The 54,916-nt window shown below is 62.1% G+C and carries 60 protein-coding genes, 1 tRNA gene and 1 pseudogene; 17 read left to right on the forward strand and 45 right to left on the reverse strand.

Annotation, left to right across the window (positions count from 1 at the left end; all coding sequences use genetic code 11):
* Positions 1-163: 163 nt before the first annotated feature.
* The 3 genes from clpA to NP503_RS17460 form a co-directional block, all read right to left on the reverse strand.
* Positions 164-2,632, reverse strand: a complete 2,469-nt coding sequence (gene clpA, locus NP503_RS17450; RefSeq protein WP_127258970.1) for an ATP-dependent Clp protease ATP-binding subunit ClpA — start codon at positions 2,630-2,632, stop codon at positions 164-166.
* A 6-nt stretch (positions 2,633-2,638) separates the two neighbouring features.
* The gene (gene clpS / locus NP503_RS17455) at positions 2,639-2,968 is read right to left on the reverse strand and encodes an ATP-dependent Clp protease adapter ClpS (protein WP_023812950.1); all 330 of its coding nucleotides are present in this window, start codon (positions 2,966-2,968) and stop codon (positions 2,639-2,641) included.
* 296 nt (positions 2,969-3,264) lie between these two features.
* Positions 3,265-3,594, reverse strand: a complete 330-nt coding sequence (locus NP503_RS17460) for a phasin family protein (RefSeq protein WP_013531776.1) — start codon at positions 3,592-3,594, stop codon at positions 3,265-3,267.
* A 285-nt stretch (positions 3,595-3,879) separates the two neighbouring features.
* Here NP503_RS17460 and NP503_RS17465 point away from each other — a divergent pair, with 285 nt between their 5' ends.
* Entirely contained in the window at positions 3,880-5,289 is a 1,410-nt protein-coding gene (locus tag NP503_RS17465; RefSeq protein WP_127269294.1) for a D-alanyl-D-alanine carboxypeptidase, read from the forward strand.
* 46 nt (positions 5,290-5,335) lie between these two features.
* Here NP503_RS17465 and NP503_RS17470 read toward each other — a convergent pair whose 3' ends face one another.
* The 4 genes from NP503_RS17470 to NP503_RS17485 all read right to left on the reverse strand — a co-directional run bounded on the left by NP503_RS17470 (position 5,336) and on the right by NP503_RS17485 (position 8,767).
* Positions 5,336-6,034, reverse strand: coding sequence for a DnaJ domain-containing protein (locus NP503_RS17470; RefSeq protein ID WP_127272505.1), 699 nt, complete (start codon positions 6,032-6,034; stop codon positions 5,336-5,338).
* Positions 6,034-6,765, reverse strand: coding sequence for a VWA domain-containing protein (locus tag NP503_RS17475; RefSeq protein ID WP_164749086.1), 732 nt, complete (start codon positions 6,763-6,765; stop codon positions 6,034-6,036). The genes NP503_RS17470 and NP503_RS17475 overlap by 1 nt, the downstream gene beginning before the upstream one ends.
* 84 nt (positions 6,766-6,849) lie before the next feature.
* The gene (locus NP503_RS17480) at positions 6,850-7,287 is read right to left on the reverse strand and encodes a DUF1489 family protein (RefSeq protein ID WP_013531780.1); all 438 of its coding nucleotides are present in this window, start codon (positions 7,285-7,287) and stop codon (positions 6,850-6,852) included.
* Positions 7,288-7,363: 76 nt separating this feature from the next.
* The gene (locus NP503_RS17485; protein ID WP_127269560.1) at positions 7,364-8,767 is read right to left on the reverse strand and encodes an L-serine ammonia-lyase; all 1,404 of its coding nucleotides are present in this window, start codon (positions 8,765-8,767) and stop codon (positions 7,364-7,366) included.
* A gap of 178 nt (positions 8,768-8,945) precedes the next feature.
* Between NP503_RS17485 and NP503_RS17490 the strand changes: the two genes are divergently transcribed.
* The gene (locus tag NP503_RS17490) at positions 8,946-9,659 is read left to right on the forward strand and encodes a DUF599 domain-containing protein (protein WP_027161543.1); all 714 of its coding nucleotides are present in this window, start codon (positions 8,946-8,948) and stop codon (positions 9,657-9,659) included.
* On the opposite strand, the gene NP503_RS17495 is transcribed toward NP503_RS17490, so the two are convergent.
* From NP503_RS17495 to NP503_RS17520, 6 genes are all read right to left on the reverse strand, one after another.
* Positions 9,638-10,429 carry a YdcF family protein gene (locus NP503_RS17495; protein WP_127276740.1) on the reverse strand — a complete coding sequence of 264 codons (792 nt, stop codon included), beginning with the start codon at positions 10,427-10,429 and terminating at the stop codon, positions 9,638-9,640. The two genes, NP503_RS17490 and NP503_RS17495, sit on opposite strands and share 22 nt — an antisense overlap.
* 125 nt (positions 10,430-10,554) lie before the next feature.
* Positions 10,555-12,120: an amidase gene (locus tag NP503_RS17500; RefSeq protein ID WP_127272495.1), complete on the reverse strand. Its 1,566-nt coding sequence runs from the start codon at positions 12,118-12,120 to the stop codon at positions 10,555-10,557.
* Entirely contained in the window at positions 12,120-12,575 is a 456-nt protein-coding gene (locus tag NP503_RS17505) for a GNAT family N-acetyltransferase (RefSeq protein WP_127271852.1), read from the reverse strand. The genes NP503_RS17500 and NP503_RS17505 overlap by 1 nt, the downstream gene beginning before the upstream one ends.
* Positions 12,576-12,583: 8 nt before the next feature.
* Positions 12,584-12,871 (reverse strand): Asp-tRNA(Asn)/Glu-tRNA(Gln) amidotransferase subunit GatC, encoded by a 288-nt coding sequence (gene gatC / locus NP503_RS17510; RefSeq protein ID WP_127272494.1) that lies wholly within the window; start codon positions 12,869-12,871, stop codon positions 12,584-12,586.
* Positions 12,872-12,989: 118 nt separating this feature from the next.
* On the reverse strand, positions 12,990-13,406 hold the full coding sequence (locus NP503_RS17515) for a hypothetical protein (RefSeq protein ID WP_127271676.1): 417 nt from the start codon (positions 13,404-13,406) through the stop codon (positions 12,990-12,992).
* A gap of 24 nt (positions 13,407-13,430) precedes the next feature.
* Positions 13,431-14,138: a metal-dependent hydrolase gene (locus NP503_RS17520; protein ID WP_127271675.1), complete on the reverse strand. Its 708-nt coding sequence runs from the start codon at positions 14,136-14,138 to the stop codon at positions 13,431-13,433.
* Positions 14,139-14,261: 123 nt separating this feature from the next.
* Here NP503_RS17520 and ruvX point away from each other — a divergent pair, with 123 nt between their 5' ends.
* Complete coding sequence (gene ruvX / locus NP503_RS17525; RefSeq protein WP_023812961.1) at positions 14,262-14,768, forward strand: Holliday junction resolvase RuvX; 507 nt, start codon at positions 14,262-14,264, stop codon at positions 14,766-14,768.
* Here ruvX and NP503_RS17530 read toward each other — a convergent pair.
* From NP503_RS17530 to NP503_RS17540, 3 genes are all read right to left on the reverse strand, one after another.
* Complete coding sequence (locus NP503_RS17530) at positions 14,686-15,027, reverse strand: DUF6105 family protein (protein ID WP_127272493.1); 342 nt, start codon at positions 15,025-15,027, stop codon at positions 14,686-14,688. The genes ruvX and NP503_RS17530 overlap by 83 nt on opposite strands.
* The gene (locus NP503_RS17535) at positions 15,027-15,596 is read right to left on the reverse strand and encodes a hypothetical protein (RefSeq protein ID WP_127269521.1); all 570 of its coding nucleotides are present in this window, start codon (positions 15,594-15,596) and stop codon (positions 15,027-15,029) included. Before NP503_RS17535 ends, NP503_RS17530 begins: the two co-directional genes overlap by 1 nt.
* Before the next feature lie 194 nt (positions 15,597-15,790).
* Positions 15,791-17,419, reverse strand: coding sequence for a DNA alkylation response protein (locus NP503_RS17540; protein WP_127269520.1), 1,629 nt, complete (start codon positions 17,417-17,419; stop codon positions 15,791-15,793).
* 193 nt (positions 17,420-17,612) lie between these two features.
* Here NP503_RS17540 and NP503_RS17545 point away from each other — a divergent pair, with 193 nt between their 5' ends.
* The 5 genes from NP503_RS17545 to NP503_RS17565 all read left to right on the forward strand — a co-directional run bounded on the left by NP503_RS17545 (position 17,613) and on the right by NP503_RS17565 (position 22,379).
* Positions 17,613-18,572 (forward strand): aspartate carbamoyltransferase catalytic subunit, encoded by a 960-nt coding sequence (locus NP503_RS17545; protein WP_127269519.1) that lies wholly within the window; start codon positions 17,613-17,615, stop codon positions 18,570-18,572.
* Positions 18,569-19,855, forward strand: coding sequence for a dihydroorotase (locus NP503_RS17550; RefSeq protein ID WP_127272492.1), 1,287 nt, complete (start codon positions 18,569-18,571; stop codon positions 19,853-19,855). Before NP503_RS17545 ends, NP503_RS17550 begins: the two co-directional genes overlap by 4 nt.
* A gap of 57 nt (positions 19,856-19,912) precedes the next feature.
* Entirely contained in the window at positions 19,913-20,500 is a 588-nt protein-coding gene (plsY, locus tag NP503_RS17555; protein WP_127271878.1) for a glycerol-3-phosphate 1-O-acyltransferase PlsY, read from the forward strand.
* A gap of 17 nt (positions 20,501-20,517) precedes the next feature.
* The gene (gene dprA, locus NP503_RS17560; protein ID WP_128279451.1) at positions 20,518-21,657 is read left to right on the forward strand and encodes a DNA-processing protein DprA; all 1,140 of its coding nucleotides are present in this window, start codon (positions 20,518-20,520) and stop codon (positions 21,655-21,657) included.
* A gap of 251 nt (positions 21,658-21,908) precedes the next feature.
* Positions 21,909-22,379, forward strand: a complete 471-nt coding sequence (locus NP503_RS17565; RefSeq protein WP_127273218.1) for a nucleoside deaminase — start codon at positions 21,909-21,911, stop codon at positions 22,377-22,379.
* 64 nt (positions 22,380-22,443) lie between these two features.
* On the opposite strand, the gene NP503_RS17570 is transcribed toward NP503_RS17565, so the two are convergent.
* Positions 22,444-22,519: transfer RNA gene (locus NP503_RS17570), tRNA-Lys, on the reverse strand.
* Between the two features lie 259 nt (positions 22,520-22,778).
* On the opposite strand from NP503_RS17570, the gene NP503_RS17575 reads away from it, so the two are divergent.
* Positions 22,779-23,264 carry a BA14K family protein gene (locus tag NP503_RS17575; protein WP_127272309.1) on the forward strand — a complete coding sequence of 162 codons (486 nt, stop codon included), beginning with the start codon at positions 22,779-22,781 and terminating at the stop codon, positions 23,262-23,264.
* An 88-nt stretch (positions 23,265-23,352) separates the two neighbouring features.
* Here NP503_RS17575 and NP503_RS17580 read toward each other — a convergent pair whose 3' ends face one another.
* The 17 genes from NP503_RS17580 to NP503_RS17660 form a co-directional block, all read right to left on the reverse strand.
* Positions 23,353-23,826, reverse strand: a complete 474-nt coding sequence (locus tag NP503_RS17580) for a DUF6882 domain-containing protein (protein WP_127269599.1) — start codon at positions 23,824-23,826, stop codon at positions 23,353-23,355.
* A 26-nt stretch (positions 23,827-23,852) separates the two neighbouring features.
* Complete coding sequence (gene glpK / locus NP503_RS17585; protein WP_127269598.1) at positions 23,853-25,346, reverse strand: glycerol kinase GlpK; 1,494 nt, start codon at positions 25,344-25,346, stop codon at positions 23,853-23,855.
* A 97-nt stretch (positions 25,347-25,443) separates the two neighbouring features.
* Positions 25,444-27,168: an ABC transporter substrate-binding protein gene (locus tag NP503_RS17590; RefSeq protein ID WP_027036699.1), complete on the reverse strand. Its 1,725-nt coding sequence runs from the start codon at positions 27,166-27,168 to the stop codon at positions 25,444-25,446.
* A gap of 79 nt (positions 27,169-27,247) precedes the next feature.
* The gene (locus tag NP503_RS17595) at positions 27,248-27,529 is read right to left on the reverse strand and encodes a DUF2160 domain-containing protein (RefSeq protein WP_127269597.1); all 282 of its coding nucleotides are present in this window, start codon (positions 27,527-27,529) and stop codon (positions 27,248-27,250) included.
* 67 nt (positions 27,530-27,596) lie between these two features.
* On the reverse strand, positions 27,597-28,520 hold the full coding sequence (locus NP503_RS17600) for a carbohydrate ABC transporter permease (RefSeq protein WP_027036701.1): 924 nt from the start codon (positions 28,518-28,520) through the stop codon (positions 27,597-27,599).
* A gap of 1 nt (position 28,521) precedes the next feature.
* On the reverse strand, positions 28,522-29,388 hold the full coding sequence (locus tag NP503_RS17605; RefSeq protein WP_127272310.1) for a carbohydrate ABC transporter permease: 867 nt from the start codon (positions 29,386-29,388) through the stop codon (positions 28,522-28,524).
* Positions 29,389-30,456, reverse strand: a complete 1,068-nt coding sequence (locus NP503_RS17610; protein WP_127269024.1) for an ABC transporter ATP-binding protein — start codon at positions 30,454-30,456, stop codon at positions 29,389-29,391. It lies immediately after the preceding gene.
* A 9-nt stretch (positions 30,457-30,465) separates the two neighbouring features.
* Entirely contained in the window at positions 30,466-31,545 is a 1,080-nt protein-coding gene (locus NP503_RS17615; protein WP_127269023.1) for an ABC transporter ATP-binding protein, read from the reverse strand.
* 42 nt (positions 31,546-31,587) lie between these two features.
* The gene (gene glpD / locus NP503_RS17620; protein WP_127269022.1) at positions 31,588-33,114 is read right to left on the reverse strand and encodes a glycerol-3-phosphate dehydrogenase; all 1,527 of its coding nucleotides are present in this window, start codon (positions 33,112-33,114) and stop codon (positions 31,588-31,590) included.
* A gap of 125 nt (positions 33,115-33,239) precedes the next feature.
* Complete coding sequence (locus NP503_RS17625) at positions 33,240-34,007, reverse strand: DeoR/GlpR family DNA-binding transcription regulator (protein WP_127258922.1); 768 nt, start codon at positions 34,005-34,007, stop codon at positions 33,240-33,242.
* A gap of 127 nt (positions 34,008-34,134) precedes the next feature.
* Complete coding sequence (locus NP503_RS17630) at positions 34,135-35,541, reverse strand: aspartate aminotransferase family protein (RefSeq protein ID WP_127272311.1); 1,407 nt, start codon at positions 35,539-35,541, stop codon at positions 34,135-34,137.
* A 101-nt stretch (positions 35,542-35,642) separates the two neighbouring features.
* The gene (locus tag NP503_RS17635) at positions 35,643-36,374 is read right to left on the reverse strand and encodes a peptidase (RefSeq protein WP_127271775.1); all 732 of its coding nucleotides are present in this window, start codon (positions 36,372-36,374) and stop codon (positions 35,643-35,645) included.
* A gap of 132 nt (positions 36,375-36,506) precedes the next feature.
* The gene (locus NP503_RS17640) at positions 36,507-37,301 is read right to left on the reverse strand and encodes a transglutaminase family protein (RefSeq protein WP_127273300.1); all 795 of its coding nucleotides are present in this window, start codon (positions 37,299-37,301) and stop codon (positions 36,507-36,509) included.
* A gap of 85 nt (positions 37,302-37,386) precedes the next feature.
* Positions 37,387-38,328, reverse strand: coding sequence for an alpha-E domain-containing protein (locus tag NP503_RS17645; RefSeq protein ID WP_027036710.1), 942 nt, complete (start codon positions 38,326-38,328; stop codon positions 37,387-37,389).
* 61 nt (positions 38,329-38,389) lie between these two features.
* Positions 38,390-38,749, reverse strand: a complete 360-nt coding sequence (locus NP503_RS17650) for a four helix bundle protein (RefSeq protein WP_127270768.1) — start codon at positions 38,747-38,749, stop codon at positions 38,390-38,392.
* Positions 38,750-38,803: 54 nt separating this feature from the next.
* Positions 38,804-40,216, reverse strand: coding sequence for a circularly permuted type 2 ATP-grasp protein (locus NP503_RS17655; RefSeq protein ID WP_164749460.1), 1,413 nt, complete (start codon positions 40,214-40,216; stop codon positions 38,804-38,806).
* A 171-nt stretch (positions 40,217-40,387) separates the two neighbouring features.
* Positions 40,388-40,624: an Lrp/AsnC family transcriptional regulator gene (locus tag NP503_RS17660; RefSeq protein ID WP_010909609.1), complete on the reverse strand. Its 237-nt coding sequence runs from the start codon at positions 40,622-40,624 to the stop codon at positions 40,388-40,390.
* Positions 40,625-40,889: 265 nt separating this feature from the next.
* Between NP503_RS17660 and NP503_RS17665 the strand changes: the two genes are divergently transcribed.
* Positions 40,890-41,309, forward strand: coding sequence for a DUF4864 domain-containing protein (locus tag NP503_RS17665; RefSeq protein WP_127269463.1), 420 nt, complete (start codon positions 40,890-40,892; stop codon positions 41,307-41,309).
* Positions 41,310-41,313: 4 nt separating this feature from the next.
* Here the strand turns inward: NP503_RS17665 and tgt are convergent, their stop codons facing one another.
* The 7 genes from tgt to coaD are packed head-to-tail and all read right to left on the reverse strand — an operon-like array spanning position 41,314 to position 45,808.
* Entirely contained in the window at positions 41,314-42,444 is a 1,131-nt protein-coding gene (tgt, locus tag NP503_RS17670) for a tRNA guanosine(34) transglycosylase Tgt (protein WP_127269464.1), read from the reverse strand.
* Entirely contained in the window at positions 42,437-42,613 is a 177-nt protein-coding gene (locus NP503_RS17675) for a hypothetical protein (protein WP_164749036.1), read from the reverse strand. Before NP503_RS17675 ends, tgt begins: the two co-directional genes overlap by 8 nt.
* The gene (queA, locus tag NP503_RS17680) at positions 42,603-43,691 is read right to left on the reverse strand and encodes a tRNA preQ1(34) S-adenosylmethionine ribosyltransferase-isomerase QueA (RefSeq protein ID WP_127269465.1); all 1,089 of its coding nucleotides are present in this window, start codon (positions 43,689-43,691) and stop codon (positions 42,603-42,605) included. Before queA ends, NP503_RS17675 begins: the two co-directional genes overlap by 11 nt.
* Entirely contained in the window at positions 43,691-44,140 is a 450-nt protein-coding gene (locus NP503_RS17685; RefSeq protein WP_127269466.1) for a DMT family transporter, read from the reverse strand. The genes queA and NP503_RS17685 overlap by 1 nt, the downstream gene beginning before the upstream one ends.
* A gap of 12 nt (positions 44,141-44,152) precedes the next feature.
* Entirely contained in the window at positions 44,153-44,665 is a 513-nt protein-coding gene (locus tag NP503_RS17690) for a peptidylprolyl isomerase (protein WP_127269467.1), read from the reverse strand.
* 38 nt (positions 44,666-44,703) lie between these two features.
* Positions 44,704-45,291, reverse strand: a complete 588-nt coding sequence (locus tag NP503_RS17695) for a peptidylprolyl isomerase (RefSeq protein WP_127269468.1) — start codon at positions 45,289-45,291, stop codon at positions 44,704-44,706.
* Between the two features lie 16 nt (positions 45,292-45,307).
* Positions 45,308-45,808: a pantetheine-phosphate adenylyltransferase gene (gene coaD / locus NP503_RS17700; RefSeq protein WP_127272529.1), complete on the reverse strand. Its 501-nt coding sequence runs from the start codon at positions 45,806-45,808 to the stop codon at positions 45,308-45,310.
* A gap of 301 nt (positions 45,809-46,109) precedes the next feature.
* On the opposite strand from coaD, the gene NP503_RS17705 reads away from it, so the two are divergent.
* On the forward strand, positions 46,110-46,262 hold the full coding sequence (locus NP503_RS17705; RefSeq protein ID WP_081714296.1) for a hypothetical protein: 153 nt from the start codon (positions 46,110-46,112) through the stop codon (positions 46,260-46,262).
* 69 nt (positions 46,263-46,331) lie between these two features.
* Here the strand turns inward: NP503_RS17705 and gyrA are convergent, their stop codons facing one another.
* Both gyrA and NP503_RS17715 read right to left on the reverse strand, forming a co-directional pair.
* Complete coding sequence (gene gyrA / locus NP503_RS17710; protein ID WP_127301968.1) at positions 46,332-49,133, reverse strand: DNA gyrase subunit A; 2,802 nt, start codon at positions 49,131-49,133, stop codon at positions 46,332-46,334.
* 229 nt (positions 49,134-49,362) lie between these two features.
* Positions 49,363-50,178, reverse strand: a pseudogene (locus tag NP503_RS17715) (helix-turn-helix transcriptional regulator); the annotation flags it as partial.
* Between the two features lie 85 nt (positions 50,179-50,263).
* Here NP503_RS17715 and NP503_RS17720 point away from each other — a divergent pair.
* A complete protein-coding gene (locus NP503_RS17720; protein WP_127269843.1) occupies positions 50,264-50,794 on the forward strand; it encodes a hypothetical protein in 531 nt (176 codons plus the stop codon).
* Positions 50,795-50,949: 155 nt separating this feature from the next.
* Entirely contained in the window at positions 50,950-51,579 is a 630-nt protein-coding gene (locus NP503_RS17725; RefSeq protein ID WP_013531832.1) for a MarC family protein, read from the forward strand.
* A gap of 101 nt (positions 51,580-51,680) precedes the next feature.
* Here NP503_RS17725 and NP503_RS17730 read toward each other — a convergent pair whose 3' ends face one another.
* Positions 51,681-52,106: an OsmC family protein gene (locus tag NP503_RS17730; protein WP_127270746.1), complete on the reverse strand. Its 426-nt coding sequence runs from the start codon at positions 52,104-52,106 to the stop codon at positions 51,681-51,683.
* Between the two features lie 117 nt (positions 52,107-52,223).
* On the reverse strand, positions 52,224-52,745 hold the full coding sequence (locus NP503_RS17735; RefSeq protein WP_127270744.1) for a single-stranded DNA-binding protein: 522 nt from the start codon (positions 52,743-52,745) through the stop codon (positions 52,224-52,226).
* Between the two features lie 226 nt (positions 52,746-52,971).
* On the opposite strand from NP503_RS17735, the gene NP503_RS17740 reads away from it, so the two are divergent.
* The 4 genes from NP503_RS17740 to NP503_RS17755 all read left to right on the forward strand — a co-directional run bounded on the left by NP503_RS17740 (position 52,972) and on the right by NP503_RS17755 (position 54,793).
* Complete coding sequence (locus tag NP503_RS17740) at positions 52,972-53,286, forward strand: helix-turn-helix transcriptional regulator (protein WP_127270743.1); 315 nt, start codon at positions 52,972-52,974, stop codon at positions 53,284-53,286.
* Complete coding sequence (locus tag NP503_RS17745; RefSeq protein WP_127270741.1) at positions 53,283-53,774, forward strand: SRPBCC domain-containing protein; 492 nt, start codon at positions 53,283-53,285, stop codon at positions 53,772-53,774. The genes NP503_RS17740 and NP503_RS17745 overlap by 4 nt, the downstream gene beginning before the upstream one ends.
* A gap of 24 nt (positions 53,775-53,798) precedes the next feature.
* A complete protein-coding gene (locus NP503_RS17750; RefSeq protein ID WP_127270740.1) occupies positions 53,799-54,404 on the forward strand; it encodes an ATP-dependent Clp protease proteolytic subunit in 606 nt (201 codons plus the stop codon).
* A gap of 92 nt (positions 54,405-54,496) precedes the next feature.
* Positions 54,497-54,793 carry a hypothetical protein gene (locus NP503_RS17755; RefSeq protein ID WP_127270738.1) on the forward strand — a complete coding sequence of 99 codons (297 nt, stop codon included), beginning with the start codon at positions 54,497-54,499 and terminating at the stop codon, positions 54,791-54,793.
* Positions 54,794-54,916: the final 123 nt, after the last annotated feature.

Genomic DNA, 54,916 nt, shown 5'->3' on the forward strand with positions numbered 1-54,916 from the left:
ATCGGCAGGAACCAACTGATCCAGCGTCACCATCTCGAGCGCGGTCTGTTCAGGGGCGGGTCGCTTCAACATGACCCAGTGAATCAAAAACCCCCAGCAAATGCCAGGGGTTTGTCAGCAGTCTGAAAGCCCCGTTTCCGGGGCTTTTCGACTTTCCTCAAGGTCAGTTCTTTCTGGGCAGTTGCGGGACGAGACTGCGCTTGCCGCCGTCCTTGCCCTTGGCTTCGGGCTTCTGCGCCACCAGCTTCTTGGCCGCCGGCTTCTTCGCCACGGCCTTTCTGGGCTTCGGCGTTTCTTCCGGCTCTTCCTTCTTCGGCTTCACCGGCGCCTCGTCGGCGAGCGATTCGAGCTTCAGGCCGGTCTCGCCGGTTTCCTTCTTCTCGACGGTGACGCGCACCGTGCCGCCCTTCTTGAGCTTGCCGAACAGCACCTCGTCGGCCAACGGCTTCTTGATGTGCTCCTGGATCACACGGCCGAGCGGCCGCGCTCCCATGCGCTCATCATAGCCCTTGTCGGCGAGCCAGGCGATCGCATCCGCCGACAGGTCGAAGGTGACGCCACGCTCGGAAAGCTGGGCCTCGAGCTGCATGACGAACTTCTGCACCACCTGATGGATGACCGGCACCGGCAGCGAGCCGAACGGGATGATCGCATCGAGCCGGTTGCGGAACTCCGGCGTGAACAACCGGTTGATCGCCTCGACATCGTCGCCTTCGCGCTTGGTCGAGCCGAAGCCGATCGCCGCGCGCTGCGCATCCGACGCGCCCGCATTGGTGGTCATGATCAGGATCACATTGCGGAAGTCGATCTGCTTGCCGTTATGGTCGGTCAGCTTGCCGTGGTCCATCACCTGCAACAGGATGTTGAACAGGTCCGGATGCGCCTTCTCGACCTCGTCGAGCAACAGCACGCAATGCGGATGCTGGTCGACGCCGTCCGTCAGAAGACCGCCCTGGTCGAAGCCGACATAGCCCGGAGGCGCGCCGATCAGCCGCGAGACGGTGTGGCGTTCCATATATTCCGACATGTCGAAGCGGATCAGCTCGACGCCGAGCGACGCGGCCAACTGCTTGGCAACTTCGGTCTTGCCGACGCCGGTCGGACCCGAGAACAGGTAGGAGCCGATCGGCTTCTCCGGTTCGCGCAGGCCGGCACGCGCCAGCTTGATCGCCGAGGTCAGCGCGGTGATCGCGGTGTCCTGGCCATAGACGACGCGCTTCAGCTCGATATCGAGGCCCTGAAGCACCTTCTCGTCGTCGGCCGAAACCGTCTTCGGCGGGATGCGGGCCATGGTGGCGATCGTCGCCTCGATCTCCTTGATGCCGATGGTCTTCTTGCGCTTGGCTTCCGGCACCAGCATCTGCGAGGCGCCGGTCTCGTCGATCACGTCGATCGCCTTGTCCGGCAGCTTGCGGTCGTTGATGTAACGTGCCGACAGTTCCACCGAGGCCTTGATCGCCTCGTTGGTGAACTTCACCTTGTGGAACTCCTCATAATAGGGCTTGAGGCCCTTCATGATCTCGATGGCGTCCTCGATGGTCGGCTCGTTGACGTCGATCTTCTGGAAGCGCCGCACCAAGGCACGGTCCTTCTCGAAGAACTGCCGGAACTCCTTGTAGGTGGTCGAGCCGATGCAGCGGATCGCACCCGATGACAGCGCCGGCTTCAACAGGTTGGACGCATCCATGGCGCCGCCTGATGTCGCCCCTGCCCCGATGACCGTGTGGATCTCATCGATGAACAGCACGGCACCGGGATAATCCTCGAGCTCCTTGACGACCTGCTTCAGCCGTTCCTCGAAATCACCGCGATAGCGCGTGCCGGCGAGCAGCGTGCCCATGTCGAGCGCGAAGATGGTGGCGTTGTGCAGCACTTCGGGAACGTCGCCCTCGACGATGCGCTTGGCCAGGCCCTCGGCGATCGCAGTCTTGCCGACGCCGGGGTCGCCGACATAGAGCGGGTTGTTCTTGGAGCGGCGGCACAGCACCTGGATGGTGCGGTTGATCTCGGATTCGCGGCCGATCAGCGGGTCGATCTTGCCGGCCTTGGCCTTGTTGTTGAGATTGACGCAATAAGCCGTCAGCGCATCCTGCTGCTGCTTCTTCTTGCCGCCTTCCTCTTGCGGCTCGGCGCCGTTCTGGCCGCCCTGCTCGTCGTCCGCACCGCGCGGCGAGCGTGTCTCTGACGCGCCCGGACGCTTGGCAATGCCGTGCGAGATGTAGTTGACCGCGTCGTAGCGGGTCATCTGCTGTTCCTGCAGGAAATAGGCGGCATGGCTCTCGCGCTCGGCGAAAATGGCGACGAGCACGTTGGCGCCCGATACTTCCTCGCGGCCGGACGACTGCACATGGATCACCGCGCGCTGGATGACGCGCTGGAAACCGGCCGTCGGCTTGGAGTCCTCGTCGTAACCGGTGACGAGGTTGTCGAGCTCGGTGTCGATATAGGTGAGAACCGTATGCTTGAGCTCATCGAGATCGACATTGCAGGCTCGCATGACGGCGGCCGCCTCGGTGTCGTCGATGAGCGCGAGCAGCAGATGTTCTAGGGTTGCATATTCATGGTGCCGCTCATTGGCGAGCGTCAGCGCCTGGTGAAGCGCCTTTTCCAGGCCTTGGGAGAAAGCCGGCATGTTACCTCACTTCTTCTCCATCACGCATTGCAGCGGATGCTGATTCTGTCGGGCGAAATCCATGACCTGGGACACTTTGGTCTCGGCCACCTCGAATGTATAGACCCCGCACTCGCCCACTCCATGATTGTGAACATGAAGCATGATGCGTGTGGCGGCTTCGCGATCCTTCTGGAAAAAACGCTCCAGCACGTGAACCACGAACTCCATCGGAGTGTAGTCGTCGTTGAGGATGAGGACCCGATAAAGGCTGGGCTTCTTGGTCTTGGTTTTGGTGCGCGTGATGACGGCCGTCCCACGGCCGGCCCCATTGCCGTTACCGTCGCCGTCTTGCATTCGCACCACGCGTCTCGTGGCAGTCAAACCTGAAGTCACGTATTCCTGCCTCTTTCGATTCCCCATGCGAGTTCGACATGTAGGTGTTCGATGTACGATTTTAAGCCCTTCTGGTTAGCTGACAATATGGCTAGGTCACCAAACTTGGACGATTTTCGCAATCGTGAAGGGGCGCGAGGCTCTGGAGCGAAAATTGACACGAAAAAGCCCGGCCGCGTTTCCGCGGCCGGGCTTTTTCTCGGGTTCAAAGGCTCAATCTGGGTCACGTCAGGCGAAATCAGTTCGCCCGGGCGAAATTACTTCGCCTTGGCAACGATCGATTCGAATGGCTTGTAAGCTTCCTTGGCGAGTTCGGCATACAGATCGCCGATCTTGGTGGCCTCGGCGACGAACGCCTCATAAGACTGCTTGGCGTAGTCCGACTGGATCTCGATCGCCTTTTCCAGCGACTTGGCTGAAAACAGCTTCTCCACAGTGGCGCTGCCGGTTTCAAAACTCTTCTTGGTGTATTCACCAGCCTCGGTGGCAATCGCCTGCGCGCCCTTGGACAGCGACGCGAAGCTCTTCAATCCGGTGTCGGCGAACTCTTTGCCGTATTTGCTGAAGTCCTCATAGGTCTGGGTCATTTCACGATTCCCTTGACGGTTGAAGCGTCCTTCTTCGGGGCGCCCTTGTGCAATGCAAGATAATATATTGTGCGCCGCACAAAAGTCAAGATTCCGCGGGCTTGCGGGCCCGCCTGCGCAGCCAATGGCTAAAAATCGAATAAAGAGAACCTCAAGCCCGAAGAAAATGGTGAACGCGGCGGTTACCATAAACGGATTGGTAACGCTGCGCCGGTAGCTTGACCGGAAGCGAGGCAGGACCCTTTGCCGCCTCCAACGCAACGAAGAAATCCAAGGGAAGTACCAGTGCGTAAGGCGTTGTTGGGCATCGTTTCCAAATCCACCTCCCCTCTCAAAACGATGATGATCGTCGCCTTGGCGATGACATTCGTTTTTGGCGACGTTGCCTCGTCGCTGGCGGCCAGGCAGGCGGCCATCGTCGTGGATGCCAAGACCGGCAAGGTGCTTTACTCCGCAGATGCCAACGGCAGGCGCTACCCAGCTTCGCTGACCAAGATGATGACGCTGTATCTGACCTTCGAAGCGATGGCGAAGGGCAAGATCAGCAGGAACACGCCAGTGGTGTTTTCCGCCAAGGCCTCCGCCGAGGCGCCGACGAAACTTGGCGTGAAGCCGGGCGGTTCCGTCACGGTCGAGACCGCGATCCTGTCGATCGTCACCAAATCGGCGAACGACTCGGCCACCGCGCTCGGCGAAATGCTCGGCGGCAATGAAACCACTTTTGCCCGCATGATGACCGCCAAGGCGCGTGCGCTGGGCATGAACGGCACCGTATTTAGAAACGCCAATGGCCTGCCCGACCCCGGCCAGTTCACCACCGCGCGCGACATGGCGACGCTCGGCATCGCGCTGCGCGAGCATTTTCCGCAGTATTACGGCTATTTCTCGCAGCGCTCCTTTCTCTACGGACGCAAGCGCATCAACGGCCACAACCGCCTGCTTGGACGTATCAAGGGTGTCGACGGCATCAAGACGGGCTACACCCGCGCCTCCGGCTTCAACCTCGTCTCGTCGGTTTCCGATGGCAATCGCCGCATCGTCGGCGTGGTCATGGGCGGCACCTCGGGCGGCAGCCGTGACAATCAGATGGCCAACCTGATCAACACCTATCTGCCGAGGGCATCGACTCGCGGCGGTGGCGATCTGGTCGCCAAGGCCGGTGGCAATAACCCGATCACCGCCCTCGCCAAGGTTCTTCTGCCCAAGCATGACGCTCCGACACCGGACGACAAGCCTGTCATAGCGCAGGACGATGCCATCGTTGCCGAGGACGCCACGGTCGCCGAAGACGACACCGCGCAGGCCGAGGAAGCAGCTCCCGTCGTCAAGACCAGAAAGGTCAAGACCGTCATCGTTTCAGCCCCCCAGGTCGCGACGGCCCAGGTGGTAGCGGCCTATGCCGAGCCGACGCCGGCGGCTGTCGACCCGGTCAACACCGCGTCGGTGCCGTCGGGCTGGGCCATTCAGGTCGCCTCGTCGCCCAAGCAGTCCGAGGCCCAGGCCTTTCTCGACAAGACCACCAAGCAGGCGCCCAAGGTGCTGGCGGACGCTTCCGGTTTCACTGTCGCCTTCGACAAGGATGGCGTCACCTATTACCGCGCCCGCTTCGGTGGTTTCGGTTCGAAGACCGCCGCCTGGAAGGCCTGTACCGCTTTGAAGAAGAAGAACATCGAGTGCTACGCCGTCCAGCAGTAGGACGGCGTGCAAGCCATCTCCCGGAAAAATTCTGCGTCGAAGGAGACTAGTTGTGATTGGAGAGCAAGACGTCCTTGGCTTCGTTAATCCGCGCCGCCAGGAAAGACGTGCCGCCGACATCGGGGTGCAGGCGCTGCATCAGGCGGCGGTGCGCCTTGCGGACATCCGCCGCGGCGGCCCCCGCTTCAAGACCAAGGACCTTGTAGGCCTCCTCCTTAGTCATGGCGCCCGGACCTGGCGCAACACCCAGCCCTTCGCCACCGTTCGTCTCAGCGTTTTTGCGCCAGACGGGAAATCTGCCGTCAAGATACGTCTCTAGCAGCTGTCGGCTCTCCGGGTCGCTGGAGAGTTCGCGGTAGAGGTGTTGCAATTCCGCCAGCCCCATCGCGCCAAGCATCTTGCCTTCGTGGCGGCCAGCCAGGACCAGTCCTTCGAGGCCGCCGGTATCGTGATCGAGCTCCATTTCCAATGCCGCCGTGCGCACCGTCGAGCGTTTGCCCGGGGCAAGGCCGGCCGGCTGGCCTTTCATTCGCATGGAACCATACCAGGCAATTGCCCCGGTGAGAATCATGCCGCCGATGCCTTCACGGCCGACCACAAGCACGGCGACGCCGACAACTGCCAGAAGAGCCGGCCCGAGCGTTCGCAGCGTGCTCGCCAGTTTCGCCGGCTCGGCACGCAGAAAGATCGTCACCGCGCCGAGAAGCAGCAGAAGCAACGCTACAAAAGCGATGATTGCGCCCATTATTTTCCGCCGCCCCGCAGATGCTCGATCATCAGCCGGTCTTCCGGCCTGCCCCTGGCTTCGAGCGCCTTCAACCCGCCGGTCGCATACACGGCGACGGCCGAAAGCAGCCCTGCCAAGGTCGCGGCAGCCCGCCGATCAAATCGGAACCAAGCCCCCTTGGAAAGCCGCGCAATCTCTTTGAACGCCTTTTCCGCGCCGGAATCATGGCCTTCCTGAAACACGAAGACAGGAACGCCATGAAGGCCGAGGCTGCCGGCCTTTTCGGCCAGATCGTCGATATTCTCTTCCATCGCGTCGCCGATGTAGACCAGCGCATTGACCTTGGCGGCCGCCGTCTGTTTCAGCGCATGCGTCAGGACCTTTCCGATCTGGGTGTGGCCGCTGCGGCATTCGATCCGCGTCATCAGCTGCTTCAAGGCATTGGTGTCGCTCACGAAAGCCGACGAACGGCACTCGCCGAGGCCGCGAAAATAAACCAGTTGCACGCTGAGGGTTCCGGCCTTGCCGACTGCGTCGAACATCTGGCCCTGCAGCGTGCAGGCCAGATCCCAGGTCGGCTGGCGGCTCATCGTCGCGTCGAGGGCAAGGATCAGCCTGCCCGAACCGGTCGCCGACGCGGCAAGTGTCCTCGCCTGACGAATGAAGGCGTCGATCTCGCCGGCGTTGGATTGAGGCTTGACCGGCGCAGGACTGGTCCTCGCTGGCACAGGCTGCTTCTTATCACTCATGAAAAACAAGATGTGGCGTTGCCACATCGCTTGCAAGCCCCACATCGGGCGGTGCAAAGGGCCAGGCGGTGATGCCACCTGGGGTCAGAGCAGACCGAGATCGGCCAGCTCGCGCCTGAGTTTCGGCGGCATCTCGATCAATCCGGCCTTGCCCTTGCCCAGATCGAGCGGCGCGTCCGCCGGTTTCAGGTAGCGCCAGCCCTGAAAAGCCCGGCGCGGCTGCCAGTCGGTGCGTACAACCTCGGGGTCGAGTATCAGATGGCAACGGCCTATGCCTTCACTGTCGGTGAACGGCCGGATTTCGGTGATCAACTGGCGGCACTGCACATTGCCTTTGATCACCCAATAGAGCGAACCGCCATCGGTAACCTCGGCGCCGCGTGTCGGCATCATGCGGGTGGTGTGATACTGCTCGACCGGCTCACCGGCGCGCCGCCGCTCGTCGAGGCGGAAGGCGATCCACTCTTCGAGATCCTCGACGCTGTCGCAGCCGACACAGAGTTTTATGAGATTGAGAGACATCGCTTAAGGTTAGTCCCGCACGCGAACGCGTCAACGACCGGATCGACTTCTCCACAGCGGCGGTTTAGGCCAGCCTTCAGCACTCCACGACGTTGACTGCAAGCCCGCCAAGGCTGGTTTCCTTGTACTTCTCGTTCATGTCGAGGCCGGTCTGGCGCATGGTCTCGATCGCCGCATCGAGCGGTACGAAATGGATGCCGTCGCCCTTGATGGCCAGCGACGCGGCCGTCACCGCCTTGACCGCGCCCAGCGCATTGCGCTCGATGCACGGCACCTGAACCAGACCACCAACCGGATCGCAGGTCATGCCGAGATGATGTTCGAGCGCGATCTCGGCGGCATTCTCGACCTGTTCGGGCGTACCGCCCATGACGGCGCACAGGCCCGCTGCGGCCATCGCCGACGCGGAGCCTACCTCACCCTGGCAGCCGACCTCGGCGCCCGAGATCGATGCGTTGGTCTTGATGATGCCGCCAACGGCGGCAGCCGTCAGCAGGAAATCACGAATGCTCGGCTGGTCCGCCTCGGGATGGAAATGCAGCCAGTAGCGCAGCACCGCCGGCAGCGTGCCGGCAGCGCCATTGGTCGGCGCGGTGACCACGCGGCCGCCGGCGGCATTTTCCTCGTTCACGGCCATGGCGTAGATCGACAGCCAGTCATTGGCGAGCAAAGGATTGGGCTTGTTCTGCTGCCACTGCTCCTGCAGCTTATCGTGCAGCATGCGGGCACGGCGGCGCACCTTCAGCCCACCCGGCATGATGCCATCCTGCGACAGGCCACGGTCGATGCAGCCCTTCATGGCGCTCCAGATTCCGTCGAGGCCGGCGTCGAGCTCCTCGCGCGTCATCTGCGTTTCCTCGTTGACGCGTTTCATGTCGGCGATGGAAAGACCGCTTTTGCCGGCCATGGCCAGCATCTCGACCGCATTCTTGAACGGATAAGGCACTTTCTTGCCTTCGGTTGTCACCGAACCCTTGGCTTTCATCCGCTGCAGTTCTTCTTCGGAAACCACGAAGCCGCCGCCGATCGAATAATAGATCCGCTTGAGCAGCAGGCGGCCGCCGGCGTCATAGGCGTAGAACGCCATGCCGTTGGCGTGACCGGTGAGCGGCGTCTTGCGGTCCAGCACCAGATCGGTGGCCGGATCAAAGCGATAGGAGGGATGGCCGGGCGGCGAAATGCGCTTTTCGGCGGCGATGCGGCTGGCAATGCCATCGGCCTGGTCGGGATCGACCGTCTGCGGCGTCAGACCGGCAAGGCCGAGCATGACGGCGCGATCACTGCCGTGGCCAATACCGGTGTAGGCGAGTGACCCGTGCAGGCTTGCGCCAAGCCGGTCGACCTTGACGCCCGCCGGACGCGGCCAGTCATTTCCCGCGACCTCGTCGAGAAACCGCGCAGCGGCGGTCATCGGCCCCATCGTGTGCGAACTCGACGGTCCTATGCCGATCTTGAACAGGTCGAAAACCGAAAGGAACACGCGGCGTTGTCTCCTGGAGTCAGGTCGAGGACTACATATAGGAATTCCCACGATGTTTCCGCTCTTTTGGAAATCGCGGCGCTGCACCCGCCGACCTTGTTTGCTCCGGCAGCGACATTGGTACGATCGCTGTATGCGGACATCGAAGCGATTGCGCTGAATGTGATAAATTCAGTCCATGGGCGATTCCCTCGATCTTTCGACAGCCGATCTCGCGGCGCTGGCCTTCTTCCTCGTCGCGTGGCTGCTGCACACGTTCGCCTCCGACGGCAAGCTGGTCAGCCGCATGTCGCTGACGACGGCGATGAATGCACAGCGGCAAGCCTGGATGCGGACCATGGCCGAGCGCGAGATCCGCATCGTCGACACCGCCATTATGAGCGGGCTGCAGCAAGGCACCGCCTTCTTCGCCTCCAGCTCGCTGATCGCGATCGGCGGCTGCTTTGCCTTGCTCGGCGCGTCCGACCGGGTTCTTGAAGTGCTCAGCGACCTGCCCTTGGGTGGCGCGCCGTCGCGCGCGGCTTTTCAGATAAAGGTGTTCGGACTGGTGCTGATCCTGGCGTTTTCGTTCTTCAAATTCGGCTGGGCGTACCGGCTGTTCAACTATTGCACGATCCTGATCGGCGCCGTGCCGATCCCGCATGGCGAAGCCTCACGCAATCCTGTCACCGAAACGGCGGTGTGGCGTGCGGCGCAAATGAACATGCTGGCCGGAAAGCACTTCAACTCCGGCCTGCGCGGGGTGTTCTTCTCGATCGGTTATCTCGGCTGGTTCGTCGACCCCATGGTGTTCGTGTTGTCGACGCTGTTGCTGCTGGCCGTTCTGGTGCGGCGCCAGTTCTTCTCGGCCGCCAGGCAGGCGGTGATCGGTCAGCCGCCTGGAAAAGGCTGATCGATCCGGCCAGACAGCCAATAGGCAAAAAGCCCGATCCATTCGCGGATGGCCATGGTGGTGGCCTGCAGTGAGTCGGCCGGATTATCGCGGAACAGCCCGATGCCTTCTTTGCCCGAGGTGCGATAGTCGACCGGCCAGGGAACGGTGGCGAAGCCGGCCTTGTCGAACAGCGCCTTGGCGCGCGGCATATGGAAGGCTGAGGTCACGAGCAGCCAGGTCTCGCCGGGCTTCGGCGTGACCAACTCCTTGGTGAAGACCGCGTTCTCATAGGTGTTGCGGGATTTGTTCTCCAGGATCAGACGATCGGCGGCCACGCCAAGCGCGGTGAGCAGGCGCGGCGCGGTTGCGGCATCGCCCTCGCCATCGAGAAACAACGCGCCGGTGCCGCCGGAGACGACCACCTTGGCGGTGGGAAAGCGCCGGGCCAGAACTGCGGTCTCGACCATCCGATCGCCGCTGCTGTTCAACTCATAGCCGCCCCGCGCCAGATTGATGGCGCCCTCAAAGCCGCCGCCGAGCACGACGATGCCGTCGACCTTTGCCGGCAGCGGCGGGCGCGCGAAGCGCTCTTCCAGCGGATTGAGCATCATGGCGCCGAGCGACGTCCAGGCTGACAGCGCAAGGATCAGAAATGCCAGCAAGCTGCCGGTGGCCGCCAGCCGCCGGCGCCCGATCATGGCCGCGAGCAGTCCCGCCAGCAGCAGGAAGATCGCCAGGTTGAGCGGCTGGATGAAGAACCAGAAGATCTTGGACAGGTAGAAGAACATCGCTCACCCCATTGCAGCGCCGCGCGGGCGTGGGCGCTCAAAGGACGCTAACACTTTGATTTTGCGCAGGATCCTTCCGAAAATCGATTCCGACTTTCAGGGCATGCGCTAGACGAGCGACGTCCCTACCACCACTTCTCCGGCTGGAACGTGCCTGCGGCCTGCTCGATGACGGCGGCGGTCTGGAACAGCGTTTCCTCGTCGAACGGCCGGCCGATCAGCTGCAGCCCGAGCGGCAGGCCCTTGGCGTCGAGCCCGGCGGGTACGGCGATGCCCGGCAGGCCGGCCATGTTCACCGTGACGGTGAAGATGTCATTGAGGTACATCTTGACCGGATCGGCAGCCATGTCCTCATCGGCGACGCCGAAGGCGGCGGAAGGCGTTGCCGGGGTCAGGATGACATCGACGCCGGCGGCGAAGACCGTCTCGAAATCCCGCTTGATCAGATTGCGCACCTTCTGCGCCTGCAGATAGTAGGCGTCGTAATAGCCGGCCGACAGCACATAGGTGCCGATCATGATGCGGCGCTTGACCTCGCGGCCGAAACCGGCGGCGCGGGTCTTCTCATACATGTCGACGATATCCTTGCCCGGCACGCGCAATCCGTAGCGGACGCCATCATAGCGGGCGAGGTTGGACGAAGCCTCGGCGGGCGCCACGATATAGTAGGCAGGCAGCGCGTACTTCGTATGCGGCAGGGAAATGTCAACGATCTCAGCGCCGGCGTCCTTCAGCCAGGCAATGCCCTTCTGCCACAGCGCTTCGATCTCTTCGGGCATGCCGTCGACGCGGTATTCCCTGGGAATGCCGACCTTCATGCCCTTGATGGGCTTGCCGATCACCGCCTCATAATCCGGCACTGGCCGGTCGACCGACGTCGTGTCCTTCGGATCGACTGATGCCATCGACTTCAACAGGATCGCGGCATCGCGCACGTCGCGCGCGATCGGGCCGGCCTGGTCGAGCGACGAGGCGAACGCGACGATACCCCAGCGCGAGCAGCGGCCATAGGTCGGCTTGATGCCGACCGTCCCGGTGAAGGCGGCCGGCTGGCGGATCGAGCCGCCAGTGTCCGTCGCGGTCGCGCCGGCGCACAGGAAGGCGGAGACTGCCGTGGCCGACCCGCCGGAAGAGCCACCCGGCACCAACTGCGCATTGTCCAGGCTGCGCACGGCCCTCGTGCCGCCGGCCGAGACGAAGCCGCCATCGCCCTGATGCGTCGTCGGCATCACCGCAGTATCGAGGCGCGAGCGCCGCCACGGATTGATGACCGGACCATAGTAGGACGTCTCGTTGGACGAACCCATGGCGAACTCGTCCATGTTGAGCTTGCCGAGCATAACGGCGCCGTCGGCCCACAGATTTGACGTAACGGTCGATTCGTAGCGCGGCTTGAACCCGTCGAGCACATGGCTGCAAGCCTGCGTGTGGACGCCTTCGGTGCCGAACAGGTCCTTGATCCCCAACGGAATGCCTTCCAGCGCACCGCCCTCGCCCTTGACCAGCCTGGCGTCGGACGCCTTGGCCATGTCGCGCGCCTTGTCGCCGGTCACGGCGACATAGGCATTGAGCGCCGGATTGGCGCGCTCGATAGCGCCGAGATAGGCCTCGGTGATCTCGGTCGCGGTGATTTCCTTGCCGCGCAGCTTGGCGCGGGCCTGTGAAATCGTCAGCTGGGTCAGGTCGCTCATCAAAGGCTCTTTTCGTAAAACACCGACCACTCAGAATCGGGATAATCCAGCACCGGGCCGCAACGCGAAAACCCGGCGCGTTCGTAGACTGTCCACGCCGCGGGATGACGATCGCCCGTCTCCAGCACCAGTCGCTTCAGTCCCTCGTTGCGCGCCAGCGCCTCGACCCGCTCAACGATTTTCGCGCCGATCTTCTGGCCGCGATGCGACGGCCTGATATACATGCGCTTGACCTCGCCAATGGCGCCGTCATGACGCTTCAGCGCGCCGCAGCCGATGGCCAGGCCTTTATCGCGGGCGATGAAAACCGTCGTGTCCTGACCGGCCATCTGCTCAACCGTCAAATGGTAGCAATGCTCCGGCGGCGTCAGTTCGAGCAAGGTCTCGTTGAGTTCGGTGACCAGCCCGCGCAGGTCGTCCTGGAGCGGCGTCTCAATGGCGATCTCGATTGCCATCGGCGGACTTACTCCACGACCTTCGGCACGAGGAAGAAATTCTCTTCGGTCGCCGGCGCGTTGACGACGATGTCGGCCGCCTTGCCGCCGTCGGTGACGACATCGCTGCGCTTCTTCATGTCCATCGGCGTCACCGAGGTCATTGGCTCGACACCGGAAACATCGACCTCGTTCAGCTGCTCGACGAAGCCCAGAATGGCGTTCAGCTCGCCGGTCATCCGTTCGGCATCCTCTTCGCTCACCGCGATGCGGGCGAGATGCGCGACGCGCTTCACTGTCTGAAGATCTACGGACATGTTTTTGCCTCGGGGAAAACCAGTTCGGGCTATAGCGGCGCCGCGCGCGCTGCGCAACATGCATCGTGCGAGAGGCCAGGCTGTGGCGGCGGCCCGCTCGTCGGCTCTCAGAATACGTCTATGGCAGGGCAACGCCCTCGCACAGATAGTAGCTGCCGCTGTTGCCGCTTGCTTCGCTTTCGTCGTCGACGGGCCGAACCGACACGAGATCGATCTGCTTCGCGTTCATTTGCGTCACCGAGAGAACGTCGGGAAAGACATAACCCGGTTCCTGGCAGATGGCCGTCACCGCCCAGCTCGGCGAAGCCGTCGCCTTGCTGATCTGCAGAAACTCGCAATTGTATTCGACGCTTTGCAGGCCGTACGCCGAAAGCACGATGTTGCCGGCGTCGATCAGCGTTTGCAGCGTGCCCTTCTTGGCCTGTTTGCAAAGCTCCTCGGACTGAAGGTAGATGCCTTCGATGAAATCATCCGCAGCGAGCGCGGGCGACGCCGCGACCAGTATGGAAACGCAAAAAGATTGCCTCAAAGCCATGGTTTTATTCCATTTTGGCTGCTTCTAAATCGTAATCGTCTCGCCAATCTTGGGCAAAGCCACCTTGATGCCGGATCCTTCCAGGCCGGCCTCGAACTTGTCGGCGGTCGGATCGATCATCGGAAAGGTGCCGAAATGACAGGGAACCACGGTGTCGAATTTGAAGAAGCGCCGGCAGGCAAGTGCCGCCACCGCGCCGCCCATGGTGAAGCGGTCGCCGATCGGCACCAGGCCGATCTTCGGCTCGTGCAGCTCGTTGATCAGCGCCATGTCGGAAAAGATGTCGGTGTCGCCCATGTGGTAGAGCGTCCTGTCTTCCGGGAAATGCAGGACGAGGCCGCCCGGATTGCCGAGATAGGTGTTCTGGCCACCTTCGCCGGGGAACGAGGATGAATGCAGCGCCTGGACGAAAGTGGTGGTGAAGCCGCCGCAATCGACGGTGCCGCCGATGTTGCCCGGGTTGATCTTCTTGTCGCTGGCGCCCTTGCCGACCAGGTACATGCAGATCTCGAAATTGGCGACTAGCTGGGCGCCGCTTTTGCCAAGCACTTCCAGCGCGCCGCTGATGTGGTCGCTGTGGCCATGCGTCAGCAGTACATGCGTGATTCCCTCCGCCGGTCCCTCCCAGCCGCCCGTCCAGGACGGATTGCCGATCAGATAGGGATCGATGAGGATCTTGGCATCAGCGGTCTCGATGCGAAAGGCCGAGTGGCCGTACCAGGTCAGTTTCATGAATGCATTCCTCGATTTTTGTCTTGCCAAAGGATAGAACGCCGACGGCCCCGAGATCAAAGGGTTACTGTGTCCACCACGCGTTTGACAAAACACGTGGTGGTGAAAGGCGAAGGACGGCCGGTGGGCATTATCACGATCGAGGAATTGCCGGCGCGGCTGACCGGCGGCAAGACGCTGGCGGGACTTGACCTCGGCGACAAGACGATCGGCGTCGCGGTCTCGGACCAGAGATTTTCCTTCGCCCATCCGCGCCCGGTCATCATGCGAAGGAAATTCTCGCTCGATGCGGCGGTGCTGCTCGCCTTGCTGCGGAAGGAGAATGCCGGCGCGGTGGTGATTGGGCTGCCGATCAATATGGACGGTTCGGAAGGTCCGCGTGCGCAGAAATCGCGCGCCTTCGTTCGCAACATGGCCCAGATGAGCGACCTGCCCTTCGTGCTCTGGGATGAAAGACTATCGACGGTCGCGGCCGAAAGGACGCTGATCGAGATGGATTTCTCGCGCCGCAAGCGCGCCGGCAAGATCGATTCGGCGGCAGCCGCGTTTATTCTGCAGGGAGTTTTGGACCGGCTTCAGTCGCTCCACGCATCCGCTCGAACGGAACCGGACCCGCCCAGCGCTGTTTGACCCAGCCGGCGATTTCGCGGCGACGGCGGAAAGCCCAAAGCGCCATCAGCAGCAACCCGTCGAAGACGCACGTCTTCGCCACCATGCCGGGAATGATCGCCGGATCGATGCCGAGCATCTGACCATAGAGCTGGAAGAAGAAGTCGTGCATCTGTCGGCTGAGCATCGTGTAGCCGAAATTGATGTCATTGGCCGACAGATAGAACCAGCCCCAGAAAATCGCCATCGGCGCCGCCCAGAACCCAAAGATGTAACGCATCAGCGGCCTCCCCTGTGATTGGAGCCGGTCTTGGAGACCGTTCGGCCTGATATGAGTGAGAGCAGCGAATTGTGAGCCGCGGCTTTTGCCATGTCATGCGCGACGGCATGGATCTCGCTTTCGCCGGAAGCCGCTGCCGCAACCACGGACCGCCGCTCGGCAAGCATGGCGACGTAGGACGCCAGAAGTGCCGTCAGCTGCACGGCAACTGCCATGAACAGCCCGTTGATGCCTTGCGCGGCACCTCCGATGACGATCAGCGACAACATGCCGGACGCGCTGATGAAGGCGATGCGGGCGACGCTGTCGGCGCCGGGACTGGTCGCGTCGTTGACCAGGGCTTCGACAAAGGCCCAGAAAAACAGAACCGCGACGACAAGCAATGCGGTGGCGAGCGGCGCCACGACAACGAAATTGTCGAGGTCGACGAAGCGGGTACCCTCGATTGTGGTGCCCAGCACGCCGAGTGCCGCCGCCACACCCCGGTTTCCGTCGATGCAGATGAGCGCAAGCAGGGCGAAAACAATCGCCCAGTGCAAGGCCAGAAAAGAGGTCAGTACCTGTCGCATCGGTGTTCCTGCTTCGCAAAGCAAGAGACGGCCAATCTGAACCATTCCCTGCTCGCGCCGGGACAGTGGGCCTTGCCGTCCGCCATCGCAACGGAAACCATTTGTTAAGGTTAACGGTGATCAGCCATACGCGTGAGGATGCCCGCCAACGCGTCAAAACTGTGGATGGCGCCGGTTTTTGCGATGCTCGCCGCTCAGTTCACCGGCGGATAGAGCGTGTCGATGATCATGCGTGCATCGTGGCGCGAATCGATCATGCCATAGGTGTTGCGCCATTGGCCGGCCAAACGCGTCTCGACGAAAGCGTCGGCGATCCGCCCTGCCCCCAGGCGGCGCAATTCCGCCGCCGCAGCCGACAGTGCCAACTGCTCGGTCAGCAGCCGGGCCGAACCTTCGTCGGTTGAGGCAACCTGCATCGCCGCCTTCAGAACGCCGATCGTGCCGCGTCCGCCGGCGCCGAGATCACGGTCGATGCCGGCCAGCACATCCTCGAACAGGCCGGGCGCACGGCCGAGCACGCGCAGCACATCAAGCGCCATGACATTGCCCGAGCCTTCCCAGATCGCATTGACCGGGGCCTCGCGATAGTAGCGGGCGAGTGGCGCCTCCTCGACGTAGCCGTTGCCGCCTAGGCACTCCATCGCCTCATAGAGCAGCGGGGGCGCGATCTTGCAGACCCAGTATTTGACGACCGGCGTCATGGCCCGGGCAAACGCCGCCTCGCCGCGATCGCTGGCCGCCTCGTCGAAGGAGCGCGCTAACCGGAACGACAGCGCGGTGGCGGCGGCGACGTCGAGCGCCATGTCGGCCAGAACGCGCTGCATCAACGGCTGCTCGATCAGGGTCGAACCGAACACCTGGCGATGGCGGGCGTGGTGAACGGCCTCGGCGAGGCCCGCGCGCATGATCGCCGACGAGGCGATGGCACAATCGAGCCGGGTCAGGGTGACCATGTCCATGATCGTCTTCACACCGGCACCGGGTTCGCCGACCATCTCGCCGATGGCATTGACGAATTCGACTTCGGAGGAGGCGTTGGAACGGTTGCCGAGCTTGTCCTTCAGTCGCTGAAAGCGGAAGCCGTTGCCCGAACCATCACCGAGAACGCGCGGCACGAGGAAGCACGACAGCCCCTCCGGCGCCTGCGCCAGCACCAGGAACGCATCCGACATCGGCGCCGACATGAACCATTTGTGCCCCGTCAGACGATAAAAACCGCTGCCGGCGCGTTCCGCCCTCGTCACATTGGCGCGCACATCGGTGCCGCCCTGCTTCTCGGTCATGCCCATGCCGAGCGTCAGCCCGGTCTTCTCGACCGGCGGTTTCTGGCTCTGGTCGTATTTGCGCGTCGTCACGCGCGGCGCCCATTCGCGAAACAGTTTTGGGCTGGCCATCAAGGCCGCCAGCGAAGCGTTGGTCATGGTGATGGGGCACAGATGCCCGGTCTCGAGCTCCGCCGTCAGATAAAACCGGGCGGCACGGACTTGATGGCGGCGGCCGATCTCGGTGTCGCCGTTCTCCCACACCGAGGAATGCAGCCCGTTGGCCACAGCGCGGCGCATCAAGGCGTGATAGGCGGGATGGAACTCGACCACGTCGATGCGCCGTCCCTGGCGATCATGCGTCCTGAGCTTCGGCGTCTCGACATTGGCGAGGCGCGCCAGTTCCTGCGCCTCCTGCGTCAGCACGAAGCGGCCGAGACCGTCGAGATCTTTGCGCACCGGATCGGAAAAACGCTCCGCGAGCTGGATCAGCAACGGATCGCCCCGCCAGGCGTTGCCGCCCGTCAGCGGCGGCGGCTGGTTCGTCACGTCGTCGGTCACGCCCAATCCTTCTATCGTCAGAAAGCCACGAATCCGAGGCTGTCGGCTAGATATAGCCAAGCCATGCAGCGCGCGCGATGAAAATACCGGCCGATACAATCGGCCATCTATACGAAAAAATTGAGGAGAACGGCTGCAATGCAAAGCTGGCGCTTGCAGCCGCAAAGTCTCCACCCTATAGCAGCGCCTTGAGATGACCGACGCTTCGTCCCCCTATCCTCATCGCCATCTTCTGGGCATCCGCGACCTTTCCCCCGCCGATATCGAGCTGTTGCTCGACAGGGCGGACCGAGCGGTCGCGATCTCGCGGCAGTCCGAGAAGAAAACCTCGACGCTGCGCGGCCGCACACAGATCAACCTCTTTTATGAAGCCTCGACGCGCACGCAGTCGTCGTTCGAGTTGGCCGGAAAGCGGCTCGGCGCCGATGTGATGAACATGTCGGTGGCAAGCTCTTCGGTGAAGAAGGGCGAAACGCTCATCGATACGGCGATGACGCTGAATGCGATGCGGCCCGACATATTGATCATCCGTCACCAATCGGCCGGTGCGGCCGCGCTTCTGGCGCAGAAGGTCGGCTGCTCCGTCGTCAATGCCGGCGACGGCGCGCATGAACACCCGACACAGGCGCTGCTCGATGCGCTGACCATTCGTCGCGCCAAGGGCCCGCTGTCGAAGCTCATCGTGGCAATCTGCGGCGACATCCTGCATTCGCGCGTGGCACGTTCCAACATCATGCTGCTCAACGCGCTCGGCGCGCAGGTGCGCGTCGTCGCACCGTCGACGCTTCTGCCCACCGGCATCGAGAAGATGGGCGTCATCGTCACCCGCTCGATGGCCGAGGGCCTCAAGGACGCCGATGTGGTGATGATGCTGCGCCTGCAGCGCGAGCGCATGGAAGGCGCGTTCGTGCCTTCGGTGCGCGAGTATTTCCGCTATTTCGGCCTCGATGCGGAAAAACTGAAGGCGGCCAAGGGCGATGCGCTGGTGATGCACCCCGGGCCGATGAACCGCGGCGTCGAGATCGCCTCGGAAATCGCCGACGGTCCGCAGAGCGTCATCCAGGAACAGGTCGAAATGGGCGTCGCCGTGCGCATGGCCGTCATGGAAGCGCTGCTTGACCCGCGCCGCAATCAAGAGGGCGGCGGCGCATGAGCATAACGGTCTTTGAGCGGGCCCGCGTTGTCGATCCCTCGCGCGCCATCGACGAAGTCGGCGCCGTCATAGTCGATGGCAAGAAAATCCTTGTCGCCGGCAAGGCAGCGCTGAACCAGGGCGCGCCCGAGGGCGCCACCGTTGTCGACTGCGCCGGCAAGGCGATCATTCCAGGCCTGATCGACGGCCGCGTCTTCATCGGCGAACCGGGCGGCGAGCATCGCGAAACCATCGCGTCGGCAAGTGTCGCGGCGGCGGCCGGCGGCGTCACCTCCATCGTCATGATGCCCGACACCGATCCGGTGATCGACAATGTGGCGCTGGTTGAATTCGTGCTGCGCACGGCCAAGGACACGGCCATCGTCAACGTCTTTCCGGCCGCGGCGATCACCAAGGGCCTCGACGGGCGCGAAATGACCGAGTTCGGCCTGCTGCGCGAAGCCGGCGCGGTCGCCTTTACCGATGGCCGCCAAACCATATCGAGCGCGCTGGTGATGCGCCGCGCGCTGACCTATGCACGCGACTTCGGCGCCACCATCGTGCATGAGACGCAGGATGCGGACCTCGGTTCATCCGGCGTGATGAATGAAGGCCTTTACGCCAGCTGGCTCGGCCTCTCCGGCATTCCGCGCGAAGCCGAAGCCATCCCGCTGGAACGCGACCTCGCCTTGGCCCGACTGACACGCGGTTCGTACCATGCAGCAAAGATCTCGACGGCGATGGCGGCAAGCGCCGTCACACGTGCGAAGGCCGACGGGGCGACGGTGACGTCAGGCGCGGCGATCCACAATCTGTCGCTGAATGAAAACGATGTCGGCGAATACCGCACCTTCTTCCGTCTGACCCCACCTTTGCGCGCCGAGGAAGACCGGCTGGCGATGATCGAAGCGGTCAGGGACGGCACGATCGACATCATCGTCTCCTCGCACGATCCGCAGGATGTCGACACCAAGCGCCTGCCCTTTGCCGATGCGGCGGCCGGCGCCATCGGGTTGGAGACACTGCTGGGCGCGGCATTGCGGCTCTATCACAATGGCGATGTGCCGTTGCTCCGGCTGATCGAAACCCTGTCCACCGCTCCCGCAAAACTGTTCGGCCTGCCCGGCGGCACGCTGAAGCCGGGTGCTGTCGCCGATCTTGCGCTTGTCGATCTCGACGAACCCTGGATCGTCAGCGAAAGCGGTATTCGTTCGCGCTCGAAAAACACCTGTTTCGAAGGCGCGCGACTGCAAGGCAAGGTCTTGCAAACGCTGGTTGCGGGCCGCACAGTGTTTTCCGCCTGAACGGCCACGGCGCACCGCGCGTGATCCGGCTCGTCAGGGGGAAATGCGGGGGAAACAATGACTTACAGCCTCATCCCAGCGCTGGTGTTCGGCTATCTGCTTGGCTCGATTCCGTTCGGGCTCCTGCTCACCCGCGCGGCCGGCCTTGGCGATGTGCGCAAGATCGGCTCCGGCAATATCGGCGCCACCAATGTTCTGCGCACCGGCAATAAGGCCCTTGCCGCCGCGACGCTGCTGCTCGACGCGCTGAAGGGCACGGTCGCCGTGCTGATAGCCGGCCATTTCGCGCCTGACCTGGCGATCTGGGCCGGTCTCGGCGCCTTTCTCGGTCATCTCTTCCCGGTCTGGCTCGGTTTCAAGGGCGGCAAGGGCGTCGCCACCTATCTCGGCGTGCTGATCGGCCTTGCCTGGCAGGTGGCGCTGATCTTTGCCGTCGCCTGGCTGGTGATGGCTTTCCTGTTCCGTTATTCCTCGCTGGCGGCGCTGACGGCGGCGGTCATCGTGCCGATCGCCCTCTATGTCCTGAGCGCACCGCAGAATGCGGCCTTGTTCGTGGTGATGAGCATCATCGTTTTCATCAAGCACCGGGAAAACATTTCGCGCCTGCTTGCCGGCACCGAGGGCAAGATCGGAGCCAAGGGGTGAGCGAGCCTGCCGCCGTGGTGAGTGGGCCGGCCGCCGGGCCGCGTCTCAGCGACCGGCAGCGGCTGAGCTGGCTGCGGCTGATCCGCACCAAGAATGTCGGCCCCGCATCCTTTCGCGACCTCATCAACCGTTTCGGTTCGGCCGAGGCGGCGCTGGAGATATTGCCGGAACTGATGATTTCAGGCGGCGCCATCCGGATCGCTCGCATCCCTTCCATTGCCGAAGCCGAGGCCGAACTGGAATTAGCCGGAAAGGCCGGCGCCCGCTTTGTCGGGATCGGTGAAACAGACTATCCACCCCTATTGCGCAACATGGACCATCCGCCGCCGCTGCTGGCGGTAAAGGGCAACGCAGCTGTTTTCCGGCTGCCGGGTGTCGCCATCGTCGGGGCACGCAACGCATCGCTGGCCGGCATCAAGATGGCACGCATGCTGGCGGCCGACCTCGGCCGCGACGGCTACGCAATCGTCTCCGGCCTGGCGCGCGGCATCGACACGGCGGCGCATCAGGGCAGCCTGGCGACCGGCACGATCGGCGTCCTGGCCGGCGGCCTCGACCTGCCTTACCCGCCTGAAAATGCCGGCCTGTGCGAGGAAATCGCCGAGCGTGGCGCCATCATTTCAGAGATGCCGTTCGGCTGGCAGCCGCGCGCCCAGGATTTTCCGCGCCGCAACCGCCTTGTCGCGGGTGCGGTCCTTGGGCTGGTGGTGGTCGAGGCAGCGCAACGCTCGGGCTCGCTGATCAGCGCCAGGCTTGCGGGCGAAATGGGCCGGCTGGTCTTCGCCGTGCCGGGCTCGCCGCTCGATCCACGCGCCGCCGGCACCAACGGCCTGCTCAAGGATGGCGCCACCCTGGTCACCGACGCAGCGGACGTTTCGCGGGCAATCGCTCCGCTGACCGGCATGCGGGCGCCCGACGTGCCGCCGTTCGAAGAGCCGCCCGACTTCTCGGCCACACCACCGCCCGGCGAAAGCGACCGCGCCCGCGTCATCGAGGCGCTCGGCCCGACGCCAGTGGCGGTCGACGAGATCATCCGCCACACCCGCCTGCACCCGGCCCAGGTGTTCATGGTGCTGCTGGAACTCGACCTCGCCGGCCGCCTCGAGCGCCATGCCGGAGGGAATGTTTCGCTGGTGTTCGGGGAGCCTTCCGTCTGACGCTGTTCGCATTTTCGCGCCGCCGAACTCCTTCGAGAAGCTCGGCGAGGATGGCCTTTTCAGCCGGCTTTCCGCTTTGCCGCGCCTGTGCTCATCTGTTCGACGCCAAGACCGGCCGGCGATTGCAGGGCAAAGGTCTGATATCCCGAGGCAAAGGTCTCAAGCAAAAGTTGGCTCTTGCCACTCGCGTCCGTTGGCACCAATCTCGCTCAGCCGCTCATCGGTGGATGTCGGCATGACAGGATCTTGCCATGACCCGCGATCAGATGCTCGCCCACCTGCGGTCCGCCGATGCCGTCGCGCGCGACACGGCGGCGCATGGGCACCATCCCTTCGGTTGCGTGCTGGTCGGGCCGGACGATCGCGTGCTGATGCGGCAGGGCAATCTCGACACGGTGCGCCATGCCGAGACGGAGCTCGCCCGGCGCGCGGCGGCGGCCTACGAGCCGGAGTTCCTGTGGCAATGCACGCTGGTCTCAACCTTCGAGCCGTGCGCCATGTGCGCCGGCACGATGTATTGGGCCAATATCGGGCGGCTGGTTTACGGGATCGAGGAGACCGAGCTGCTGGCGCTCACCGGGGATCACGCTGAGAATCCGACGATGAGCCTCTCTTCGCGCACCGTCCTCGGCTCCGGCCAGAAAAAGATCGAGGTCTTTGGCCCCTTCCCCGAAATCGCCGACGAATTGCTCGCACCGCACCGCGATTTCTGGAAGCGTTGACGGCTTCCCCGCCCGTTATGGTGTGCCCTTCCCGAGAGATGGGTGACAGTTCATCGGGTGGATTTGGTGAGCGCGATGGGATTCGAACCCATGACCTACTGATTAAAAGTCAGTTGCTCTACCGGCTGAGCTACGCGCTCCCGCGGGCGAAAGGCGGCCCTCGAAATTGCGCGGAACATAGGGAGAGTGCCTCGACCGGTCAACCGGAAAAAGAGAGCTCGCAAACACGGGTGGCTTCGGCCTGTCGCGACACTTGCCAGCCGCGCCACCGGTGGGAGAACAGCCAAGGGAACACTGGCATTTCTGCCCGACAGCGGCATCCAGTCTGGGGAACAATTGTATGCGCCGCTCGTTTTCCCGGCACAGGGACGTCCGCCAAAACCATCGAGGAGAAAACCAATGAACAGAATCACAACGAGCCTTCTGGCGGCCACTCTCTCCGCCACATTCGTTGCGGCGGAGGCCGTGTCGGTTAACGCCCAATCGAACTATGTGCCGCAATCCCAGGTCGCGGTGCCGGATGTGCAGACAGTCCAGTACCGGGAGTGGCGCAAGGACCGCTACAATCGCAATTTTTCGCGTGACCGCAGTTTTTCGCGTGACCGCAATTTTTCCCGCAATCGCGGCGCGTATTGGAACGGCCATCGCGGCTATCGCGAATATCGCCCCGGCTACCGTCGTCACGGCGATTATTGGTTCCCGCTCGCGGCGTTCGCGACTGGCGCGCTGATCACCGGTGCCATCATCAACAACGAGAACAACCGCGTCTACGGAGGCAACGCCCACGTCCAGTGGTGCTACGACCGCTATCGCAGCTACCGTGCTTCGGACAACACGTTCCAGCCGAATTACGGCCCTCGCAAGGAGTGCCGTTCGCCTTACTGATTCGTGAATGAGTGCCAATAGCTGACGAGTAGACCCGTGCCAGAATCTGTCGCGGGTCTTCTCTTTTCAGTAAGCATGGGAGCCGGCATCAGCCAGCCCAACTGATGGCCTTGATGATGTAAAAACGTGCATCGCCTTCCGAAGGTGAGCGATATGCTCCAAGGGCGTCGCAAATTCGAACCGCCGCGGCGCTCAGTTCCCAACCAAGCACTTCCAGGTCGTCATCGACATCCGTCACGTAAGACTGGGTCAGTTCGTCGATGCTATTTGTCTCGCCGAAGGATCGAACCCGCTTTGCGTCGATCATAACGTCATCGGGCCAATTTGAATTTGCCCAGGCCCAGAGCCAACTCTGCGACTTAGCGCTCGTGGACCCGGCAATCTGGACCTCTGCGGTGACTTTGATTTCTCCGCCCTTGGAAAACAAAAGCCTTCTGGTCTCGATGTCATAGTCGTAGCGAGACGAGTGGCCGAGCTGGAAGTCTCTCTCCAAGCGGTCATTCTTGGCATTTAGTTGTTCGATAGCCTCGTCGCGCCAAGCAGGATACCAATCTGGCTTCATTTCCCCTCGCCCCATTAGACAATCGGTTATGGCACACTCAGCGTCCGTCGCACAGCATCGCGCCAACCCGCGAGTTTGGCTGAGCGTATGGAGCTATCCATGTCCGGCTGGAAGCGCCGCTCCAGCGCCCAGCTTTTCGCAAACTTCTTAGCATCCGGCCACACGCCCGCCTTCGAGCCGGCCAGCCAGGCCGCCCCCAACGCCGTCGTCTCCAGAATGGTCGGGCGGTCGACCGGTGCATCGAGGATGTCGGCCAGACGCTGCATGGTCCAGTCCGACGCCACCATGCCGCCATCGACCCGCAGCACGGTCTTGGCCGAAGCCCCCTTCCAGTCCTTGCGCATGGCGTCGAGCAGGTCGCGCGTCTGGTAGGCAACGGATTCGAGCGCGGCACGGGCAAACTCGGCCGGGCCAGAATTGCGCGTCAGTCCGAAAATGGCGCCGCGTGCCTCGGCGTCCCAATGCGGCGCGCCGAGCCCGACGAAGGCCGGCACCAGGTAGACGTTTTGGGTCGGATCGGCTTCATCAGCCAATTTGCCGCTCTGCTCGGCCTTGCCGATCACCTTGATGCCATCGCGCAGCCATTGCACCGCAGCACCGGCAATAAAGATCGAGCCTTCCAGCGCGTAGGTCGTCTTGCCGTTCAGCCTGTAGGCAATGGTGGTCAAGAGCCGGTTCTTCGAACGCACAAGATCGCTCCCGGTGTTGAGCAGGGCAAAGCAGCCGGTGCCGTAGGTGGATTTCATCATGCCCGGCTCGAAACAGGCCTGGCCGATGGTTGCCGCATGCTGGTCGCCGGCGACACCGAGGATTCTTATCTCGGCGCCAAAGAGATTTTTCTCCGTGATTCCATAGTCATCGGCGCAGTCTTTCACCTCGGGAAGTATTTCTATTGGGATGTTGAGGATCGACAGCAGCTCGTCGTCCCAGGCATTCTCAGCGATATTGTAGACCAGCGTGCGCGAGGCGTTGGTGGCGTCCGTGGCGTGGACCTTGCCGCCGGTCAGCCGCCAGATCAAAAAGCTGTCGATGGTGCCGGCGAGCAATTCGCCCTTCTCGGCGCGTTTTCTCGCGCCTTTCACCTTGTCCAGCATCCAGGCGATCTTGGTGCCGGAAAAATAGGGATCGAGCAGCAGGCCGGTCTTGCGGGTGAACTTTTTCTCCAAGCCCTGCTTCTTGAGTTTCTGGCACAGCGGCGCGGTGCGCCGGTCCTGCCAGACAATGGCATTGTGGATCGGCTTGCCGGTCGCCTTATCCCAGATGACGACTGTTTCGCGCTGATTGGTGATACCGAGCGCCGCCACGTCGGAAGCATTCCGGCCGGCCTTCTTCAGCGCCGCCTTCACGGTCGACACCACACTCGCCCAGATATCTTCCGGATCGTGCTCGACCCAGCCGGAGGCCGGATAGTGCTGGGCGAATTCGTTTTGCCCACTGCCGGCGACCTTCATCTCGCCGTCGAACAGGATCGCCCGGGTCGAAGTCGTGCCCTGGTCGATGGCAAGGATATATCCGGTCATTATGCCTCCCCGCTTAGTCTTTTACACAAACAGGGGAGACGGCAAGATGCCGCCTCCCCCAATGTCACACGGGCGCAGACGCCCGCTTAGAACAATCTTACTTTTGCCAGCTCTTCACCAGTTCGTCGTAATTGATGGTGATCGGCTTTTCCTTCTCGTTCTCGATCTTCAGCTGAGGAGCGAGATTGCCCTTCTTGACCGCGTCGGCGTTCCAGTAGGCGAGGTCATGCTCTTCGGCCATCTTCGGACCGATGTCGCCCTGGATGCCAGCCTTTTCCAGGCGTTCCATGACCTTTTCCTGCTCAGAGCAAAGCGAGTCCATCGCCTCCTGCGCCGTCTTGGCGCCCGACGACGCATCGCCGATCGCCTGCCACCAGAGCTGTGCCAGCTTCGGATAGTCCGGAACGTTCGTTCCGGTCGGCGACCACTGAACACGGGCCGGCGAGCGGTAGAACTCGATCAGGCCGCCGAGCTTCGGAGCGCGTTCCGTGAAGCTCTTGTCCTGGATCGTCGACTCGCGGATGAGCGTCAGGCCGACATGGCTCTTCTTCACGTCGACCGTCTTCGACACCACGAACTGCGCATAGAGCCAGGCGGCCTTGGCGCGATCATCAGGCGTGGACTTGAGAAGCGTCCATGAACCCACGTCCTGATAGCCGAGCTTCATGCCGTCCTTCCAGTAGACGCCGTGCGGCGACGGAGCAAAGCGCCATTTCGGCGTGCCGTCCGCGTTCACGACCGGCAGCCCGTCCTTGACGAAGGAGGCGGTGAAGGCGGTGTAAGTGAACATCTGCTGCGCGACCGTGCCTTGCGACGGGACGGGGCCGGATTCGCCGAACGTCATGCCCTGGGCTTCCGGCGGCGCATAGGCCTTCAGCCAATCCAGGTACTTCTGGATCGAATACACGGAAGCCGGGCCATTGGTGTCGCCGCCGCGCGCGACGCACGAGCCGACAGGCTGCGACTTCTCGTTGACCTTGATGCCCCATTCGTCGACCGGAAGACCGTTCGGCAGGCCCTTGTCGCCATTGCCGGCCATGGACAGCCAGGCATCGGTGAACCGCCAGCCGAGCGACGGGTCCTTCTTGCCGTAGTCCATGTGGCCATAGACCTTCTTGCCGTCGATCTCGCGGCCGGTGAAGAACTCGGCGATGTCCTCATAGGCCGACCAGTTGACCGGAACGCCGAGGTCGTAGCCGTACTTGGCCTTGAAATCGGCCTTGTTCTTCTCGTCGTTGAACCAGTCGTAGCGGAACCAGTAGAGATTCGCGAACTGCTGGTCGGGCAGCTGGTAGAGGTCGCCGTCCGGAGCGGTCGTGAACTTGGTGCCGATGAAGTCGGCGAGGTCGAGGTTGGGGTTGGTGACGTCCTTGCCCTCATTCGCCATCCACTTGGTCAGGCTGCGCGCCTGCTGGTAGCGCCAGTGCGTGCCGATCAGGTCGGAGTCGTTGACGTAGGCGTCATAGATATTCTCGCCCGACTGCATCTGCGTCTGCAGCTTTTCGACGACATCGCCTTCGCCGATCAGGTCGTGGGTGATCTTGATGCCGGTGATCGCGGTGAAAGCGGGCGCCAGAACCTTGGACTCATAGCTATGCGTATCGATGGTCTCGGAGACCACCTTGATGTCCATGCCGGCGAAAGGCTTCGCCGCATCGATGAACCATTGCAGCTCGGCTTCCTGGCCGGCGCGATCGAGCGTCGACAAGTCCTTGATTTCGGTATCGAGGAAGGTCTTGGCTTCGTCCATTCCGGCATAGGCCTGGCCTGCTCCCCAGAGCAGGACAAGCGCAGTCGTTGATGTTAAAAATTGCCTTCGCATTTCGTTTCCTCCACTTTTCAAGTTTCAAGTGCGATCTGGAGCGGTCGTCGGCACGCGGTCGCTCCAACAGTTTCCCCCTCTATACGTAGCGGAACACGCCGACGGCGTAGACTACGGAGAGAGCGAGAGCCCACCACAGGTTGGGTCCGACAAGACCCAGCCAAGCGAGATGGATAAAGGCGCTGCCGAGCAGCGAAACGAAGAGGCGGTCGCCGCGCGTCGTCTCGAAGCGCAGGACGCCGACCCGGGGATTGCCGCCGGGCGAGGCGTATTCCCAGACCGCCATGCCACAGAGCAGCACCAGGATCGTGATGAAAAAGATCGCCGTTGGCAGCGTCCATGCCATCCAGGTGAGGTTCATGGTCATACCCTCCCCAGGGCGAAGCCCTTGGCGATGGTGTTGCGGATGAACTCGTGCGTTTGTTTCATCACACCCTCCCTAGGGCAAAGCCCTTGGCGATGTAGTTGCGGACGAACCAGATCACGAGCGCGCCTGGAAGGATGGTGAGCACGCCGGCGGCGGCGAGCACGCCCCAGTCGAGCCCGGAGGCCGAGACCGTGCGCGTCATGATCGCCGCGATCGGCTTGGCGGCGGTCGTGGTCAAGGTGCGCGCGATCAGCAGCTCGACCCATGAGAACATGAAGCAGAAGAAGCAGGCCACGCCGACGCCGCTGGCGATCAGCGGCATGAAGATTTTTAGGAAGAAGCGCGGGAAGGAGTAGCCATCGATATAGGCGGTCTCATCGATCTCCTTCGGCACGCCGGACATGAAACCCTCGAGGATCCACACCGCCAGCGGCACGTTGAACAGGCAGTGTGCCAGCGCCACCGCGATATGCGTGTCGATCAGCCCGAAGGCCGAATAGAGCTGGAAGAATGGCAGCGCGAACACCGCCGGCGGCGCCATGCGGTTGGTCAATAGCCAGAAGAAGAGGTGCTTGTCGCCGAGGAACCGGTAGCGCGAGAAAGCGTAGGCAGCCGGCAGCGCCACCGAAACCGAGATCACCATGTTCATGACGACATAGATGATCGAATTGATGTAGCCCTTGTACCAGGACGGGTCGGTGAAAATCACGATGTAGTTGGCCAGGGTCGGGCTCTTCGGCCACAGCGAAAAGGCGCCCAGGATCTCCTGATTGGTCTTGAAGCTCATATTGACCAGCCAGTAGATCGGCAGCATCAGAAAGATGATGTAGATCGTCGGCACCAACCACCAGAACCGGGATTCTTCGCCGCGCCGGCGCATCAGCCGCGCAAGCTGGTCCTGCGACAATGTGCTGGCGAGCCCGTCCGAAACGGCCGTCTCACGCACCCGGTCCTGCCTCGTCGTTCCTTCGTTGGCGCCGCTCATCTCAGCGCTCCGCATCGACATTGGTCATGACGGTGTAGAACACCCATGACAGCAAAAGGATGATCAGGAAGTAGATGATCGACATGGCCGCCGCCGGCCCGAGATCGAACTGGCCGATGGCAATCTTGACCAGGTCTATCGACAGGAACGTCGTCGAATTGCCTGGGCCTCCGCCCGTGACGACGAACGGCTCGGTGTAGATCATGAATGAGTCCATGAAGCGCAGCAGCACCGCGATCAGAAGCACGCGGTTCATCTTCGGCAGCTGGATGTAGCGGAACACTGCCCAGCGTGAGGCGCCGTCGATCTTGGCCGCCTGGTAGAAGGCATCGGGGATCGAGACCAGTCCGGCGTAGCAAAGCAGAACGACGAGGCTTGTCCAGTGCCAGACGTCCATCAGGATGACCGTCACCCAGGCGTCGGTCGGATCGTTGACGTAGTTGTAGTCGAAGCCGAGCGACGACAGCGTGTAGCCGAGCAGGCCAATGTCGATGCGGCCGAACACCTGCCAAATCGTGCCGACGACGTTCCACGGGATCAGCAGCGGCAGAGCCATCAGAACCAGGCAGACCGGCACGCCCCAGCCTTTCTTGGGCATGTTGAGAGCGATGAAGATGCCGAGCGGGATCTCGATGGCGAGGATGGTTGCGGAAAAGATCAGGTTGCGGACCATCGACAGCCAGAAGCGTTCCGACTCCAGGATTTCGGTGTACCAGTCCGAGCCGTTCCAGAAGAAGACGTTGTTTCCGAACGTGTCCTGCACCGAATAGTTGACCACCGTCATCAGCGGGATCACCGCCGAGAACGCCACCAGCAGGAGGACCGGCAGCACCATGAACCAGGCCTTGTTGTTCCAGGTCTTCTCCATCTAGGCCTCCATCTCGACACGCCAGGAATCGGCATAGATGTTGATGCCGGCCGGGTCGAACCGCACCTTCGGATCGGCAGGCAGGGTCTCGTCCTCACCGATCACGGCAGAGATATCGCGGCCTTCGAGCTTGGCGCGCACCACCTTGTGGCGACCGAGATCCTCGACCTTGCTGACCTGCACGGTCATGCCTTCGCGGCCGAGCCGGACATATTCGGGACGGATGCCGAGCTCGACGGCGCCGCTGGCTGCCTTGGGTGCGCCCGGCAGTTCGATGCGCTGCGAGCCGAGCGTCGCCGTCTTGCCGTCGATCGCCACCGGCATGACGTTCATGCCTGGCGAGCCTATGAAATAACCGACGAAGGTATGGCGCGGGCGTTCGAACAATTCGGCCGGTGTGCCGATCTGCACGATGCCGCCATCATACATGACCACGACCTGCTCGGCGAAGGTCAGCGCCTCGGTCTGGTCGTGGGTCACATAGACCATGGTGTAGCCAAAGCGGCGGTGCAACTGCTTCAGCTGCGAGCGCAGCACCCACTTCATGTGCGGATCGATGACGGTCAGCGGCTCGTCGAACAGGATGGCGTTGACGTCGGAGCGCACCAGCCCGCGGCCGAGCGAGATCTTCTGCTTCTGGTCGGCGGTCAGGCCCCTCGCCTTCTTCTTCGCCCACGACGCCAGATCGATCATCTCCAGCGTCTCGCGAACCTTGCGGTCGACATCGGCTTCCGGCACACCGCGGTTGCGCAGCGGGAAGGCCAGATTGTCGTAGACGGTCATGGTGTCGTAAATGACCGGGAACTGGAACACCTGCGCGATGTTGCGCTCCTGCGTCGACAAATTGGTCACGTCCTTGCCGTTGAACAGCAACTGGCCGTGCGAGGGGTGCAACAATCCCGAAATGATGTTGAGCAGCGTGGTCTTGCCGCAACCGGAGGGCCCGAGCAGCGCATAGGCGCCGCCGTCCTCGAAGACATGATGCACTTCCCGCAGCGCGAAATCGGCATCCTTCTGCGGGTTCGGCAGGTAGGAATGCCTGACATGGTTGACGTCGATGCGTGCCATCTCTTGCCCTCAAGCCGCCAGCTTCGGCGCAGTCACGGCGCTGCCGTGCTCGTCGAAAACCATGATGTGGCGCGGATCGATGAACACCTCGACCACCTCGTCCGGCTCGAAATGCCTGATACCATGGGTCAGCATGACCCAGCGCGCATCGGCGAAATCGAGATGGATGAAGCTCTCCGATCCGGTGATCTCGGTGATCGTCACCTTGGCGCGCACCGGTACGGCCGCCGCATTGGGCCGCTCGAGCGACAGGTGGTGCGGCTGAAAACCGATCGTGTACATGGCATCGGCAATGCCGGAGAGCTCGGCCGGCACCGGCAGGTTCACGCCGCCCTCGAGCAGGAAATCCCGGCCCTTCTTGGCAAGCACTATAGTATTGAGCGGTGGATCGGAAAATGTCCTGGCTGTCACCAGATCTACCGGCTTGCGGAACACCTCGATGGTCGGTCCGAACTGGGTGATCTTGCCTTGCGAAAGCGTCGCCGTGTTGCCGCCGAGCAGCAGCGCCTCGTGCGGCTCGGTCGTGGCGTAGACGAAGATGGTGCCGGCGGCGGCGAATATCCTGGGCAATTCGGCGCGCAGTTCCTCGCGCAATTTGTAGTCGAGATTGGCGAGCGGTTCGTCGAGCAGGACCAGGCTTGCGTTCTTGACGATGGCGCGCGCCAGCGCGGTGCGCTGCTGCTGGCCACCGGACAGGCTGAGCGGCGTGCGGTCGAGATAGGGCGTCAGCTTGAGAAGAGCCGCGGCTTCACGCACCTGGCTGTCGATCCTGGCCTGCTCGATGCCGGCCACCCGCAGCGGCGAAGCAATGTTCTCATAAACGGTCATCGCCGGATAGTTGATGAACTGTTGGTAGACCATGGCGATCTTGCGCTTCTGCACCGGCACACCGGTGACATTCTGGCCGTCGAACCAGATCGAACCGGAGGTCGGCACGTCCAGGCCGGCCATCAGCCGCATCAGGCTTGTCTTGCCGGAAAGCGTAGGTCCGAGCAGGACGTTGAGCGAGCCGTGCTGGAGCGTCAGCGACACGTCGCTTATATGCTCGACCGCGCCGACCGCCTTGGTGACGTTTCTCAGTTCCAGCATGACGCCTCCTCCCAGGCCTTCCGCATCAGCTCAAACCCCTCTTCATTCGGCAGCCGCGACATGGCGCCGGCTTATGCCGCGCATGAACTCATCGAGCGCCGCCACCTGCTCGCGGCTGAGATGCAGACCGCGCTTGGTCCGGCGCCACAATACATCTTCTGATGTGACGGCCCATTCGTTTTGAACGAGATAGCGCACCTCGGCCTCGTAGAGATCGGCGCCGAAGTTGCGGCCGAGATCGACGTTCGATTTGGCCAGCCCCAGCAGCATCCTCGCGCGGGTTCCATAGAGCCGGGTCAACCGGCGAGCCAGGCGCGCGTCGAGGAATGGATAAGCGGTTTTCAATTTCGCCACTTCGGCATCGAAACCGGTGGCCGGGAAATCGCCGCCCGGCAGCGGCGCGTTTGCCGTCCACGGCTTGCCGCGTTTGCCGAGAAAACTCTCGATCTTTTCCAGCATCGATTCCGACAGCCGGCGATAGGTGGTGATCTTGCCGCCAAAAGCATTGACAATTGGGGCGGCGCCGTCGCCGCCATCGGCCTTGAGCACATAGTCCCGCGTCGCTTCCTGCGCCTTGGAGGCTCCGTCATCATAGAGCGGACGGACGGCCGAATAGGTCCAGACGATGTCCGAGCGCTTGACGGGTTGGGCGAAATATTCGCTTGCCGCGGCGCAGAGGTAATCGATCTCGGTGTCGCTGATCTTCACGTCATGCGGATCGCCGGGATAATCCTGGTCGGTGGTGCCGATCAGTGTGAACTCTTCCTCATAGGGAATGGCGAAGATGATGCGGCCATCCTTGTTCTGGAAGAAATAGGCGCGTGGATCGTCGAACTTCCTGGCGATGACAATGTGGCTGCCCTGCACGAGGCGGACATTGTGCACATCGTTGAGCCCGACGACGCCGGACAGCACATGATCGACCCAGGGGCCGGCGGCATTGACCAGCAGTCGCGCCTTGATCTCCTCGGTCTCGCCGGTCTGCAGGTCCTCGATCTGGATTGCCCACAGGCCGTTTTCGCGGCGCGCGCCGGTCACTTTCGTGCGGGTGCGGACCGTGGCGCCGCGGTCGGCGGCATCACGCGCGTTCAGCGCCACCAGTCGCGCATCATTGACCCAGCCATCCGAATATTCGAAGGCCTTCTTGAACAGCGGCTTCAAAGGCTTGCCGGCCGGATCCCTGGCCATGTCCAGCGTCCGGGTCGCGGGCAGCAATTTGCGCCCGCCAATGTGATCGTAGAGGAAGAGACCGAGCCTGATCAGCCAGGCCGGACGCAGGCCTTTGGCATAGGGCAGCACGAACCGCATCGGCCAGATGATGTGCGGCGCGTTCTTCCACAAAACCTCGCGCTCCATCAGCGCCTCTCGCACCAGGCGGAATTCGTAGAATTCGAGGTAGCGCAGGCCGCCATGGATCAATTTGGTCGAACCCGAGGAGGTTCCGCTGGCTAGGTCGTTCATCTCGGCGAGAAACACGGAAAAGCCACGACCGACGGCATCACGGGCAATGCCGCAGCCATTGATGCCGCCACCTATGACGAAAATGTCACGGATCGGAGATGCGTCCACAATTCCTCCAACGATTTCGCATTGCACCATTTTTGGGCTTTTACGAAACCGTGTCGGAATTATTTCGAAATGATAACGAATGTCAAACGAAATATCACGAGCGCGTGATATCGGGCAGAAACCGCCTAGGCGAGCGACGTCTCGATCAACTGAACCTCGGCCTCCTGGCAGATCTTGCGCACTGACGGGATGTCGCAACGATCGGTGATGAAGGTGTTGACCTGCGACAGATGGCCGATGCGCACCGGTGCGGTTCGCTCGAATTTGGTCTGGTCGGAAACCAGGATGACATGCCTTGCATTGGCGATGATCGCCTGCGCCACCTTGACCTCGCGAAAATCGAAATCGAGCAAGGCGCCGTCATGGTCGATGGCGGATGCACCGATCACCGCATAGTCGACCTTGAACTGCCTGATGAAGTCGACCGCCGCTTCGCCGACCACACCGCCATCGGAACCGCGCACAACCCCGCCGGCGATCACCACCTCGATCGAGGGATATATCCGCATCCTATTGGCAACATTGATGTTATTGGTGATGACCATGAGCCCGTTGTGATCGAGCAACGCCTTGCTGACCGACTCGGTCGTGGTGCCGATGTTGATGAACAGCGAGGCATTGTCGGGGATCAGCCTGGCGGCCGCACGGCCGATCGCCTCCTTCTCGTCGGCGGCGATCTTGCGTCTCGCCTCATATTCCATGTTCTCGATGCCGGAGGGATACAACGCGCCGCCATGGATGCGCGAGAGCAGCCGCTGGTCGCACAAATCGTTGAGGTCCTTGCGTATGGTCTGCGGCGTCACATTGAAGTGGGTGGCCAGATCATCGACCAGCACGCGGCCATGATCCTTGGCCATCTGGATAATCTCGGCATGGCGCGGCGACAGATACATAGGCAACCTCCCGTTTTCGTTTTTCTTGTCTATAGTCGAAAACGAAACCGATGAAAAGGCATAAGCCGGCTAATGAAATGCATGTGATTGCCAAGGTGAATACGAACGCAAACCAGATTGTGCCCGATCAATCCATTGCGCGCGCGATTTCCGTGATGACGGTGAAGGCCGTATCAACATCGGCGGCGGTCGCCTCGAACTGTCCGACCTGGAACCGGATTGCGATCCTGCCATCGACCTTCGTCTGCGTCAGGTAGATGCGGCCATCGTCGTTGATCGCATTGACCAGGCGCAGATTGTGCTCGTCCGCGTCGGTTGCGATCTTGTGTCGGAACGAGAACAACGACAGCATCGGTTCGCTGACGATCTCGAAATCCAACTCCCTTGCCAGCCGCGCCGCCAGCGCTTCGCTCCACCCGACATGATTGCGGATCATCGTGCGCAGATTTTCCAGGCCATGGGCGCGCAGCAGGAACCACAATTTCAGCGCGCGAAATCGCCTGCCGAGCGGCACCGACCATTCGGAATAGTTGATGATGCCGTCGTGGCCGTGTGTCTTCAGATAATCCGGCTTGATGGCCAGCGTCCTCACATGGCTTTCGGGATCGCGCAGGAACTGGATAGAGCAGTCGAACTGGGCGCCCAGCCATTTGTGCGGATTGAAAACGATTGAATCGGCGCCTTCGACGCCTGTCCAGAAATGCCGATATTCCGGACAGATCATCGCCGATCCCGCCCATGCGGCGTCGACGTGAAGATAAAGCCCATGCCGCCGTGCGACCTCGACAACCGCTGCAATATCGTCGGCGCCGCCGGTGCTGGTGCCGCCGACGCAAGCGATGATGCCGGCCGGCAGCATGCCGGCTTCCCTGTCGGCGATGATTGCCGCCTCGAGTGCCGCCGTATCCATGGCGCGAAAGCGGCCGGCGACGGGAATGCGCACGAGATTGTCCTCGCCTATGCCGGACACCCAGATCGCCCGGTCAATCGAAGTATGCACCTGGTCGGAGGAGTAGATGCGCAGCCGCGCCTGCCCTGCCAGGCCTTGTTTGTTGCCTTGCCAATCGAGCGCCCGTTCGCGCATGGTCAGCACTGCGGCCAGTGTCGCCGACGAGGCTGAATCCTGGACTACGCCCGAGAAACCTTCCGGCAGGCCGAGCGCCTGGCGCATCCAGTCGACGGTGCGCGTTTCGAGTTCGGTCGCCGCCGGCGACGTCTGCCAGAGCATGCATTGCGCGGCCATCGCCGAAACCAGATATTCCGCCACCACCGAAACCGGCGCCGCATTGGCCGGGAAATAGGCGAAGAAGCGGGGATGCTGCCAATGCGTCATTCCCGGCAGGATCTTCTCTTCGAAGTCGGCGAAGATCCGGTCCATCGGCTCGGCGTCTTCGGGCGGCGAAGCCTCAATGCTTCGAAAAATGTCGCCCGGTTCGACCAGCGGCCGCACCGGCCGCTCGCGTAGCGTATTGCGGTAGTCGGCGCCCCAGTCGGCGGCGCGGCGCGACCATTGCCGGAAATCATCGTTGTTCATCCTGTCCTCCCGACATGATCGACCGCCACCATCCATCGCGGCTGGTCTCTTTATTAATTAACGCGTGAAATAGACGCAACCGACAACGGATGCCGCACGCCTCAGCCCGGGAAATCCGGCAGGCTGGCAAAGGCCGTCTTCAGCGCATTCGACCAGCCGTCGGAGATCGTGCGGTAATACTGGTCGTCCTGGCCGATCCGCTTCTTCAATCCGACCTTGAAGGCGTCCTTCTCCAGGAACAGCAGGTCGAGCGGCAAGCCGACGGACAGGTTCGACTTCAACGTCGAATCGAACGACACCAAAAGCAGCTTCACCGTCTCGGCGAGGCTCATCGTCTTTTCGTAGGCGCGGATGATGATCGGCTTGCCGTATTTGGTCTCGCCGATCTGGAAAAACGGCGTGTCATCGGTCGATTCGATGAAATTGCCTTCGGGATAGATCATGAACAGGCGCGGCTCGCTGCCCTTGATCTGACCGCCGAGGATGAAGGACGCATTGAAATAGGAATCCGCCTTCTCGCCAGCGGATGACGAATTGGCGATGACCTCCTTGACCGTGTCGCCAACAATGCGGACCGTTTGGTACATCGACGGCGTTTCGAGCAGCGTGGAATGTCTTTCGGAGATCGCCTTGGTGCGCTCGTCGAGCAGGCTGACCACGGCCTGCGTCGTCGCCAGATTGCCCGCCGACATCAAAACGATGACGCGCTCGCCCGGCTCTTCCCAGACATGCATCTTGCGAAAGGTGGAGATGGAATCCATGCCTGCATTGGTACGCGTGTCCGACATGAACACGAGCCCGCGATCGATCTTCAGGCCAACGCAATAGGTCATGGAATCTCTTCTAGAGCAATTCCAGGAAAAGTGTGAAGCGGTTTTCCGTCCGGAATTGCGTTAAAACAAGGGGATAGAGCGGTTCGGCGTTTCCTTGAAACGATGAATCGCTCGGCAGCAATCTTGCGAGGATTACTGCTCCACCGTGACGGTGACCGCAAGCTGTTCTTCCGCCTGTCCCAGCCGAATTCCCGACACCGGCGTGGCGTCGCGGTAATCGCGGCCCGTTGCCACCTTTACATAACGCTCGTCGGGTGAAATGCCATTGGCGGCATCGAAGGCAACCCAGCCGAGACCCGAAACATGCGCCTCGGCCCAGGCATGGCTGGCCGCCTGCTCGACCGTGGCTTCCAGCATCAGATAGCCGCTGACATAGCGGGCCGGAAAGCCCATGGCACGCGCCGCGGCGGCAAAGATATGGGTATGATCCTGGCAGACCCCGGTTTTCAGCGCCAAGGCTTCCTCCGCCGGCGTCGTCGCACTGGTGGTGCCGGGCGTGTAGACAACGCGCTCGCCGATGACAGCCATCAGCCGGTGCAGCCTTTCGATGTCGCTGCCCTTGCCGACCGATGCGGCGAGTTCGCGGATACCGCTGCCGATCACCGTCAATGGCGTCTCATGGCTGTACAGCCAGAGCGGCGTAAAGCCCTGGTGCGGCCCCGAGACACCCGCGGTGTCGCGTGTCACCACTTCGCCTGATGCTTCCACCGTGATGAAGTCGCGCTCGCCCTCGACGCTTAGCAGCCTTGTGTCATTGCCGAAATGGTCGACAAAGCGAACTTCTTCGCGCGCGCCTTCGATGGTCAAGGCCCAGGACAGAACGGTCTGCGTCGACCCGCTGACCGGAAGCAGCCGCAGCCGCTGCAACAGATAGTGCACCGGCGCGTCGTAGCGGTATTCGGTCCGATGGGTGATCTTCAGCCGCATGCTTCTATTCCGTTTGTGAGCACGATCTCCGGACAAACGGTTTCATTTGTCTGAGAAAACCGGCTCCCACCTTTCGGGACCATGCTCAATTGAACCGATAATCTTGTGCGATCTCTTCGCCCAGTTTGGTGTTGTCGCGAATGAAATTGGCAAGGAATTCATGCAGGCCGGCGTCGAATATGCCCTTGATCGACCCGGCTCTCAGCATTGTCTGCGTCTTCTCGGCCGTTGCGTGGCAGGCATGGCGCTCGCCGTAATCGTCGCCGAGGAATTTCAGATGCTCCGACAGGAAGCGATAGCAGAACATCAGCGAGCGCGGCATGCGGACATTGAGGATCAGATAATCGGCAATGTTGGTCGGCTTGTAATCGGCGTCGTAGACCCAGCGATAGGAGCGATGCGCCGAGACCGAACGCAGGATCGATTCCCACTGATAATTGTCGAGCGTCGAGCCGACCCAGGAGATCGACGGCAGCAGCACATAATATTTCACGTCGAGGATGCGCGCCGTGTTGTCCGCGCGCTCGACATAAGTGCCGAGCTGCGAGAAGTCGAAGATCTCGTTGCGCAGCATGGTGCCGTAGAACGAGCCGCGGATCAGCGCCGTCTCGCGCTTGATGGCGTCGAGTACGCTGGGCAGGTCGCGCTCGTCGATCGGCTTGGCCAGCATCCGCTTCAGCGACATCCAGGCTTCGTTGATGCTTTCCCAGGTTTCGCGCGTCAGCGCGGTACGCACCATGCGGGCATTGTTGCGGGCCGTCTCGATCGACGCCATCGTGCTCGACGGGTTCGACGTGTCGCGCAACAGGAAGTCGGCGACGTTGGCCGCGGTATAGTCAGAATATTTCTGGCTGAAGGTGACGTCGGAACCGGCGCTGAGCAGCACCGAATTCCACTCTTCCGAGGCACTCTGGGTACGAGTCAGCGCCATGCGCAAACCGGCATCGACCAAGCGCGCCATGTTCTCCGCCCGCTCGATATAGCGATTCATCCAGTAAAGCCCGTTGGCGGTGCGGCCGAGAAGCATCATCGTGCCCCGATTTCGAGCGAATAGCGAATAGTGAGTAGCGAATAGGGGAAAATCAGCTTCATGATTTTTGTTGCAAACTCCTGATCATGGAACGTAGCATTTTCCCGATCTCATCGGCCTTGCTAAGCAAACGCACCACCTCTGCTTCAACCATCAACCCTACTTTTTCAGACAAGATCAGGTGTGTTTCCAACTCTTTGAGAGATCCCTGCGCCATGCGCAGAAATTGAATGAATGATCCCGTACTCTCCCGCCCATGCCCTTCGGCGATGTTTGCTGCAATTGATACGGAAGACCGCCGCATCTGAGAGGTCATCCCGTAGATTTCGCTGCTTGGAAAGGCTTTGGTTACCGAATAGCAATCCACCGCCAACTCGACGGCCGCTTTCCAAACAATTAGGTCCCTGTAAGAATTGATCGCCGTCTTGCTGCCCTCCTTCCCCTATTCGCTACTCACTATTCGCTATTCGCTTTAATCATCCAGCACCCAAGTATCTTTCGTCCCGCCGCCTTGCGAGGAATTCACGACCAGCGAGCCTTCCTTCAGCGCGACACGCGTGAGGCCGCCGGGCACGATCTGGATGCGATCGGAGACCAGCACATAAGGCCTGAGATCGACATGGCGCGGCGCCAGCCCCTTTTCCGTCAGGATCGGGCATGTCGACAGCGCCAGCGTCGGCTGGGCGATGTAATTCGAAGGTTTTGCCTGGAGTTTCTTGGCAAAGGTCTCGCATTCCTTCTTGGTCGCAGCCGGCCCGACCAGCATGCCGTAGCCGCCGGAACCATGGACTTCCTTGATCACCAGCTCGTCGATGTGCTCGAGCACGTATTTCAGGCTGTCGGGCTCCGAGCAGCGCCAGGTTGGGATGTTGCCCAGGATCGCCTTGCGGCCGGTGTAGAATTCGATGATCTCGGGCATGTAGGAATAGATCGCCTTGTCGTCGGCGATGCCGGTGCCCGGCGCATTGGCGATGGTGATGTTGCCGGCCCGATAGACATCCATGATGCCGGGTATGCCGAGTGCCGAATCCGGTCGGAAGGTCAGCGGATCGAGGAAGGAATCGTCCACGCGTCGGTAGAGCACATCGATCTGCTTGTAGCCTTCGGTCGTGCGCATCGCGACATGGCCGTCGACGACGCGCAGATCCTGGCCTTCGACCAGCTGCACGCCCATCTGGTCGGCGAGGAAGGCGTGTTCGAAATAGGCGGAGTTGAAGCTGCCGGGCGTCAGCACCGCAATGGTCGGCGCGCCCTTGGTGCTTTGCGGCCGCACCGCCGCCAGCGACTGGCGCAGAAGCTGCGGGTAGTTTTCCACCGGCCGTACCTTGATCTTCTGGAACAGCTCGGGGAACAGCTGCATCATCGTCTCGCGGTTCTCCAGCATGTAGGAGACGCCCGACGGTGTGCGCGCATTATCCTCCAGCACGTAGAATTCGTCCTCCGAGATGCGGACGATGTCGACGCCGATGATGTGGGTGTAGACGCCGGCCGGCGGCCTGACCCCGATCATCTCCGGCAGGAAGGCCTCGTTCCTGGCGATCAATTCCCTGGGGACGCGCCCTGCGCGCAGGATTTCCTGGCGGTGGTAGATGTCGTCGAGGAAGGCGTTTAGCGCCTGCACGCGCTGCTCGATGCCCTGCGTGAGGCGCCGCCATTCATTGCCTGAAATGATGCGTGGAACGATATCGAACGGGATCAGCCGCTCGGAAGCTTCCTGCTCGCCATAGACGGCGAAGGTGATGCCGGTCTTGCGGAAGACGCGTTCGGCGTCCTGCATCTTCTCGGTCAGCCTGGCCGGATCCTGCTCCTTCAGCCAGCGATCATAAGCCGAATACGGTCTTCTCAATCCGGAGATTTCCGGAAGCATTTCATCGAACGCTGCCAATCGCATACTCCCCTGTGACGCCATTTCACTGACGTCGCCGGAGAAAATCAAGCGCAATCGGTGATTTGGGAGATACGGGCGATCAGTATGTTGCGCCTGCCTAAAATTGAGGCAGGTGAAATATGACCTTGATCAGCCTTTGCCTCGTGCCCGGGCAAATGCGTTTCCAGGCTAGAAAGCGCGAAACGTGACGACGGTGAACGTGTCCTTGATGCCGGGGAGAATCTGCACCTTCTCATTGACGAAATGGCCGACGTCTTCCTCGTCGTCGACGTAGAATTTGGCGAGCAGATCGTAATTGCCGGCGGTGGAGTAGATTTCCGAGGCGATCTCGGCATCGGCAAGCGCGCTGGCAACCTCATAGGATTTGCCGAGCTCGCATTTGATCTGCACGAAAAACGCCTTCATGGCTTCGTCCCGCTAAACGTCCAAGTCCAGCGGCCCTTCTGGCAGACTGGAGGCGGGCTTTCAAGCGCTGGAATGAATGCTCAGCCGGCTCGGGCCTAGGCTACCGCCTGCTGCAACTCCGCCACTGGCGTGGAACTTGTCACCGATCGCCAGTGAATATTCGCAATCGCTGAAACCGCGATGCGCTGCCAAGCGTATGTTATGATGTGTCTTCGGACAGCAGCATTTCGAGGGAAGATATTTCGCGGGATAACGGAGACAGGCCATGCGCCGCGCCTTTTTCGCAATCGCAGTCGTTCCATTCCTCTTCGCGTCGTCGGTATTGGCCGGCGATGCCGAGATCAAGGCGGGCCAGTCCGTCATCGACAGTCAGCTAAAGGCCCTCATCGCCAATGACGGCGCCACCGCCTACAGCTTCGCCGCCCCGAATGTGAAGCGGATCTTCCCGACCGTCGATGCCTTCATGAACATGGTGACCAACGGCTATCCGCCGGTGCGCAAGCCGCGGACCTATTCCTTCGGCAAGGTCGAGGAGACCGCTCCGGGTTCGATCGTCCAGCAGGTGCTGATCGTCGGCCCCGACGGCAAGGATTACGAGGCGGTCTACACGTTGCAGCAACAGCCCGATGGCACGTTCCAGATCACCGGCTGCAGCCTGCGCGCCTCGAATTCGCTCAGCACTTGAGGCCTCACAGCAACGGGATATCGCCCCTCGCCCAGCCCTCGGTGATTTCCGCGCCGCGCGCCTCGAAGGCGCCGGTCTCGATCGCAGCGCGGATGTCCTGCATCAGCTTTTGATAGTAAGAAAGGTTGTTCCAGGTCAAAAGCATAGCACCGAGCGCTTCTTGCGAGCGCACCAGATGATGCAGATAGGCGCGTGAGTAGTCCCGGGCGGCCGGGCAGTCGCTTTCCTCGTCGAGCGGCCGTGGATCGTCGGCATGGCGGGCGTTGCGCAGATTGACCTTGCCGCGCCTTGTATAGGCAAGGCCGTGGCGGCCGGCCCGTGTCGGCATCACGCAGTCGAACATGTCGATGCCGCGCGCCACCGATTTCAGGATATCGTCGGGCGTGCCGACACCCATCAGATAGCGCGGCTTGTCCGCTGGCAGTTCCGGGCAGGTGATGTCGAGCATCTCGAGCATCACCGCTTGCGGTTCGCCGACGGCCAGGCCGCCGACCGCATAGCCCTTCAGCTCCATCGCGCTCAGCGCCTGCGCCGAGCGCTCCCGCAGCGCCGCGTTGTCGCCGCCTTGCACGATGCCGAACATCGCCTTGCCCGGCTGATCGCCGAACGCCGTCTTGCAGCGCTCGGCCCAACGCAACGACAGCTCCATGGCGCGCTCGATTTCCTTCATCTCGGCCGGCAGCGCCGTGCATTCGTCAAGCTGCATCTGGATATCGGAATCGAGCAATCCCTGGATCTCTATCGAACGCTCCGGCGACATCTCGTAGGCGGCGCCATCGATATGCGAGCGGAAGGTGACGCCCTTTTCGGTCAGCTTTCTCAGCTTCGACAGCGACATCACCTGGAAACCGCCGCTGTCGGTCAGGATAGGATGCGGCCAGCGGGCGAATTCATGCAAACCGCCGAGCCGCGCCACACGCTCGGCGCCGGGCCGCAGCATCAGATGATAGGTGTTGCCCAGGATGATGTCGGCGCCGACACCGCGCACCTGGTCCATATACATGGCCTTGACGGTGCCGCCGGTGCCGACCGGCATGAAGGCCGGCGTGCGGATTTCGCCGCGCGGCATGTCGATCACGCCGCGTCGCGCCTTGCCGTCGGTTGCCAGAACCTTGAAGCTGAACGGCTTAGCCATTGAATTCCTTGTCGTGGATCGGGGCGTCCGGCGCCTGATTGTCGAGCGACTGGCGGTAGTGGATGCAGCCGCGCATGGCGGAATCGAGGTGCTGGCGAATGCCGGCGCGCAGCTTTTTCAATTCCGCATTCAGCGCATAGCGGTCAAAGGCTTGCAGATCATCGTCCATCGCTCGTCTCCGCTCGGAAAAGCAGGCTTGCGTCGCCATAGGAATAGAATCTGTAACGGTTCTCGATCGCATGGGCATAGGCCGCACGCATCGTGTCGAGGCCGCTGAAGGCCGAGACAAGCATGAACAGCGTCGAGCGCGGCAGATGGAAATTGGTCATCAGCACGTCGGCGGTGCGAAAACGGTAGCCGGGCGTGATGAAGATATCGGTCGGACCGGACCACGCAGCCAGAGTACCGTCCTCACGCGCCGCACTCTCCAGCAGTCGCAGCGAGGTCGTGCCGACGGCAACGACGCGCCCGCCTCTTGCTCTTGCAGCATTCAGGGCGTCCGCAGTAGCTTCGCTGACCGAACCGGTCTCGGCATGCATCTTGTGGTCGGCGGTGTCGTCGGCCTTCACCGGCAGGAACGTACCGGCGCCGACATGCAAGGTGACGAAGCGGCGTTCGATGCCCTTGCTGTCAAGCGCTGCAAAAAGCTCCGGCGTGAAATGCAGGCCCGCTGTCGGAGCCGCGACGGCGCCTTCCTCGCTTGCATAGATGGTCTGGTAGTCGGCCCGGTCGCGTTCGTCGTCGTCGCGTTTCGAGGCGATGTAGGGCGGCAGCGGAATGTGGCCGACCGCGTGCAGCGCCTCGTCGAGGAACGGCCCCGACAGATCGAAGCCAAGCAGCGCTTCGCCGCCCTCGCCTTTCTCGATCACCGTGGCGTCGAGCTGACCGAGCAAACAGGAATTGCCGTCATGGCCGAAATGGATGCGGTCGCCGGCGGCAATGCGCTTGCCCGGCCGCATGAAGGCCAGCCAGCGGTCCGGCGCCATGCGCATATGCAGCGTGGCTTCGACCTGCGCTGTCACTTCGCCTCGCCTCCGGATGCCTTTGAGCTGCGCTGGAATGACCTTGGTGTCGTTGAACACCAGCACGTCGCCGGCCCTGAGCAAGGACGGCAGGTCGCCAACCCTGCGGTCGTCGAACCCTTCGCCGGGTTTGACCACCAGCATCTTGGCGCTGTCGCGCGGCTCCGCCGGACGAAGCGCGATGCGCTCCTCCGGCAAGTCGAAGTCAAAGAGATCGACGCGCATCAGTAGAGCCGGACGAGCAGCGCTCCGGCCAGCAGCAGCACCGCGCCGGCAACGCGGCCGAGCGAGATTTCACGCACCGCGACGCCGAGGAAGCCGACGCGATCGATGAGCATGCCGGCCAGCAACTGGCCGGTGACCAGAAACGCCATCAGCGCGGCCGCACCTATGCGTGGCGTGAGAATCGTCGACAGCGTGACATAGAAACCGCCCAGCATGCCGCCGGCCACGAACAGCCAGGGCGCCGGCGCCTTCCAGTCGAGCGAGATGCCTTGCAGCTTCACCACCGTGACGGAGATGATACCGAGCACGATCGCGCCCGACAGGAACGAAAACGCAGCCGCCGCGACCGGGAGGCCCAGGCCGCGCGCCAGCTGCGAATTGATCGGCGCCTGAATGGCAATGAAGGCGCCGGACAGGATGCCGAGAAGCGACCAGACGACGCCCATCATTGTCGTTTGCCCTTACTTGACGTCGGCCGCGACTTTCAGCGACACGATCTTGTCGGGATCCTGCACCGGCTCGCCGCGCTTGATCTTGTCGACATTGTCCATGCCTTCGATGACCTGGCCCCAGACCGTGTACTGGCGGTTGAGGAAGGCGGCATCGTCGAAGCAGATGAAGAACTGCGAATTGGCCGAGTTCGGGTTCTGCGAGCGGGCCATCGAGCAGGTGCCGCGAGCATGGTTGGCGTTGGAGAATTCAGCCTTCAAATCCGGCTTTTCAGAGCCGCCCATGCCCGCGCGGGACGGCGCGAAGGAAGGCTTGCTCGAATTGCCGAACTTGACGTCGCCGGTCTGCGCCATGAAACCCTCGATGACGCGGTGGAAGACCACGCCGTCATAGGCGCCTTCCCTGGCCAGTTCCTTGATGCGGGCGACATGGCCGGGCGCCAGGTCGGGGAAAAGTTCGATGACGACCTTGCCCTTGGTCGTTTCCATGATGAGCGCGTTCTCGCGATCCTTGATTTCGGCCATGTCAGATATCCTTTTGAGAAACAGAGTTATTCGACAATTTACTTGTCGGCGGCGATGCGCACCTTAATCATCCGGTCGGGATCGGTGACCGTGCCGTTGTCCGCCTGGTCGCCCTTCTTGATTTGGTCCACCAGTTCCATGCCGCTGACGACATTGCCGACGATCGTGTACTGGCCATCGAGGGGCGGTGCCGGAGCGAACATGATGAAGAACTGCGAATTGGCCGAATTTGGGTCCTGCGAGCGGGCCATACCGACCACGCCGCGCTTATAATGTTCGGTCTGTGAGAATTCGGCCGGCAGGTCGGGCAGGTCGGAACCGCCGGTGCCGGCGGCCTCGGCGCTGAAACCCTTTTTCATATTGCCGAACTTGACGTCGCCGGTCTGCGCCATGAAGCCGTCGATGACGCGATGGAAGGCGACGTTGTCATAGGCGCCTTGGCGCACCAGCTTCTTGATCTGCTCGACATGCTTTGGCGCAAGATCGGGCCTCAGCGCAATGGTGACGTCGCCGTCCTTCAGCGTGATGATCATTGTGTTTTCCGGGTCGGCGGCGAAAGCCGAGACCGACACAGCCACAAGACCGGCGAGCACGACAAGGAACGAGGCTAGCTTTTTCAGCTGCATGGTTTTCTCCGAAAACTTACTTCTTGAACTTGGCTGTGAGCGCACCGGCAACCGCCGCCGGCACGAAGGGGCGAATGTCGCCGCCCATCGAGGCAATCTGGCGAACAAGTGTGGCGGTAATGGTGCGTACCGAAGGACTGGCGGGCAGAAAAACCGTCTGCAGTTGGGGCGCCATGGTCTCGTTCATGCCGGCCATCTGCATCTCATAGTCGAGGTCGGTGCCGTCGCGCAGGCCGCGGATCATGATCGAGGCGCCCTGCTTCCTGGCGGCGTCGATGACCAGCCCGTCGAAGGCGACGACCTTGATGCGGGCACCGTCGCTGCCGAATTCCGTCTTCGTCGCCGTCTCGATCAGCTTCACCCGCTCCTCGAAGGAAAACAGCGGTTGCTTGCCCGGATGGATGCCGATCGCCGCATAAACGATATCCGCCACGGCCAGCGAGGCCTTCAGCACATCGAGATGGCCGTTGGTCAGCGGGTCGAAGGAGCCGGCATAGAGGGCGATGCGTTCAGTCATGGCAGGTGCTTCTAATGCATGATCCCAAAAAGTGGAAACCGGTTTTTGGAAAAGATCATGCTCAAATGAAAGCTAGAGCCCGTTCCGTCTTCCGTCCATCAACAAGATGGAACAGGCTCTAGCGAGCCTCTCTCGCAAAGGCAAATCCGATCGGCGCGCCGGCCGTGAACCTTTTCCGGCACATGAACGACAGATGAACACGCTGATCACGAAGCCTTCACGCAGCGTTCACTAGGTTGCACCTTAATAAGATGAAACCAAAATCCCATCTATCCGTTGTTAGGCGCAGGAGAACACGCACATGCTGATCTACATGCTCGCCACCGCAATGACCGTCGCCATGCTGATCGCCACCGTATTTGGGCTGCATCAGGAGGCGCAACGCATCCGCGTCAAGGCAAACACCAAGCGCTTCGAAGGCTTCGGCCCGCGCAAGCCATATCGTCACTACTGATAAAGCCTGAACTTGCTGCCGCGCCGGCCACCTGGCCGGCGTTGCTATGTCAAAACCCGGGTGCCGGACTTAGTCCGCACCGTCCGGACCGGCGTCAGGCGCCGGAGCGGCATCAGCACCGCCCTCGACCGTCTCATCGCTTTCTTCGTCCGCTTGCGGTTCCGAGATCCGCTCGACCGAAACCACCTTTTCGCCTTCAGCCGTGTTGAAGATGGTCACGCCCTTGGTGGCGCGGCTGGCGAAACGGATGCCGTTGACCGGAACCCGGATGACGGTGCCGCCGTCCGACACCAGCATGATCTGGTCGTCATTGCCGACCGGGAACGTCGCCACCAGCCTGCCAATCTCGGCTGCCTTCGACACATCGGTGGCGCGGATGCCTTTGCCGCCGCGTCCGGTCAGCCGGAAATCATAGGATGACGAACGCTTGCCGTAGCCGAACTCGGTGACCGTCAGCACGTACTGTTCGTGCGCCTTGAGCTCTTCGTATCGGTTGTCGGAAAGCTCCGTCTCCTCGCCGATCTCCTCATTGGTCAGCGCGATCTCTTCCTCTTCGCCGGTCGTTTCCGTGGCAAGCCGCCGCTCCGCCGCCGCGCGCTTCAGGTAAGCGGCGCGTTCCGCTGGCGAAGCATCGACATGCTCTATCACCGACATCGAGATGATGCGGTCGGTCTCGGCCATGGTTATGCCGCGCACACCGACCGAATTGCGGCTCTGGAAGACGCGCACGTCGCCGACGGAGAAGCGTATGCACTGGCCGGAACTGGCGGTCAGCAGCACGTCGTCCTTGTCGGTGCAGGTCTCGACGCCGAGGATCTCGTCGCCTTCTTCCTCCAGCTTCATGGCGATCTTGCCGTTGCGGTTGACCTGGACGAAGTCGGATAGATCGTTGCGGCGCACGGTGCCGCGCGTGGTGGCGAACATCACGTAAAGTTCGCCCCAGCTGGCCTCGTCCTCCGGCAGCGGCATGATGGTGGTGATGCGCTCGCCCTGCTCCAGCGGCAGCATGTTGATCAGCGCCTTGCCGCGTGACTGCGGATTGCCGATCGGCAGCCGCCAGACCTTTTCCTTGTAGACGATGCCGCGCGAGGAGAAGAACAGCACCGGCGTGTGGGTGTTGGCCACGAACAGCCGGGTGACGAAATCCTCTTCCTTGGTCGACATGCCGGAGCGGCCCTTGCCGCCGCGACGCTGCGCCCGGTAGAGCGACAGCGGCACGCGCTTGATGTAGCCGGAATGGCTCACCGTCACGACCATGTCCTCGCGCTGGATCAGGTCCTCGTCTTCCATGTCCGAACCGCCGTCGGTGAGTTCGGTGCGGCGCGGCGTGCCGAACTCGTCGCGCACGGCGGCAAGCTCGTCCTTGACGATCTGCTGGACGCGCGCGCGGGACGACAAAATGTCCAGGTAATCGATGATTTCGGCGCCGATCGTGTTCAACTCGTCGGCGATCTCGTCGCGGCCGAGCGCGGTCAGGCGCTGCAGGCGCAGTTCGAGGATGGCGCGCGCCTGTTCCTCTGACAGATTGTAGGTGCCGTCTTCGTTGATCCGGTGACGCGGGTCATCGATCAGGAGGATCAGCGATTCCACGTCGCCAGAGGGCCAGCGCCGCTCCATCAACTGCTCACGCGCCGTCTGCGGATCCGGCGCGGTGCGGATCAGCTTGATGATCTCGTCGATGTTGGCGACTGCGATGGCGAGACCGACCAGCACATGGGCGCGGTCGCGCGCCTTGCGCAGCAGGAATTTCGTCCGCCTTGTGATCACCTCCTCACGGAAGGCGACGAACGCCTTCAGCATATCGGTCAGGTTCATCACTTCCGGCTTGCCGCCGTTCAGTGCCACCATATTGGCGCCGAAGGAGGTCTGCAGCGGCGTGAAGCGGTAGAGCTGGTTGAGGATGACGTCGGCAACGGCGTCGCGCTTCAACTCGATGACGACGCGGTAGCCCTGGCGGTCGCTCTCGTCGCGGATATCGGAAATGCCCTCGATGCGCTTGTCGCGCACCAGTTCAGCCATCTTCTCGATCATCGACGACTTGTTCACCTGGTAGGGAACCTCGGTGATGATGATCGACTCGCGGTCGTTGCCGCGCTGTTCGATGTTGACCTTGCCGCGCATGACGATGGAGCCACGGCCGGTCGAATAGGCGTTGTAGATGCCCGAACGGCCAAGCACGATGCCGCCGGTGGGGAAATCCGGTCCCGGAATGATCTCCATCAACGCCGGCAGGTCGATCGCCGGATTGTCGATGAGGGCGATGGCGCCGTTGCAGATTTCGCTGAGATTATGCGGTGGAATGTTGGTCGCCATGCCGACGGCGATGCCGCCCGAGCCGTTGACCAAAAGGTTGGGAAACCGTGCCGGCAGAACCTTCGGTTCGCTGCCCGACGCGTCGTAAGTGTCCTGGAAATCGACGGTATCCTTGTCGATATCCTCCAAAAGCTCGTGCGCGACCTTGGTCAGCCGCGCTTCCGTGTAGCGCATCGCCGCAGGCGGATCGCCGTCGATGGAGCCGAAATTGCCCTGCCCGTCGATCAACGGAACGCGCAGCGACCAGTCCTGTGCCATGCGCACCAAGGCGTCATAGATGGAGGCGTCGCCATGCGGATGGTATTTACCCATCACGTCGGCGACCGGGCGCGCCGACTTCACATATTTGCGGTTCCAGTGGTAGCCGCTCTCATGGGCGGCGAAGAGAATGCGGCGATGCACCGGCTTCAGGCCGTCGCGCACGTCCGGCAGCGCACGGCTGACGATCACGCTCATAGCGTAATCGAGATAGGAGCGCTGCATCTCCTCGACGATGGATATCGGCTCGATGCCGGTGGGGCCGCCGTCGGCGCCGCGCGGTGTCTTCTGGTCGGTCAAATCGGATCACAATCTAATCAGGAATCACTTGGTGCTTATATAGGAAGCAAGCCCGAAACTCCAACCTTCACGGCACTTTTCCAGTGTCATTTTCGGTGGTAATTTCAAATGGATACCGCTGATTGCGACGATATGGCCAAGGCGGTTTTCGCCGCCCTGACGCAAAAGCCTGCGTGTCTGCCTTGGCGGGCACGGGGCCGATTGACGAAGCAGAAAAGGCCCATGCGCCACGGCGGCTGCGATAGTTGCGCGGCGTCTCCCCCATGATCCGCCGAAAACGACGATTGAAAGTCGACAGATCGTTGAAGCCGGCCTCGAAGGCGATCGCCGAGACCGCATCGTTGGACATGCGTAGCCGCACCGCCGCCCTGTGCAATCGCGTCCTGAGCAGGAATTGGTAGGGCGTCATGCCCGCCACCTGCCGGAAGATGCGCAGGAAGTGATACGGACTGGTTGCTGTCTCATTGGCAAGCGCTGAAAGCGAGACAGGCCCATCGGCGTCCAGTTCGATCCGCCGCACTGCCTCGGCCACCCGTTTCTGATCGCGGCGGCTGGGCGCGCGCCCGACATGCGTAGCGCCAGAGGCTGTAGCCACGGCAGCACCGGCCAAGCGCAGGGAAAGTTCCTCGAAGGCGTCGATGTAGGCCATCTCGCGCGCGGTCTCCGCTTCGGCCAGGAGCGGCGCCAGTACCGGCAAAGGCGGCAGGCGCGCCGCCTCGAAAGCCAGCTTCCTGGCGCCCGGAACGCCAGCTGCGATCCGTTCCATGTAGGCCGGATCGAAATGGAACGAGAGGCAACGGTCGCCGCTGCCATGCTCGTGCCCGCATTCGTAACATGTGCCGGGATTGCCGAGCAGGAGCGCGCCGGGCGCCAGCATCGCCGTGCCTTGCTGGGCGCGGTAGCGAAACGTGCCGCTGGTGACCGCAGCGACGCAGAAATCCTGATGCGCTTCCTCGAACGGCCGGTCGCCGGCGCCGGCCGTGCAAATGACGTCCGTCACGTGCCAACCGGCTCCGAATGCGAGACTATGCGTGGTCGTCGTCATAGTCGAAATATAGCAATTTTTCCCAAGCCCAGAACCCCGTCACCGCCTACTCCTAACGGTCTCCTGACAAGAAGAGGCCGCAGCCATGTTCGATCAATCCTCGTTTGCCGAAGCCCTGCATAGCTCCGGACCGATCGAAGGGCTTGCCGAAAAACTGAGCCTTTACGGCCGCTTCGTCGGCGCCTGGACGTTTGAGGCCTCGCGCCACCTCGAGGACGGCACTGTGCTGACAGGGCGTGGCGAGGTGCATTTCGGCTGGGTGCTGGAAGGCCGGGCGATCCAGGACGTGTGGATCCTGCCCGCGCGGGACGCCGGTCCATCGCCATCCTTGGGCACATGGACTTTTTACGGCACGACGCTGCGCGTCTATGATCCCGGCGCGGATGCCTGGCACATCTTCTGGAGCGACCCGCGCAACCAGTATTTCAGCCGCCAGCTCGGCCGCGCCGAGGGTGACACGATCGTGCAAGTGGGCGCCGACGACACCGGCAGCTCGGTACGCTGGAGCTTTTCACGCATCACCGAAAACTCCTTCCGCTGGCTGGGCGAACGCTCGCAAGACAATGGCGCGACATGGCGGCTGGAAGTCGAGTTCCTGGCGCGGCGAGCGGTTTGATCTCCGAGGATTGCAGCAGCCCAGAATAAAAGCGTCGCGATCCTTCGCGCTGCCCTCTGTCCCGCATCAACCACTTTCTCACGAACGGTTCCCACCGAACGGGCTTTGCTCTACCAATATTCTGGCACGGGCACAGCCCGGCGGGAGGGTCAGAGATGCCGAGTTTCGACAGCCTGTTCAACGCTTTCGTCACCATTCTCGTGACCATCGACCCGCCCGGCCTGGCGCCGCTGTTCCTCGCCGTGACGCGCGGCATGAACCGTGAGGAGCGCCAGCAGGTTTCGGTGCGCGCCTCGATCATCGGTTTCCTGGTGATGGCGCTGTTTGCGGTTGCCGGGGCCTCGATCCTGTCGGTGTTCGGCATAACGTTGCCGGCCTTCCGCGTCGCCGGCGGTTTCCTGCTGTTCTTCATCGCCTTCGAGATGGTGTTCGAGCGCCGGCAGGACCGCAAGGAGAAGATCGGCGACGTCGCCATCACCAAGGACATGATCCACAACATCGCCGCCTTCCCGCTGGCGATCCCACTGATCGCGGGCCCTGGTGCCATTTCGGCAACTGTGCTGCTTTCCGGCTCGTTTCAAGGCTTTGCCGCGCAGGCGGCGCTGGTCGGCATCATCTTCGTCTGCCTCGCCATCACCTATCTGGTGTTCGTGCTGTCGGAACGCATAGACCGCATCCTCGGCCAGACCGGCCGCTCGATCCTGACCCGTCTGCTTGGCGTCATCCTGGCGGCACTGGCTGTGCAATTCGTCGCCGACGGCATCAAGGCGCTGATAGCAGGCTGAACGACAGTCCCTACTGCCTACTGCCTACTGCCTACTGCCTACTGCCTACTGCCTACTGCCTACTGCCTACTGCCTACTGCCTACTGCCTACTGCCTACTGCCTATTTCGCCGTCGTGTCGATGACCTCGAAATCGTGGGTAATCGTGGCGGTCTTGGCCAGCATCGCGGAGGCCGAGCAATATTTTTCGATCGAAAGGTCGATCGCGCGTTTCACCTTGACGCTGGAGAGTGCCCTGCCCTTGACGACGAAATGCATGTGGATGCGGGTGAACACTCTTGGCTCGGTTTCGGCCCGCTCGGCATCAAGCTCGACCACGCAGTCCTCGACCGCCTCGCGGCCCTTTTCGAGGATATGCACGACATCATAGGCCGAACAGCCACCGGTGCCGATCAGCACCAGCTCCATCGGGCTTGGACCCGGCGTCCTGCCTTCCGGTCCGTGCGCTGTTCCGAGCACGACCTTGTGACCGCTGCCGGATTCCCCGACGAAGGTGCGCTCCTCGACCCACTTTACCCGCGCTTTCACCCAACTCGTCCTCTCACCGTATTTCGTTGATCGGCCCGGTCAGCCTCAATCACGATGCAAAACCCCGAAAGTCCATGAACGACTCTCGGGGCACTGTGTCCGACATAACTGTTGCGATCAGAACGGGATTTCGTCATCCAATTCGCGCGACGAACCACCGCCGCCGCCGCTCTTGGCACCGCCGCCACCGCGATTGAAGCCTTCGCTCGGGCTGGACTGGCCGAAATCGGAACCACGGCTGCTGCCGCCACCGGTATAGCCGCCGACCTGACCGCCCTCGCCCTGTCCGCGTGCGTCGAGCATCTGCAGCTCCCCGCGGAATTTCTGCAGCACGACTTCCGTCGTGTACTTGTCGGCACCGGTCTGGTCCTGCCATTTGCGCGTCTGCAACTGGCCCTCGACATAAACCTTCATGCCCTTCTTCAGATACTGCTCCGCCACCTTGGCGATGCCCTCATTGAAGATGACGACGTTGTGCCACTCGGTTTTTTCCTTGCGTTCGCCGGAATTCTTGTCGCGCCAGCTTTCCGATGTGGCGATGCGGATGTTGACGACCGGCTCACCCGAATTCAGGCGACGGATTTCGGGATCCGCGCCGAGATTGCCGACCAGAATGACCTTGTTGACGCTACCCGCCATGATATTTCTCCGCGCTCATCCGAAACAAATTTTTGTCGCAGCACCTTACAGGCTGCGGGCGATCGCCGCTTGCCATGGCTGCCTTTACCCACAAGGTTTTTGTTCCCTTTTCGTTCTTATCCGCGTCGCTGCTTATTGTCAAGGAATGGCAGCAATGCCGAAGCCGATCATATGGGCCTGAAAAGACCGCTTGCCAAATCAATAAGTATGCACTTATGCTTTTGGCATGATCGAAGCAGAGATTTTTCGCGCACTGGCCGACCCGACGCGCCGCGCCGTCTTTGAGCGGCTGGCCGCCGGCGAGATGAGCGTGTCGGAATTGCGCACCGGGATGATGGTGTCGCAGCCCGCGGTGTCGCAGCATCTGGCGGTGCTGCGTGGCGCCGGGCTGGTGATCGAGCGGCGAGCCGGCCGCAACGCCTATTACCGCGCCGATCCGCAGGGGCTCGCCCCCTTGCTCTCCTGGATCGAACGCTACCGGACCTTCTGGCCGGAGCGCATCGAAAGGCTGAAGGCGGTTTTGAAGGACATGGATCAATGAAGAAGGCGGGATCAACGACCAACCACGGCCAAGGCGACGCCCCGGATGCGCTCGAGTTCGAGTACGAGCTTGCCGAGCCGCCGGAAAAGGTCTGGCGGGCCCTGACCATACCGGAATTGCTGGCCGCCTGGATGATGCCGAACGACATCAGCCCCGAGATCGGCAACCGTTTTGCCTTCGCCGGACCGGACACGCCGATCGAATGCGAAATCCTCGACGCCGAACCCGAGAAGCTGCTGCGCTATTCCTGGCGGGAGCAGCCGGGCGACGCAGCCAGGCAGGATCCGCTCGACAGCACCGTCACCTTCACACTTGCCCGAGCCGTATCCGGCGGCACGCATCTGCGTATCGTCCATGACGGCTTTGCCCGCAAGGCCATGCCTGCCGTCGCCATGGCAGGCGCCGGCTGCCGGGTTTCGCTCGGTGCGAACAGGTCATCTAAGCCAATCGCCGCAAACACGCCTCGCCTCCTGCTTCGCGCGGCCTGAAAACAAAACGGACGGAGAGAGACAATGAGCGGTGTTGCCAGTCTGGTGCCGATGGTCATCGAGCAATCGAGCCGCGGCGAACGTGCCTTCGACATCTTTTCGCGGCTGCTGCGCGAGCGCATCATCTTCATCAACGGCGAGATCAACGACGACATCTCGGCGCTGGTCTGCGCGCAGCTTTTGTCGCTGGAATCGGACAATCCCGACAAGGAGATCTCGCTCTACATCAACTCGCCGGGCGGCGTGGTGACCAGCGGCTTCGCCATCTACGATACGATGCAATATATCAGCTGCCCGGTGTCCACCGTATGCATGGGCTTTGCCGCCTCGATGGGCTCGTTCCTGCTGATGGCAGGCACACCGGGGCGCCGGATTTCCCTGCCGAATGCCACTATCCTGCTGCATCAGCCGCTGGGCGGGTTCCAGGGCCAGGCATCCGACATCCAGCGCCATGCCGAGCGCATCGGCCGGACGAAACGGCACATGGCCGAACTTTACGCGCAGCATTGCGGCCGCAGCTATGAAGAGGTGGAACGCACGCTCGACCGCGACCACTTCATGACCGCCCGCGAGGCCCAGTCCTGGGGCATCGTCGACCATGTTTTCGACACGCGAAAGAAAGCGGCGTAAGCCAGGGCCGGATCGGAGACCGTCCGGCAGGTAGTCGAAGATTTGACGATGCCGGTCTGGTTCCATCGGCGGCGCGCCACTATAGTCCTGGGATGACCGACACTCATCAGTCCAGATCATTGCACCGCGTCATCGCCGTTGCAGCGCTCGCCATTGCGAGCCTCATCAGCGGCGCGGCACTTGCCGACGACAGTTCGTCGTCGACGCAAAAAGGCGCCCTGCCCGGCGTGACCGGCGACTACCGCATCGCCAAGCCGGCTCCAGAGCCGGACGATGCGCTGCCAGCCGGCGAGAACGGCACATTCAAGATCGGCGATACCGATGTCAGGATTTCCGGCAGCATCACCGTCGATGTCGGCGCCGGCTCGTTCGGGCCGCCGCGCCACTGACAGCGCGTGTCGCGCTGCGCCTGTCGCCCACAAGACAATCCGCACATGAAAACGGCCCCGCCGTGCTTTGCGCAAACGGACGGGGCCTTTTTGGATCTCAAATCCAATTTTACCGGGAGTGTA

The sequence above is a fragment of the Mesorhizobium sp. SEMIA396 genome (assembly GCF_024518615.1).
In the GTDB taxonomy this organism is placed as follows: Bacteria; Pseudomonadota; Alphaproteobacteria; order Rhizobiales; family Rhizobiaceae; genus Mesorhizobium.

What these genes read in the sequence shown, in the direction of transcription:
- clpA (WP_127258970.1), bottom strand. Translation starts at nt 2,632, where the DNA reads ATGCCGGCTTTCTCCCAAGGCCTGGAAAAGGCGCTTCACCAGGCGCTG.
- clpS (WP_023812950.1), bottom strand. Translation starts at nt 2,968, where the DNA reads ATGCAAGACGGCGACGGTAACGGCAATGGGGCCGGCCGTGGGACGGCC.
- NP503_RS17460 (WP_013531776.1), bottom strand. Translation starts at nt 3,594, where the DNA reads ATGACCCAGACCTATGAGGACTTCAGCAAATACGGCAAAGAGTTCGCC.
- NP503_RS17470 (WP_127272505.1), bottom strand. Translation starts at nt 6,034, where the DNA reads ATGGGCGCAATCATCGCTTTTGTAGCGTTGCTTCTGCTGCTTCTCGGC.
- NP503_RS17475 (WP_164749086.1), bottom strand. Translation starts at nt 6,765, where the DNA reads ATGAGTGATAAGAAGCAGCCTGTGCCAGCGAGGACCAGTCCTGCGCCG.
- NP503_RS17480 (WP_013531780.1), bottom strand. Translation starts at nt 7,287, where the DNA reads ATGTCTCTCAATCTCATAAAACTCTGTGTCGGCTGCGACAGCGTCGAG.
- NP503_RS17490 (WP_027161543.1), top strand. Translation starts at nt 8,946, where the DNA reads ATGGGCGATTCCCTCGATCTTTCGACAGCCGATCTCGCGGCGCTGGCC.
- NP503_RS17495 (WP_127276740.1), bottom strand. Translation starts at nt 10,429, where the DNA reads ATGTTCTTCTACCTGTCCAAGATCTTCTGGTTCTTCATCCAGCCGCTC.
- NP503_RS17500 (WP_127272495.1), bottom strand. Translation starts at nt 12,120, where the DNA reads ATGAGCGACCTGACCCAGCTGACGATTTCACAGGCCCGCGCCAAGCTG.
- NP503_RS17505 (WP_127271852.1), bottom strand. Translation starts at nt 12,575, where the DNA reads ATGGCAATCGAGATCGCCATTGAGACGCCGCTCCAGGACGACCTGCGC.
- gatC (WP_127272494.1), bottom strand. Translation starts at nt 12,871, where the DNA reads ATGTCCGTAGATCTTCAGACAGTGAAGCGCGTCGCGCATCTCGCCCGC.
- NP503_RS17515 (WP_127271676.1), bottom strand. Translation starts at nt 13,406, where the DNA reads ATGGCTTTGAGGCAATCTTTTTGCGTTTCCATACTGGTCGCGGCGTCG.
- NP503_RS17520 (WP_127271675.1), bottom strand. Translation starts at nt 14,138, where the DNA reads ATGAAACTGACCTGGTACGGCCACTCGGCCTTTCGCATCGAGACCGCT.
- NP503_RS17530 (WP_127272493.1), bottom strand. Translation starts at nt 15,027, where the DNA reads ATGCGTTACATCTTTGGGTTCTGGGCGGCGCCGATGGCGATTTTCTGG.
- NP503_RS17535 (WP_127269521.1), bottom strand. Translation starts at nt 15,596, where the DNA reads ATGCGACAGGTACTGACCTCTTTTCTGGCCTTGCACTGGGCGATTGTT.
- NP503_RS17545 (WP_127269519.1), top strand. Translation starts at nt 17,613, where the DNA reads ATGACCGACGCTTCGTCCCCCTATCCTCATCGCCATCTTCTGGGCATC.
- NP503_RS17550 (WP_127272492.1), top strand. Translation starts at nt 18,569, where the DNA reads ATGAGCATAACGGTCTTTGAGCGGGCCCGCGTTGTCGATCCCTCGCGC.
- plsY (WP_127271878.1), top strand. Translation starts at nt 19,913, where the DNA reads ATGACTTACAGCCTCATCCCAGCGCTGGTGTTCGGCTATCTGCTTGGC.
- NP503_RS17565 (WP_127273218.1), top strand. Translation starts at nt 21,909, where the DNA reads ATGACCCGCGATCAGATGCTCGCCCACCTGCGGTCCGCCGATGCCGTC.
- NP503_RS17575 (WP_127272309.1), top strand. Translation starts at nt 22,779, where the DNA reads ATGAACAGAATCACAACGAGCCTTCTGGCGGCCACTCTCTCCGCCACA.
- NP503_RS17580 (WP_127269599.1), bottom strand. Translation starts at nt 23,826, where the DNA reads ATGAAGCCAGATTGGTATCCTGCTTGGCGCGACGAGGCTATCGAACAA.
- glpK (WP_127269598.1), bottom strand. Translation starts at nt 25,346, where the DNA reads ATGACCGGATATATCCTTGCCATCGACCAGGGCACGACTTCGACCCGG.
- NP503_RS17590 (WP_027036699.1), bottom strand. Translation starts at nt 27,168, where the DNA reads ATGCGAAGGCAATTTTTAACATCAACGACTGCGCTTGTCCTGCTCTGG.
- NP503_RS17595 (WP_127269597.1), bottom strand. Translation starts at nt 27,529, where the DNA reads ATGAACCTCACCTGGATGGCATGGACGCTGCCAACGGCGATCTTTTTC.
- NP503_RS17600 (WP_027036701.1), bottom strand. Translation starts at nt 28,520, where the DNA reads ATGAGCGGCGCCAACGAAGGAACGACGAGGCAGGACCGGGTGCGTGAG.
- NP503_RS17605 (WP_127272310.1), bottom strand. Translation starts at nt 29,388, where the DNA reads ATGGAGAAGACCTGGAACAACAAGGCCTGGTTCATGGTGCTGCCGGTC.
- NP503_RS17610 (WP_127269024.1), bottom strand. Translation starts at nt 30,456, where the DNA reads ATGGCACGCATCGACGTCAACCATGTCAGGCATTCCTACCTGCCGAAC.
- NP503_RS17615 (WP_127269023.1), bottom strand. Translation starts at nt 31,545, where the DNA reads ATGCTGGAACTGAGAAACGTCACCAAGGCGGTCGGCGCGGTCGAGCAT.
- NP503_RS17625 (WP_127258922.1), bottom strand. Translation starts at nt 34,007, where the DNA reads ATGTATCTGTCGCCGCGCCATGCCGAGATTATCCAGATGGCCAAGGAT.
- NP503_RS17630 (WP_127272311.1), bottom strand. Translation starts at nt 35,541, where the DNA reads ATGAACAACGATGATTTCCGGCAATGGTCGCGCCGCGCCGCCGACTGG.
- NP503_RS17635 (WP_127271775.1), bottom strand. Translation starts at nt 36,374, where the DNA reads ATGACCTATTGCGTTGGCCTGAAGATCGATCGCGGGCTCGTGTTCATG.
- NP503_RS17640 (WP_127273300.1), bottom strand. Translation starts at nt 37,301, where the DNA reads ATGCGGCTGAAGATCACCCATCGGACCGAATACCGCTACGACGCGCCG.
- NP503_RS17645 (WP_027036710.1), bottom strand. Translation starts at nt 38,328, where the DNA reads ATGCTTCTCGGCCGCACCGCCAACGGGCTTTACTGGATGAATCGCTAT.
- NP503_RS17660 (WP_010909609.1), bottom strand. Translation starts at nt 40,624, where the DNA reads ATGAAGGCGTTTTTCGTGCAGATCAAATGCGAGCTCGGCAAATCCTAT.
- NP503_RS17665 (WP_127269463.1), top strand. Translation starts at nt 40,890, where the DNA reads ATGCGCCGCGCCTTTTTCGCAATCGCAGTCGTTCCATTCCTCTTCGCG.
- tgt (WP_127269464.1), bottom strand. Translation starts at nt 42,444, where the DNA reads ATGGCTAAGCCGTTCAGCTTCAAGGTTCTGGCAACCGACGGCAAGGCG.
- NP503_RS17675 (WP_164749036.1), bottom strand. Translation starts at nt 42,613, where the DNA reads ATGGACGATGATCTGCAAGCCTTTGACCGCTATGCGCTGAATGCGGAA.
- queA (WP_127269465.1), bottom strand. Translation starts at nt 43,691, where the DNA reads ATGCGCGTCGATCTCTTTGACTTCGACTTGCCGGAGGAGCGCATCGCG.
- NP503_RS17685 (WP_127269466.1), bottom strand. Translation starts at nt 44,140, where the DNA reads ATGATGGGCGTCGTCTGGTCGCTTCTCGGCATCCTGTCCGGCGCCTTC.
- NP503_RS17690 (WP_127269467.1), bottom strand. Translation starts at nt 44,665, where the DNA reads ATGGCCGAAATCAAGGATCGCGAGAACGCGCTCATCATGGAAACGACC.
- NP503_RS17695 (WP_127269468.1), bottom strand. Translation starts at nt 45,291, where the DNA reads ATGCAGCTGAAAAAGCTAGCCTCGTTCCTTGTCGTGCTCGCCGGTCTT.
- coaD (WP_127272529.1), bottom strand. Translation starts at nt 45,808, where the DNA reads ATGACTGAACGCATCGCCCTCTATGCCGGCTCCTTCGACCCGCTGACC.
- NP503_RS17705 (WP_081714296.1), top strand. Translation starts at nt 46,110, where the DNA reads ATGCTGATCTACATGCTCGCCACCGCAATGACCGTCGCCATGCTGATC.
- NP503_RS17720 (WP_127269843.1), top strand. Translation starts at nt 50,264, where the DNA reads ATGTTCGATCAATCCTCGTTTGCCGAAGCCCTGCATAGCTCCGGACCG.
- NP503_RS17725 (WP_013531832.1), top strand. Translation starts at nt 50,950, where the DNA reads ATGCCGAGTTTCGACAGCCTGTTCAACGCTTTCGTCACCATTCTCGTG.
- NP503_RS17735 (WP_127270744.1), bottom strand. Translation starts at nt 52,745, where the DNA reads ATGGCGGGTAGCGTCAACAAGGTCATTCTGGTCGGCAATCTCGGCGCG.
- NP503_RS17740 (WP_127270743.1), top strand. Translation starts at nt 52,972, where the DNA reads ATGATCGAAGCAGAGATTTTTCGCGCACTGGCCGACCCGACGCGCCGC.
- NP503_RS17745 (WP_127270741.1), top strand. Translation starts at nt 53,283, where the DNA reads ATGAAGAAGGCGGGATCAACGACCAACCACGGCCAAGGCGACGCCCCG.
- NP503_RS17750 (WP_127270740.1), top strand. Translation starts at nt 53,799, where the DNA reads ATGAGCGGTGTTGCCAGTCTGGTGCCGATGGTCATCGAGCAATCGAGC.
- NP503_RS17755 (WP_127270738.1), top strand. Translation starts at nt 54,497, where the DNA reads ATGACCGACACTCATCAGTCCAGATCATTGCACCGCGTCATCGCCGTT.